The following is a 55,874-nucleotide window of genomic DNA, read 5'->3' as shown; positions in this document are numbered from 1 at the left end:
GGCCCCGAGAGAAATTTGGGAGCTTGTGAACGACTCATTGGTCTTCGACAGCGCCACCGAGATGGCGGCAGCGCTGCGGCGCCGCGACATATCCGCACGCGAAGTTCTTGCGGCCCACGTCGCTCAGATCGACCGCTACAACGGCGCGGTCAACGCGATCGTGACGCTCGACATCGACGGAGCCGAGCAGGCCGCCGCCGAGGCCGACCAGCGCTGCGCGGCAGGTGAACCACTGGGCCCGCTGCACGGGCTCCCGATCGCGTTCAAGGACACCCACGCCACCGCTGGTATGCGCACCACCTTCGGTTCCCCGTTGCACGCCGACTGGGTCCCGGAGCAGGACGACGAAATCGTGCGCCGCATTCAGCACGCCGGCGCCATTCGCGTCGGCAAGACCAACGTGCCCGAGTTCGCAGCCGGATCACATTCGTTCAACGCGGTTTTCGGGACGACCCGCAATCCGTACGCCCTGGACCGATCGGCCGGGGGCAGCAGTGGCGGTGCCGCAGCCGCGTTGGCGAGCGGCATGCAACCGATCGCCGACGGCAGCGATATGGGTGGCTCCCTGCGCAATCCGGCATCGTTCTGCAACGTCGTGGGCCTGCGGCCGACGACCGGCCGCGTTCCGGACCCCGCCGCGGCCTGGGCGTACCCGAACCTCGCGACAGCAGGGCCCATGGGCCGCACCGTCAACGACGTCGCGCTGCTGCTGTCGGTGATCGCCGGGCCGCATCGCGACGACCCACTCTCACTGGCCGACGACCCGGCAGGTTTCGCCGACGTGAAACCTGCTGATCTCAAAGGGCTTCGGGTGGCGTGGGCACCGACCCTCGGCGACCGCGTCCCCGTCGACGCGGAGGTGCTGGCACCGCTGGAAACCGCTGCGAAGGTGTTCGCCGAGCTCGGCGCGCACGTCGAGCCCGCGTGTCCCGACCTCGACGGAGCCGACGCGACGTTCCGCACCTTGCGCGCCGTCGAATTCGACACGCTGTGGGGTCAGCAGCTCGACGCCACGCCCGAGGCGTTCAAGGCCGACCTGGCCTGGAACATTCGGGAAGGCCGTGCCAGGACCGCGGGTGACATCGGCCGGGCACTGGCCGAACTGACCCGGCTGCAGCGTGCCGCCAACGTCTTCTTCGACACCTACGACGTGCTGATCGCCCCGGTCAGCCAGGTCGTCCCATTCGACGCCGACCAACTCTGGCCGGCCGAGGTGGCAGGCGTACGGCAGCAGAACTACCTCGACTGGATGGCCGCGGCCTACCTCATCACTGTCCTCGGCGTGCCTGCCATCTCGGTGCCTGCCGGCTTCACCCCCGGCGGACTGCCCGTCGGGCTGCAGATCATCACCCGCGCCCGTGGTGAACAGGCGCTGCTCGGCATCGCCGCCGCATTCGAAGCCGCCACCGAACACGGCACGCGGCTTCCCGCCCTCATCTCGGAGAACCGCTCATGACATCGCCTGTCCTGGAAAGCCCGCGGCGCCTCGCCATCGCGGCAGTACCTGTCCTCGGGTTCCTTTCCACGCCCTTTCTGCCCTTCGTCAACGGTCCGCACCTCTGGTTCGGCGTTCCGTCGGTCCTCGTGTGGACCGCGATCTGGGTGATCGGCACCGTCGTCGCCCTGCGCGCCGTCGAGACGTCCTACCGGCGCGACGGCGGCGACGAACTCGACGCGGCCGAGGCCGCCGACACTCCCGGAGAGGCCCGATGAACGCGCTCACCGTCTACATCGTGATCGGCCTGTTCGCCATCGGCGCCATCGGCATCGCGGGGAACCGTGCCAGGAAACTCGACGAGTGGACCGTGAGCGGTCGCAGCTTCCGCCGGTGGCGGTCGTGGTTCCTACAGGCCGGCGAATCGCTCACCACGTTCAGCTTTCTCGGGTTGTCCGGGATAGCGTTCGGCGGCGGCGTCAGTGCCACGTTCGCGTTGGCGTACCTCTCGATCTCGGCGATCGGCATGTACTTCGTCGCGCCGAGGCTGTGGCGACTCGGCAAGGGCCGCGGCTACCTGACCATGGCCGACTTCTTCATCGACCGGTTCGACAGCGTGCCGTTGGGCAAGGTGGTCGCGGTGGTCGGCGCGATCTTCCTGCTGCCCTACCTCGAACTGCAGATCACCGGGCTCGGCCTGATCGTCGAGCTGGCCACCGGCAACGCGTCCAGCCGCGGGCTGTCCATGGTCGTCGCCAGCGTGCTGGTCATCGTGTTCGTCGTGTGGGCAGGCATTCGCGGGATCTCGCGGGTCGCGGTGGTCAAGGACGCGCTCATGGTGGTCGCACTGCTCATCGTGGTGGGCGGTGTCGGGTTCGGCATCGCGGGCATTCCCGAGGTCTTCTCGCGTGTGCAGAGTGCTCAGCCGCAGCTGCTGACGCTGTCCGCGCCGGGATACGACACCACGTTCTTCGTCACGGCCGTCGTCGTCACCTCGATCGGCGCAGGCCTCAACGTGTTTCCGCACCTGTGGCCCCCGGTGCTTGCGGCGCGCAGCGGTGAGATCCTGCGCAGCAACTACACCTGGCTCGCGCTCTACCAGCTGTTGCTGTTCGCGCCGATCATCGTCGGGCTGGGCGCCACCCTGATCCTGCCTGCCGACACCACGGGCAACCATGTCCTCATCGACACCGCGACCCACACCCTGCCCGACTGGCTCGTCGCCGTCATCGCGATCGGCGGTGCCTCGGCCGCTATGGTTCCGGCTGCCGCGATCGTCATGGGCATCTCAACCCTGGTGTCGCGCAACCTGATCACCGGCGGTTCCGAGAAAACGCGGATGCGCGTCAACACCGCCGTCGTCGCGGCGGCCATCATCCTGGCGCTCGGCTTCGGACTCGGTGGCGCCAGCATCTCCAGCCTGCTGCTGCTCACCTACGGCGGCCTGACCCAGCTCGCGCCCGCGATCCTGGTGGCGTTGCGAGGGCGGGTCGGCGTGGGCGCCGTCCCGGTACTGATCGGCATCGTGATCGGCGTACTGGTGGTCAGCTGGATCACGTTCTTCGAGATTCCGATCGGCAGTTGGGATTCCGGCTTCATCGCGCTGGGCCCGAACATCGCCGCAGTGGTCATCGCCGAGGCGATCCGGCGCCGGATGCCCCGCCCTGCGATCGCAGAGGAAGTACCGGCCGCGAGGTGAATACTGAGCCGGTGCCGGAACCACTCGACCCACTCGCCCGACGGATCACCGAGGCCCTCCAGGTCAACGGCAGGGCATCGTGGCGGCGGATCGCGCAGGTGCTCGACGAGCCGGTGCGCACCGTCGCCCGCCGCGGCGCAGCCCTGCTGGAAGACGGCACCGTGCAGGTGGTCGGTCTGACCGCACTCGCACCGACACATCTGCTGCGGGTGCGATGCCGGCCGGAGCGTGTCCACTCGGTGGCCCGCACCCTGGCGGCATGGCCGCAATCGGTGTTCGTCTACGTGCTGGCCGAATCCGCCGAGGTGATCGCCGAGGTGACAGCGGACTTCGACGCGCTGCCCGCACTGCTCGGCGCCGAATTGGACGGCGTGCTGACCCACCGGTTGACCCCGGTGCTGCAGTACTTCCGGACCGTCGCCGAATGGCGCGCCGGTGTGCTGAGCCCCGCCGAGGTCGCCGAACTCGAATTGCCCGATGTCCCACCGGAACAGACGCGGACCGGGCTGCAGGTCGACGACGTCGACCGCGCCATCATCGATGCGCTCGTCGCCGACGGGCGTACCCCCTTCGAGACGATCGCGACGCTGGCCGGGTTCTCCGAGGCCACCGCGCGGCGGCGCATCGATCAACTGATCCAGCGCGGCGTGGTGCGTATTCGCGCCGTTGTCGGCCCGGCCCTACTCGGCCTGCCCGTCGAAGCCCTGTTGTGGATACGATGTGCGCCCCAGCACGCTGAACACATCGGAACTTCGCTTGCGCGTTCACCTCTCGTGCGCTACGCGGCCATGGTGATGGGCGAGTATCCGGTCGTCGTCGACGTGACCGCCCGCGACGTCGCCGAGCTACGCGAGTTTCTCGTCAACGGCCCCTGGGAATCTCGCGTCGAATCGGTTCACGCGACCCTACTGATCCAGACCTACAAGCGTGGCGGTGTGGTGACCGCAGCTCCGAAATGAAAGGCCCGCAATGCTTCTGACATCTCTCGATGCCGCCGCGCCGGACACGGCAGCGGCGGTCACCATCGGCGAGCAGAGCCTGTCACGGGCGGAATTGACCGATGCCGCATGGGCTCTCGCGGCTGCACTGCCCGCCGAGCATCCCGTTGCGGTCTACGCCGAGCCCACACTGGACACCGTCATCGCCGTGACCGCGTGCCTGCTGGCCGGCGTGCCGGTGGTGCCGGTCCCGCCCGACTCCGGCCGTGCCGAGTTGCGCCACATCCTTTCCGACGCCGCGGTCGGGTGCTGGGCCGGACCGGCCCATCCGGAGTCCGACCTGCACGCAGTACCGGCCCGCGGCCATACGGGCGGCGCCACGCTGCCCACCCCTGCCGACGACACGACCGCGATGATCCTCTACACGTCGGGAACCACCGGGGCCCCCAAGGGCGTCAATCTGAGCCACCGAGCCTTGGCGGCCGGTATCGACGCCGTCGGCGACGCGTGGCAGTGGAGTTCCGACGACACTGTCGTGCACGGCCTGCCGCTGTTCCATCTGCACGGGTTGGTGCTCGGTGTGCTGGGTTCACTGCGGGTCGGCTCGCGCGTCGTGCACACCGTCGCACCACGCCCCGAGCGCTACGCCGCGGCCGCCGGAACCATGTACTTCGGGGTGCCGACCGTGTGGTCGCGGATCACCGCCGACGAGGCGTCGGCCCGGGCGCTGAGTCGCGCGCGGCTACTGGTCTCGGGCAGCGCACCGCTGCCCACACCCGTTTTCGATCGCCTCGCCGAACTCACCGGCCACGCTCCGATCGAGCGCTACGGCATGAGCGAGACCATGATCACGCTCAGCACCCGCGTCGTGGGCGAACGCAGGCCCGGGTCGGTCGGGCAACCCGTGCTGGGTGTGCAGACCCGGCTGCGCACCGAGGACGGGCAGGGCGTGCCCGACGACAGCGAGAGCATCGGCCGCCTCCAGGTCCGCGGGCCCATGCTGTTCGACGGCTATCTCAACCGGCCGGATGCGACGGCCGAATCATGGACCGACGACGGCTGGTTCATCACCGGCGACGTCGCGACCCGCGATATGCAGGGCTTCCACCGGATCGTCGGGAGGGAGTCCGTCGACCTGATCAAGTCCGGCGGTTACCGCGTCGGCGCAGGTGAGGTGGAAACCGCGCTGCTGGCCCACCCCGCGGTCCGCGAGGTCGCCGTCGTCGGGCAGGCCGACGCGGACCTGGGACAGCGGATCGTGGCCTACGTGGTCACCGACGCCGCCGACCGCAGCCGGCTCGGCGGCCGCCTGATCGAGTTCGTGTCCGACACGCTCTCGCATCACAAGCGTCCCCGCGACGTCGTCTTCCTCGACGAATTGCCAAGGAACGCAATGGGAAAGGTGCAGAAGAAACTGCTGACAGCCGAGGTTCAGCCCACCAGCACCGCGTAACGCGGCTTGATGACCTCGTCGATGATGGCCAGTCGCTCGTCGAACGGGATGAACGCGGACTTCATCGCATTGATGGTGAAGCGTTCCAAGTCGCTCCAGCCGTAGCCGAAGGCCTCGACCAGACGCGTCATCTCCTGGGTCATGGTGGTGTCGCTCATCAACCGGTTGTCGGTGTTGACGGTGACCCGGAAGCGCAGCCGGGCCAACCGGTCGAACGGGTGCTCGGCGATGGACGCCGCGGCCCCGGTCTGCACATTGCTGCTGGGGCACATCTCCAGCGGAATGCGCTTGTCCCGCAGGATGGCTGCCAACCGGCCGAGCTTCTGGCTGCCGTCTTCCAGTTCGGTGATGTCGTCGACGATCCGCACGCCGTGGCCGAGCCGGTCGGCGCCGCAGAACGCGATCGCCTCATGGATGGACGGCAGGCCGAACGCCTCCCCGGCGTGAATCGTGAAGCGCGCGTTGTTGCTTCGCATGTATTCGAACGCGTCGAGATGCCGTGACGGCGGGTAGCCGGCCTCGGCCCCGGCGATGTCGAAGCCCACCACGCCCTTGTCGCGGAACCGGATGGCCAGTTCAGCGATCTCGCGGGACCGGGCAGCATGGCGCATCGCGGTGACCAGGCAGCGCACGGTGATGGTGCGCCCCTCGGCCGCGGCGGCCTTCTCCCCGTCGGCGAAGCCCGCCAACACCGCATCGACCACCGCATCCAGGGACAGGCCGCGGTCGATGTGCAGTTCGGGGGCAAACCGGATCTCGGCGTACACCACGTTGTCGGCGGCGAGATCCTCGACGCATTCGTGGGCGACTCGGTACAGCGCCTCAGGTGTCTGCATGACACCGACGGTGTGGGCGAAGGGCTCCAGGTACCGCTCGAGCGAGCCGCTGTGCGCGGCGGTCCGGAAGAAGGTCGCCAGTTCGTCGACTTCGGTCGCGGGCAGATCGTCGTAGCCGAACTGACCGGCAAGATCGAGCACGGTGGCCGGGCGCAGACCACCGTCGAGGTGGTCGTGCAGCAGGGCCTTGGGAGCGTGGCGGATCATGTCGAAGGTCAGCGGGGTACTCATCGCTCCATCATCCGCGACGGCGGCGCAACTGCGCAGACGAAACCACACCGTTGCTGATGACGATCAGACCAATACCGGCCCACTCGTGGACGTCCAGCGGTTGGCGCAGCAGCAGCCAGCCGGCCAGGGCCGCCCAGATCGGATTGATACTCGTGAACGTGCCGAAGATGTGGGCCGGTACGCGGCGCAGCGCGAGCAGATCGGCGACGTAGGGCACGATCGACGACAGCATTCCGCAGGCGAGCGCGAGCACCACCGCGGCGGCGGTCGGCACGTGGAAGCTGAACCACACCACGGCGATCGGAATCCACACCGCCACGGCGACCAGACTGGTCACGGCGGTGCCCTGCAATCCGGGGAGCCGCAGGCCCAGGGTGCGGTTGAGCAGGATGTAGAGACCCCAGGCGGTCGCCGCAAGCAGGCCGAGGGCGATGCCGACGACGTCGGTGGTGGGCCCCGGGTCGGTGAGGATCACCACGCCGATCCCGGCCAGCACGGCGCCCGCGATGTCCATGACGCGTCGCGAACTGGCGACCGCGACGGTCAGCGGGCCGAGGAATTCCAGCGTGACGGCAAGACCCAGCCCGATGCGCTCGATCGCGGCGTACAGGCAGAGGTTCATCACGCCGAGCACCACCGCCAGGGCCAGGATCGGGCGCCACTGGTCCGCGCGCAGTCCCCGCAGTCGCGGGCGCACCACGGGCACCAGCACGAGCGCGGTGACGATCTGCCGAACGGCGACCACACCGATGGGGCCGATCGCCCCGAACGCCGACGCGCCCAGCGCGGCGCCGATCTGATTCGAAGCCGAACTCGCCGCCATCAACGCGAACCCTGCGCCGCGCCGCCGCGCAGCCGCCGGGGCGACCGGACGCTCGATGGTGTCGACGGTATTCATGCGGCCACGGTAAGGATGGCCAGTGCCATAAACCTAGTGCATGTTTCAGCGCTGCCATACGCTTTGGTAATGGAGTGGAGTCTGCGCGAGCTCCGGTTCTTCGTGACCGCCGCCGACACCGGGTCGTTCACCGACGCGGCTGCCCAGCTGTACGTCTCACAGGCCGCGGTCTCGCGCACCATCGCGGCGCTGGAGAAGGCCGTCGGGAACCGATTGCTTCGCCGGGTGCCACGAGGCTGCGAACTGACCAGCACGGGCCAACAACTGCTGCCACACGCCCGCCGGGTGCTCGCGGAGGCCGAGAAGTTCACCGAGTTCGTCACCTCGCGCCACGGCGTGCTGCGCCTCGGCTACGCGTGGGCGGCACTCGGACGCCATACCGCACGGCTGCAACGGGATTGGGCCGAGCAGCACGACTCCCTCGAGCTCGAGTTGGTGCGCCACGACTCGCCTACCGCGGGCCTGTCCGAGGGATTGTGCGACGTCGCGATCGTGCGGCGACCGGGCGACGACAAACGGTTCGACTCGGTGGTGGTCGGTCTGGAACGACGCCTGGCCGCGTTCGCGTCCGACGATCCGCAGTGGTCGAGGCGGCGTCAGCTGAGCATGGCCGAGATCGCCGAACGCACGGTGATCATCGATCCCCGGGTCGGCACCACCAGCAGCCAGTTGTGGAGCGACGCCGAGCATCAACCACGGTTCGTCGAGTCCACCAACATCGACAGCTGGCTGGATGCCATCGCCGCGGGCCGGGGCGTCGGTACGACGGCCGAGGCAACCGCACACCACCATCCGCGGCCCGGCGTCACCTACCGGCCGATCAAAGACGGGCCGCGCATCGCCGTGCGGCTGGTGTGGCGACACGACGACCGCCCGGAAGGGCTCGACGATCTCATCGACGCCGTCACGCGGCTCTACGCATCGTGAGGCGCCTGCGGCGTTTCAGTCAGCCGATCCGGTCGATGATCAGCGGGCGAAGCACCGGCGCGGTATCCCCGAGCGCCCACGCCCCCTCGAGTTCGGCCAGCGCCGCAGGCAGCCGGTCGGCAGTGTCGGTGTAGAGCGTGAAGACCGGGTCACCGGCCGCTACCGGCTCGCCCGGCGTGCGGTGAATCCGGACCCCGGCGCCCGCTTGCACGGGGTCGCCCGGTTGGGCACGGCCCGCGCCCAGTCGCCAGGCCGCCATCGCCACACCCATGGCGTCGATATCGCCCATCACGCCGCCGCGGGCTGCGGTGACCGTCTCCGAGCAGGCGCCCACGGGTAGTGGCTGGGACAGATCGCCGCCCTGAGCGGTCACCAGATGCCGGAAGCGGTCCATCGCCGAACCGTCGCGCAGCGTCGCGGCCGGGTCGACGCCGTCGATGCCGGCAGCAGCGAGCATCTCGGCGGCCAGCGCCACCGTGAGCTCGACCACGTCGGGCGGCCCGCCGCCTGCGAGCACCTCCAGCGACTCGGCCACCTCGACCGCGTTGCCGACCGTGCGCCCCAAGGGCCGGTCCATATCGGTCAGCAGGGCCCGGGTCGGAACTCCGTTGGCGGTGCCGAGATTCACCATCGTGGTGGCGAGCTCGCGGGATTCGGCCTCGGTCTTGAGGAACGCGCCGCGCCCGACCTTGACGTCGAGGACCAGCGCTTCGGCGCCTTCGGCGAGCTTCTTGCTCATCACCGAGCTGGCGATGAGCGGCAGCGATTCGGTGGTGGCGGTGACGTCGCGCAGCGCATAGATCTTGCGGTCGGCCGGTGCCAGGTCCCCGGCCGCGAAGATGGCCGCGCCGACATCGCAAAGCTGTTGACGGATACGGTCTTTGGACAGCTCGGCGGTGAATCCGGGAATCGCCTCGAGCTTGTCGAGCGTGCCACCGGTGTGTCCGAGGCCGCGTCCGGCGGCCTGCGGCACGCTGCCGCCGCAGGCCAGCACGACCGGGACGAGCGGGATGGTGATCTTGTCGCCGACCCCGCCGGTCGAGTGCTTGTCCACCAGGGCCAGTGGCTTACCGGCCCGGCGCAGATCGGTGAAGTCGAACCGCTCCCCCGACGCCACCATCGCCGCGGTCCACCGGGCGATCTCAGCGGGCGTCATGCCACGCAGGAAGATCGCCATCAGCAGCGCCGACATCTGCTCGTCGGCAACCCGGCCATGCGTATAGCCGGCGATAACCCAGTCGATGGCCGCGTCGGACAGCACACCGCCGTCGCGCTTGGTTCGGATGATGGTGGGGGCGTCGATGGCGCAAATCCTAGCCGCTCACTCGGCGAGCGCGCCCCGCAGCAATGTCCGTAGCGCCCAGTCGAAATCGTCCTGCTGGGGCGGAGCGCCCTGCAAATGCCCGAACGGATGCCGGGACATCAGGTGACCGATGATCAGGCGCCACGCGGCGCGGTAGACGCGTTGCGCGGCCGCGTCGTCGAGGCCCGCGCCGCGCAGCAGTGCCATGCAGTGGTCGGCCACCGGTTTCGCCGATGGCAGCGCGTAGTCGCCGTCGGCGATGACGGGTCCGCTCCACGCGTGCGCGACGAGGTGGTCGTACATGGCGTGCCATTGCCTGACCACCGCCTCCACCGGGGCGACGCCCGCAGGGTCGAGTAGCGGATAGCCGGCCACCAGATCCTCGACGAGCAGGAGCAACAGCTCCTGCCGGTCAGCGATGTGCCGGTAGAGCGATGCCGCACCGGTGCCGAGCTCGCCCGCGATGCGGCGCAGCGTCAGCTCGGCGAGGCCGTCACGGTCAGCGATGCGGCGGGCTGCGGCCACGATCGCCGCCCTGTTCAGCGGTTGCGTCATGGGTAGCCCCCTACGCGAACAGTGTTCGCGCTAACGTGAGAACGGCTGCGAACGCTGTTCGCGCACGTGACAGGCCTCTTATGAAGGAGATCCATGGACGTCATCGCTCGCCAGCATGCCGCATCCGGGGCCACCCGACGGTACGGTTCTGGACGCGTCCTCACCGCGATGTGCATGGTCGTCGTCTCCTACGGGCTTCTGCAGACCATGCTCGTGCCGACCATCGGTGTCCTGCAACGCGATCTGCACACGACCACCACAGCAGCATCCTGGGCCGTGCTGTCGGCGATGCTGCTGGCCAGCGCGGTCGTCACGCCCGTCGTCAGCCGCATCGGCGACAGGTTCGGCAAGCGCCGGGTGCTGCTCTGGATGCTGGCGATCTACCTGGCTGCCACAGTGGCCTCGATCGCCGCGCCCGACATCGGCACGCTCATCGCCTGCCGGGCCGTTCAGGGTGTGAGCCTCACGCTGCTGCCCCTGACGTTCGCGATCCTGCGTGAGGCCCTCCCGCCACCGCGGGCTCACGCGGGACTGGCTGTGGCATCCGGGCTGGTGACCGGCACCGCCGGGGTCGGCGTGCTGCTCGGCGGCCTGGTGGTGGACCACGCGTCGTGGCGGTGGCTGTTCGCGATCGGCGCGATTCCGGTGTCGGCCGCCCTGATCATGACGGCGCGGTGGATTCCCGAGAGCCACCAGCGCCTCCCCGGCAGGCTCGATATGGCGGGCACCGCCACGATGACTGCGGGACTGCTGGCACTGTTGCTCGCCGTCACCCAGGGACCGGCGTGGGGCTGGACGAGCTCTCGCGTACTCGGCCTGTTCGGCACCGCCGTCGTGATGCTGGCGGTGTTCGTCGCCGTCGAGCGGCGGGTGGCCCATCCCATCGTGGACCTCGGCTTGCTCACCAAGCCGCCCCTGACGGCAGCACATCTGGGTGCGCTGCTGCTCGGCGTCAACCAGTTCGCGGTGTATGTGGCACTACCCAAACTGGCCGAACTACCCACGGGTAACCAAGGGTTCGGACTATCGGTGACCGGTGCTGCACTGGTCCTCGTACCCGGGACGCTGCTGACGATGCCGGCCAGTTGGGCCGCACCGGCACTGGCCGACCGGTTCGGGGTGCGAGCCCCGCTGACCGCGGGACTGACCCTTGCCGCCGCGGGCACCGCGCTGCTGGCCGTCGGCCACGCATCGGTGTGGCATGCGGTGCTGTACTACGCCATCGCCAGCGTCGGTTGGGGTTTGGCGATGGCGGCGCTGCCCAGGATGGTCAATGTCGCCTGCCCGCCGGCGCAGAGCGGCAGCGCCAACGGTCTGAACACGGTGGCGCGCACCGTCGGCGGCGCGCTCGGCGGCCAACTCGCGGCCGCGGTGCTGATGGGCTGGGCAGCCCGCTCCGATGTCGACACCGGTTTCACCGTGGCGTTTTGGATCGCGGCGGGCGTCGCGGCGATGGGCGGACTGCTGGTACCGCTCTGGCCGATCCGCGATCGGCCGGCCACCGATGAGAGCCGTTGAACCGCTTGCCATCACGGTCGTGACGGGCCGCCCGATCGCTCGAGGTCGTCGGGCCCGAACGCATCGGGGAGCAACTCGGCGAGCGGGCGTGGGCCAACCGGATGGTCGATCAACAACTCCGGGCCGCCATGTTCCAGCAGCACCTGACGACACCGGCCGCACGGCATCAGCAGCGCGCCGTCGGGCCCGACACAGCTCAACGCGACCAGCCGTCCGCCGCCCGACGAATGCAGGTTGCAGACCACAGCGCACTCGGCACAGAGACCTAGGCCATATGAGACATTCTCCACATTGCAGCCGGTGACCACGCGGCCGTCGTCGACCAGTGCGGCAGCGCCGACCGGAAATTGCGAATATGGCGCGTACGCCCGCTCCGATACAGCAATTGCCTTCTCTTGCAACGCTTTCCAGTCAACTACCCGCGTCACGTCAGCGCCCCGAGAATAGGCTCTGAATGCATTCCGAAACCTCCGCGTCAGCGACTTGTGATGTGGATAGGTAAACCTAACTTTCCCCCATTTTGCCCGTCATACCTCGACACCGTATTCGTTCGCCAGTGCAAATGGGTTTAGAGTCGCCCCGAGGTTTGGGGCTAATCGGCAGACCAGGTCCCGAACGTCCACCGATGGCGTTGGAGGGCGATGTGAGTACTCAGGCGGAGGTGCCGGCGGCGCGGTCCGGGAAATCGCGGCGACGCACGTTGTATCGCGGAGATCCAGGAATGTGGTCGTGGGTGTTGCATCGCATCACCGGCGCGACGATCTTCTTCTTTTTGTTTGTCCATGTGTTGGATACCGCCTTGGTGCGGGTCAGCCCCCAGGCCTACAACTCGGTCATCGAGACCTACAAGACCCCGATCGTGGGCTTGATGGAGATGGGTCTGGTCGCGGCGGTGCTCTTCCACGCGCTCAACGGCATCCGGGTCATCCTCATCGACTTCTGGGCCCAGGGCCCGCGCTATCAACGCCACATGCTCGCCGTGGCGGTGACCGTGTTCGCTGTTGCACTCATCGCCGGACTAGGAGTTCTGGGTATGCACATGACGGAGCGATTCCTGTGAGCGCCTCGACGCCGGGCGAATCCCGCCTCGGCCGCGTGGCCCCGGTCCTCGAACGCGAACACGACCGTCCCGCCGCCCTCGATCACCCCCGCGCACCCCGGCGCCCCCGCGGGATCCCCTACTTCGAGAAGTACGCCTGGCTGTTCATGCGTTTCTCCGGTGTGGCGCTGGTCTTCCTCGCACTGGGGCACCTGTTCATCATGCTGATGTGGCAGGACGGCGTGTACCGCATCGACTTCAACTACGTCGCGCAACGCTGGGCCTCGCCGTTCTGGCAGATCTGGGACATGGCCCTGCTGTGGCTGGCCATGATCCACGGCGCCAACGGCATGCGCACCATCATCGGCGACTACGCCCGCAAGAACGTGACCAAGTTCTACCTGAACTCACTGCTGCTCTTGGCCACAGGATTCACCCTGGTACTGGGCACCTACGTCCTGGTCACCTTCGACGCCAACATCGGGGGCTAACACCATGATTCACCACCACCGCTACGACGTCGTCATCGTCGGCGCAGGCGGCGCCGGGATGCGCGCCGCGGTCGAAGCCGCTCCCCGCGCCCGCACGGCCGTGCTCACCAAGCTCTACCCGACGCGCAGCCACACCGGCGCGGCTCAGGGCGGCATGTGCGCCGCGCTGGCCAATGTCGAAGAAGACAACTGGGAATGGCACACCTTCGACACCGTCAAGGGCGGCGACTACCTGGCCGACCAGGACGCCGTGGAAATCATGGCCAAAGAGGCCATCGATGCCGTCCTGGATCTGGAGAAGATGGGGATGCCGTTCAACCGCACCCCCGAAGGCCGCATCGACCAGCGCCGCTTCGGCGGCCACACCCGCGACCACGGCAAAGCCCCGGTGCGGCGCGCCTGCTACGCGGCCGACCGCACCGGCCACATGATCCTGCAGACCCTCTACCAAAACTGCGTCAAACACGACGTGGAGTTCTTCAACGAGTTCTACGCCCTCGACGTCGCACTGACCGAGACCCCCGCGGGCCCGGTTGCCACCGGCGTCATCGCCTACGAGCTGGCGACCGGCGACATCCACGTCTTCCACGCCAAGGCGATCGTGTTCGCCACCGGCGGTTCGGGCCGGATGTACAAGACCACCTCCAATGCCCACACGCTGACCGGTGACGGCCTCGGCATCATCTTCCGCAAGGGACTTCCCTTGGAAGACATGGAGTTCCACCAGTTCCACCCGACAGGCCTGGCCGGCCTGGGCATCCTGATCTCCGAAGCCGTGCGCGGTGAAGGCGGCCGCCTGCTCAACGGCGAGGGTGAGCGATTCATGGAGCGCTACGCCCCGACGATCGTCGACCTGGCGCCGCGCGACATCGTCGCCCGGTCGATGGTGCTCGAAGTCCTCGAAGGCCGCGGCGCCGGACCGAACAAGGACTACGTCTACATCGACGTGCGCCACCTCGGCGAAGACGTCCTGGAAGCCAAGCTGCCCGACATCACCGAATTCGCCCGCACCTACCTCGGCGTGGATCCCGTCACCGAACTGGTGCCGGTCTACCCGACGTGTCACTACGTCATGGGCGGCATCCCCACCACCGTGCACGGCCAGGTGCTGCGCGACAACACCAACGTCATCCCCGGCCTGTACGCCGCTGGGGAATGCGCCTGCGTGTCGGTGCACGGCGCCAACCGCCTCGGCACCAACTCGCTGCTGGACATCAACGTGTTCGGCCGCCGGGCCGGTATCGCCGCCGCCGAATACGCCAACAACCACAACCACGTCGACCTGCCGGACAACCCCGCCGACATGGTCGTGGGCTGGGTCGCCGACATCCTCTCCGAGCACGGCAACGAGCGCGTCGCCGACATCCGCACCGCCCTGCAGCAGTCGATGGACAACAACGCCGCGGTGTTCCGCACCGAGGAAACCCTCAAGCAGGCGTTGACCGACATCCACGCCCTCAAAGAGCGCTACTCGCGGATCACCGTGCACGACAAGGGCAAGCGCTACAACAGCGACCTGCTCGAAGCGATCGAGCTCGGCTTCCTGCTGGAACTGGCCGAAGTCACTGTGGTCGGGGCACTCAACCGCAAGGAATCCCGCGGCGGGCACGCCCGAGAGGACTACCCCAACCGCGACGACACCAACTACATGCGCCACACCATGGCCTACAAGGAAGGTCCCGGTCTGCTGGCCGATATCCGGTTGGACTACAAACCCGTGGTCCAGACGCGGTACGAGCCGATGGAAAGGAAGTACTAGATGGCCCCCGTCGCAGAGGTCCTAGACAAGCCCGAAGCCGGCGACCCGCCCCTGCCCCCGGTGCCCGAGGGCGCGGTCATGGTCACCCTCAAGATCGCCCGATTCAACCCCGAGAACCCCGACGCCGCCGGCTGGCAGAGCTTCCGCGTCCCGTGCCTACCGTCGGACCGGCTGCTCAACCTGCTGCTCTACGTCAAGGGTTACCTCGATGGCACCCTGACGTTCCGCCGCTCGTGTGCCCACGGGGTGTGCGGCAGCGATGCCATGCGCATCAACGGGGTCAACCGACTGGCGTGCAAGGTGCTCATGCGCGACATGCTGCCCAAGAAGCCCGGCAAGCAACTGACCATCACCATCGAGCCCATCCGCGGCCTGCCCGTGGAAAAGGACCTCGTCGTCGACATGGAACCGTTCTTCGACGCCTACCGCGCCGTCAAACCGTTCCTCGTCACCAGCGGCAACCCGCCCACTCGCGAGCGCATCCAGAGCGCCACCGACCGGGCCCGTTTCGACGACACCACCAAGTGCATCCTGTGCGCCTGCTGCACCACGAGCTGCCCGGTGTACTGGAGCGAGGGGTCGTACTTCGGGCCCGCGGCGATCGTCAACGCGCACCGCTTCATCTTCGATTCCCGTGACGAGGCGGCCGCCGAGCGGCTCGACATCCTCAACGAGGTCGACGGCGTGTGGCGCTGCCGCACCACCTTCAACTGCACCGAGGCCTGCCCGCGTGGCATCCAGGTCACCCAGGCCATCCAGGAGGTCAAGCGCGCGTTGATGTTTGCGCGCTGAGTCATTGCTCTGCCGAAGCTGAGCTTGTGTACGAGATTCTCGTGAAATCTCGAACACAAGCTCAGTTTCGTTTAGATGGGCGCACCGGCGGCGCATAGCGCTTGGCGGGTGCGGTCAATGATCACGCGTTGGCGATGACGTAACAAGTCGGCGCCGACTCGCACCATGCGCCAGCCAAGATCCTGGTACTCGACGTTCTGGTCGATGTCCTTGGTGCGCTGCGCCGGATCCGTCCAGTGCTGGAAACCGTCGTACTGCACGCCGACCTTCCACTCCGGCCAGCCCATGTCGATACGCCCGACGAGGCGCCAGCTGTCGAACACGTTGATCTGCGTATGAGTCGGCCGCATGCCCGCGTCCGTCAGCACCAGTCGCAGCCGGGTTTCCTGCGGCGACTCGGCGCCGTCGTCGGCGAGGTCCAAAACCCTTCGCAACTGGACGATTCCGCGCGCTCCCTGGTGGCGCCGCAGCAGTGGCTGCACGCCGGAGACCTTCAGCTCGCAGGCCTGCAGCAGCGCGTCCACCCGGATGACGGCCATCTCCAGGCCGCGCCGGCGCCCCAGGTCGAACGCGGTTCGTTCCGGCGTGGTCACCGTGATGCCGCGGAGCAGGCAGGTCTCGTCCGGCCGAAGGCGGTCGCTGTGCAGAACGATGCCGTCGGTCTTGTGCCTGCTGGCGTGATTCAACTCGGCGGGGTGCGTGACGTCGATCCACCGCGCACCATGCAGCGCGGCCGCGGACAGCCCGGCCACTGTTGCCCTGCGCCCCGACCAGAGCCAGGCCGCCACCGCCTTGTCAGCAGGCGTCAATTCCTGTCCGCGGGGGACATAGACGTTGCGATAGACCGCGTCGTACCGGGTGCGCAGCTGATAGCGGTTGAGCTCGCCTGCCTGCAGCGCCTCGGATCCCAGAAAGGGCATGCAGTTAGGACGGCACGGCCTCCGTACCGGTTCCCGTCACGCCCGAGCTTGTGTACCGGATTTTCCCGATATTTCGCACACAAGCTCACGTTCGGCCTGTCACACATCGCGGACCTGCCTCGTCTGACTGATATGACCACACGAATCACCCCTGTGAGCCCCAAACAAGCCGGCCTGCTGACCCGCATGATGTACCGCATCGCCAAGCGGAACTACGGCGAGGTGCCCGAACCGTTCACGGTGGTCGCCCACCATCCCCGGCTGCTGGTGGCCAATGCCGTCCACGAAACGATGCTCAAGAGCGCTTCGAAGAAGCTGCCCGCCAGCATCCGCGAGCTGGCGGTGTTCTGGACCGCCCGCACGGTCGGCTGCTCGTGGTGCGTCGATTTCGGCTCGATGCTGATGCGGCTGGAGAACCTGGACGTCGACCGGCTCAAGTCCATCGACGACTACGCGACCTCACCGCTGTACACCGACGACGAGCGCGCAGCCATCGCCTACGCCAACGCGATGACCACCGACACCCACTCCGTGACCGATGAGCAGATCGCCGATCTGCGGCAGCGTTTCGGCGACGACGGCGTGATCGAGCTGACGTATCAGATCGGGGTCGAGAACATGCGCGCCCGGATGTACTCGGCGCTGGGCATCACCGAGCAGGGCTTCAACTCTGGGGATGCGTGCCGGGTTCCGTGGGCGGTGTCTGAGCAGCGGGCGTGATCTCGATATAGGCGACGGCCGCGCCCATGGCCTGGCTGCCGCGGTCAAGGCCGCGCTCGAACACCTTCATGGGGCGGCTCCAGTTCGCGGCGATGACGGCGTCGGCGTGCGCGGTTTCCGACTCATCGAGGATCCGCGCCACGCCGGCGACCACCGGGCCCCTGGGTTTACCCCGAAGGTTGCTGGCCACCACGAGAACCCGCGGATTGTTGCGGATGCGCTTGACCTTTCCGGTCGACGCGTCGGTGCGGACGTAGATCTTGCCGTCTGCGACGCCGTGGTTGATCGGGCTGGGCATGGCCTCTCCGGACCGCTTGAACGTCAACAGCAGGATTTGTCGGTAGCGGTCGAAGCCGGTGAAGTCGGTTCCGGTGGGCTCACCGATGTCGAACGCCTCGGGTGCCCGCAGCTTGTCCATACCGCGGAACACCAGCCGGCTGAAGGTCTGGGCCAGATTTCCCGAATCTCCTGGCATCACAACGCACCTCCACGTAGCGGGGAACCGGTGAACTTGTCGGGGTTGGCGATATCCCATACCGCGCAGACCTTTCCGTCGCGGACGGTCACTGCGGTGACGCGGGGCATCATCTCCGGATAGCCGTCGCGGGCCGGCGCCCCCGGCGTGTATGTGCCCAGCTCGCCGTTGATGAACGCCAGCTGCCCGCGCGCATGCCAGTTCGGCCCGTAGCGCTTCGCGAGACCGAGCAGAAACCGCGCCACCTTGTCGGGGCCGTGGATGACCCGCGCGGCCGTCGGCGCCCGGCGGTTGGAGTCCCCGGTGAAGGTGACATCCGGATGCAGAAGGCGCACAACGGCTTCCAGGTCCCCGGTGGCCAACGCCGCCATGAACGCGCCGGCCACCTCGTTGTGGGTGTCGGCCGCAACCGGCGGCGGGGCGTCGGCCACTGCCCGGCGGGCACGGGAAGCCAGCTGACGTGCCGCGGCCGGACTGACGCCGAGCACGTCGGCGATCTCCGGGAACGGCACGGCGAAGCCGTCGTGCAACACGAAAGCCACCCGTTGGTCCGGGGTCAGGCGTTCGAGCACCACCATGGCGGCGAACCTGGCGTCTTCACCGGCGACCACCGCCGTCAGCGGGTCGACGGCGCCGGACCCGGCGTTGAGGTCCAAAGGTGTCACGACCGGCTCGGGCAGCCATTCGCCGACATAGGCTTCGCGCCGGTGCGCGGCCGACCGCAACCGATCCAGGCCGAGTCTGCTGACCACCGTGGTCAGCCAGGCTCGCAGGTCATGGACCTCGTTGCGGTTGGCGTCCCACCGAATCCAGGCCTCCTGCACGATGTCCTCGGCATCGGCGTAGGTGCCCGTCAACCGGTAGGCGACCGCAAGGAGATTCGGCCGTAACTCCTCGAACTCATCGACCCGAGTGCTCGCGGTCATGACCCCAGTCTAGGGCGGGGCCGACGACACCCGTCAGGCGCCGATGATGACGTACGTCTTACGGATCGTCTCCTTGACCAACCACGTTCCGCGCCAGCCCCGGGGCAGCACCAGCAGTGAGCCGGGCCCGATGTCGGCGCTCGTCCCGTCGTCGCCCACCACTGTGCCCGAACCGGAGATGATGTGGCAGACCTCGGTCGCTGCCGACCGATCAGCGGTGAACTCCCCCGGGTCGCACTCCCACACCCCGGTATCGACCACGGAATCGGCCCAGACCTCGACGGCCGACTCCAGCTGGCCGGTGCGGCTGGTCGGTTTCGGTTGCGGCTCAGAGAGTTCGACCGTGGTCGTGTCTACATGCCTCAGGTTCACACTCGTCTCCATTGCGTCAGCGTCCCGTGATCTTGTTGGCGATACGTGCCAGATGGCTTGTTCCGGTCATGCCGTTGGTGGCCTCGCGCCGGTCCGCGGTTCGGTATAGCGCATACATGGCTTGAACTCCCAACCAGCGCAACGGCTCTGGTTCCCACTTGCGGACCCGCCGGCCCACCCACGGCAGCCGGACGAGATCGGAGTCACGCGCGAGGACCAGGTCGGCGAGCGTGTGGCCTGCCAGGTTCGTGGTGGTCAGCCCGCTGCCGACATAGCCGCCCGCGGTGCCGAAGCCGCTCGCCCGGTCGAAGTCGACGGTGGCCGTCCAGTCCCGCGGCACCCCGAGCACGCCACACCACGCGTGTGCGATCGGGATGTCGCGCGTGGCAGGGAACATGTCCCGAACCAGGGCGGTCAGAGCGTCGATGGTCCACTGCTGGGTGGCACCCCGATGGTCGAGTTTCGACCCGTAGCGATAGGGAATTCCTCTGCCGCCCAGCGCGATTCGATTGTCAGCTGTGCGCTGGGCGTACATGTACCCGTGCGCGTAGTCGCCCAGCAGTTCGGCTCCCTGCCAACCGACCTGCCGCAGTACGGATTCGGGGAGGGGTTCGGTCACTACCATCGACGAGTTCATGGGCAGCCACTCCCGGCGTTGCCCGGGCATGGTCGCGGTGAAGCCTTCGAGACAACGGAGGATGACGGGCGCCCGGACGTCCCCGCGAGCGGTGAGTGCGCGGCCCGTCTTGATGTCGGTCACCTCGGTCTGTTCATAGATCGCGACGCCCATGCCCTCCACCACGCGCGCCAGGCCCTGGACCAGCTTGGCGGGCTGCACTCGGGCGCAGTGCGGGGTGAACAGCGCACCCATGGCACCCTCGACCCGGATCCGGGAGTTCGACTCGTCGCCGGTGAGCACCACGAAATCGTCCTCGGTCGCGCCCCAACTCCGTTCGAAGTCGAGCGATTCGCGCAACCGGCCCATCTGAGCCTGGTTTCGGGCCACGTGCAGCACGCCGTCCTTGACGATGTCGGCGTCGATCCCTTCGGACTCGGCGATGCCGATGACCTCGTCGACGGCTCCGCGCATGGCCCGCATGAGCGTGACGACACCGTCATGGCCGTGCGTCGAGGCGTACGCATCGCGAGATCCGGCCAGCTCCGCCGACAGCCATCCGCCGTTGCGCCCGGACGCGCCGAACCCCGCGAACTCCTTCTCCAGCATGACGATTCGCAAATCGGGTTGTTCGCGCTTGAGGTAGTACGCGGCCCACAGGCCGGTGAGGCCGGCCCCGACGATGCACACGTCGGCATCGAGCGAGTTCGGCAGCGGCGGCCGCGACTTGGGCCAGCCCGCCGCGCGGTACCAGAACGACACACTGCCGTTCACGAAGTCATTGGCAAGACCGCTGGGCCTGCGATCATCGGGGGACATCTTGATTCTCCTGCATTCATCGATACTGGTTGGTGAAATATGTTGGGCCGCCTGCATCATGTGTCGGCGGGGAGGATGGCCGCGACGTCCGGATCGAACGTCAGCCAGACCCGTTGCCCGGCTTGGGCCTCCGTGATGCTTCCGGCACTCTCGCGAACCAGTGCGACAGTGTCGTCGGGTAGCCGGACCTCGATCTTGCGGGAGTTCCCGAGGTAGATGTCCTGAATCACCGTGCCGGGCACGGCGTTGACGACGTCGGGCTCATCGTCACCGGTGACGATGCGAAGCCGTTCCGGTCGGACGACGACCGCCACCGAGGCACCGCTGGGCACGTCGCCGCGGCCGGCCACGATCCGCCGGCCATAGGCATTGACCACCAGCCCGTCCTTGAGCGTCCCGTAGAACAGCGACGACTCACCCAGGAAGCGCGCCACGAACACGCTGTTGGGGCACTCGTAGAGTTCGGTGGGCGACCCGATCTGCTCGATGCGCGCGTTGTTGAACACCGCGATGCGGTCCGACAGCACGAGCGCCTCGTCCTGATCGTGCGTGACGTAGACGAACGTCGTGCCCAGTTCGCCGTGTATGCGCTTGATCTCGAGCTGCAGCGAATCACGCAACTTCTTGTCCAGCGCGCCGAGTGGTTCGTCCATGAGCAGCACGCTCGGTTCGTAGACCATGGCCCGCGCGAGCGCGACTCGCTGCTGCTGACCGCCCGACAGCTCCTTGGGCATCCGGGTGCCGTAGCCGTCGAGGCCGACCGTTCGCAGGGCCGCGGTCACCTTCTCCCGGCGCTGCTGCTTGGCGACCTTGCGCTGGCGCAGCGGGTATTCGACGTTGTCGGTCACCGTCATGTGCGGGAACAGCGCGTAGTGCTGGAACACCATGCCGATGTTGCGGCGGTACGGCGGCAGATCGGCGACCGGCCGGCCGTCGATGAGCAGGTCACCCTCGGTGACGTCGACGAATCCGGCGATCATGTTGAGAGTGGTGGTCTTCCCCGAACCGCTGGGCCCGAGCAGCGTGAGGAACTCACCCGGCCGCGCGTCGAGGTCGACGGCGTCGACAGCGGTCACCGATCCGTAGCGCTTGGTCAAGCGCCGCAACGTGATCGACGCGCCATGTGGGGTGTGGTCAGTGGACACGGTTCCTCCTGCGCGAGTAGACGCCCGCAACGACGGTCAGACACGTCGTGAGGACGAGGATGAGCGTGGCAGCGGCAGCGATCGTGGGATCGGTGTCGCGCGTGACCGAGGCGTACATCTTCACCGGCAGCGTCTGCAGGTACGGATTCTGGATGAACAACGACAACACCACCTCGTCGAAGCTCGTCGCGAACGCGAACAGAGCACCTGACAGCACGCCCGGCGCCACCAGCGGCAGCGTGACGGTACGGAAGGTGGTCCAGCGGTTGGCACCACAGATCGCGGCCGCGTCCTCAAGGCGCCTGTCGAATCCCTGCAGGCTCGCCATCACCGGCACGATGACGAACGGCAGCGCCAGCATGCTGTGCGCGACGACGAAGCCGAACAGCGTGCCGAGCAGATTGAGCCGCAGGAACAACGCGTACAGGCCGACGGCGACCACGATCACCGGAACCACCATGGGCGCCAACAGGAATGCCCGGATGCCCTGCCGGCCGGCCAGCCCAGTGCGGCTGAGCGCCACAGCCGCGGCGGTGCCGAACGTGGTGGCGACGATGACCACCAGGACGCCGACCTCGAGGCTGGCCTGCAGGGCTGCGAGCCACGCGGGGTCGGCGAAGAACGCCTGGTACCAACGCGTCGACCAGCCGGTCGGCGGGAAGGTGAACGACGGTCGGTCGGTGAAGCTCAGCGGCACCACGATCAGCGACGGGGCGACGAGCCACAACGCGACTCCTGCGCAGAACACGCCGAGCAGAACCCGCCAGAACGTCCTGGCCCGTCGCGTCATGCCGTGCGCTCCTTCCGGTTCCGGCGCAACAGGTACATCAGCACCGCGAGCACGAGGAACGTGATGAGCAACAGCACCACGCCCATGGCTCCTCCCCTGCCCCAGGCCAGCAGGCTGGTGACCTGGACATAGATCTGCTGGCTGATCAGTGCATCGTCCGGCGCCCCGAGCAGTGCCGGCGTCACGTAGAAGCCGAGGCTGCTGATGAAGACCATCAGGCACCCCGCTCCGACGCCGGGCAACGAGAGCGGAGCCCAGATCCTCACGAACGAGATGACCGGCCGCGCACCGAGACTCGACGACGCGAGGACGAGACGACGGTCGATGCCCGACATCACGGCATACAGGGGCAGCACCATGAAGGGCAGCAGGATCTGACTCATGCCGATGACCACGCCCAGATTGGTGCGCAGCAGCGGCACACCGCCCAGCCCGACGACGGACAGCACAGTGTGTATCGGCCCACCGTCTTCCAGCAGGATCACCCACGCGAACGTGCGCACCATCAGACTGGTCCAGAACGGAACCAGCACGATGAGCGTCAGCGCGATGCGCACGGTGGGCCCGAACGCGACCATGGCGTAGGCATAGGGATAGCCGAGCAGCAGGCAGATCGCCGTGACTTCGAGACCCGTGGTGAACGTGCGGAGCAACACCTCGCGCTGCACGGAATCGCCCAAGTACCAGTGGAAATTGACGAAGCCGGGCACCGGATCGCTGAACGCCTGCCAGAACATAATCGCCAGCGGCAGGCCGAACACCCCGACGATCAGCAGTATCGACGGCAGCAGCAGACCGACCCCACCCAGCCGCCGACCCGCGGTCGTCGGCTGGGTCTTCTGCGCGGGCGCACCCGCGAGAACGTCGACCATCGACATGCGTCGAACCCTCCTAGCCCGCGAGCCAGGTGGTGTACTTGGCAGCGATCTCTTCCTGGTGTTCGGCCCAGTACCCGAGGTCGAGGGGGAACTTGTCCTTGTCCCGCTCGGGTGTGGTGGTCAGATACGACCGTGCGAGATCGTCGAGTTGGGGCTTGGCGTCCACGTTGATCGGGCTGTAGGAGGTCAACTCCGCGAGCTTGGCCTGCTGCTGCGCCCCGAGGTAGAAGTTGATGAGCGCCATCGACGCCTTGGGGTTCTTGGCGCCCACCGGCACGGCGATGGTGTCGGCCTCCGGCATCCACTGGTTCCACATCGGCGCGAACGGCGCCCCGTTCTTGACGGCCGAGTATGCGCGACCGCTCCACACCAGCGCCATGTCGACCTGGCCGGATTCGATGAGTTGCTGGGACTGCGCGCCCGTGGTCCAGAAGATGGTGTCCTTGCGGATGGTGTTCATCTTCGCCATTGCCCGGTCGAGGTCGATCGGGTAGATCGCGTTGGGCGCGACGCCGTCGGCCAGCAGGGCACCTTCGAGAACTCCCGGGTCGAGTTCACCCGGCACGCCTTCGATGGCCCGCTTGCCGGGGAACTTCGCGGTGTCGTAGAAGTCGGCCCAGGTCTTCGGCGGATTCGCGCCGTACTTCTTGGTGTTGTAGACCACGATGAGGCCGTAACCCATTGCCGGAACAGAACAGTCGTCGGTCTTGGTCCCCGCCGGGAGCTTGCTGATGTCCACGATGCTGGTATCGAGCGGCATGAACAGCTTGCCGCAGTTCTTGGCCGTGAACACGTTGGTGCTGTCGACCACGTCCCACGTCACGTTCTTGGTGTCGACCTGGGCCTTGATCTTCGAGTTCTCGGTTGGCCCGTCCTGCAACACTTTTGCGCCGGATTGCTGCGCGAACGGTTCGATCGCCGCCTTCGTCTGGCCGTCCTGGAAAATGCCGCCGTACGAGACGAACGTCAGGGTCACACCTTTGAGCGCATCCTTCTTCACCGTGCCCGCCTGCGGCGGCCCACTGCCGAGGTCGACGTCGGCGGCGTTGCCGGGCCCCGCCGGGCTACACGCCGCGGTGAGCAGAACGCCGGCGGCCAATGCGGCAGACACGCAGCGGGCAGCAGGTGACATCGGCATGGAAATCTCCTTTTGATCTGTGCGACAGGGCGTTACGGGAATCGGGACACCGCCGTGACGGCAACCGATCTGTCACGTCGACCACTCGGTCGGAGGGCTGACGATCCAGAGCAGCTCGGCGAACGTGTCGCTCGTGTTGTGCACGGTGTGCGGCTTCGAGGTGCGGTATTCGGCACTGTCACCGGCGTCGAGTGTGTAACGCACACCGTCGAGTTCGAGAGTCAGGCTGCCGGAGGTGACGATGAGGATCTCCTGGGCATCGCCGTGGACGTAGGCCTCGCCCGCGCTGGATCCCGGTGCCAGTTCCCCCGCATACACCTCGAGGTTGCGAAGCGGCTTCTGCGACAACAGGTATTTCGCACTCAGCTCCGACACCTCGATCGCCGGACGGGCCGCCTTTCTGAGGATGCGGACATCGGTGACCTCGTCGTCGGTGAACAGGTCGGGCAGTACGATGCCGAGCGCCTCGGCGAGCCGGCGAAACGTTCCGACGCTCGCGTTGACCTGCCCCCGCTCCACCTGGCTGAGAAAGCCGGCGGAGATCCCGGCTCGATCCGCCAACTGCCGAAGGGACATCTTCCGCGCCGTCCGGAACTGGCGGATCCGGTCGCCGACCGCGGCGTTGGCCGTGGCAGCGGGATCAGGCTCGACGGGTGCACCCATATCGAAACGTCCGTTCGCTCGACGTGAACAAGTAGATCCGTGAAAACGAACACTTTGTTCGCTTGGGACGAACCTAGGCCTGGCGGGCCAGGAGCGCAAGACGTCGATCACAGTCGCCACGCGCCGTGACACCCGTCACGACAGCCCCGGAAAGTGGCATCTTCGCAGGACAGGCGGCATTCAGACGGCAACCGGGATCGTCATATGACATGGTCGAACACAACGAATATCGTCGTAAATATTGCATTACACGACTGATTTCGTGGAGGATTTGCGGGTGCGCGTAGGCCGCCCATGGCACGAGAGCACCGAACGATGAGCGACGAGCCGGGCCACTCGGCCCGACCGAGGAGAAGAGAACACATGAGTGCGTCCCTGTATGCAGTGGTCGACCCGTCGACGGGCGAACTGGTCAAGGAGTACCCGACCGCGACCGACGAGCAGATCGAGCAGGCCGTCGCGGCGGCGGCCACGGCGTTTCGCCAGTGGTCGAAGTCTTCGACCATCGCCGAGCGCGCGGCACTGATCCGCCGGGTTGCCGAGCTGCACAACGAGCGCAAGGACGAGCTGGCCAGGATCATCCAGCGCGAGATGGGCAAGCCGCTGGATCAGTCCGTGGGTGAGGTCGAGTTCAGCGCCGCGATCTACGAGTACTACGCCGACAATGCCGAGAAGTTCCTGGCCGACGAACCGATCGAACTGCTCGACGGCGAGGGTTCGGCCGTCATCAAGCGCGGCCCGGTCGGCGTGCTGCTCGGCATCATGCCGTGGAACTACCCGTACTACCAGGTGGCCCGCTTTGCCGGCCCAAACCTGGTGCTGGGCAACACCATTGTGCTCAAGCATGCCCCGCAGTGCCCGGAATCCGCGGCCGCACTGCAGCAGATCTACCTTGACGCAGGCTTCCCCGAGGGCGCCTACGTCAACGTCTACGCCACCAACGAGCAGATCGCCGACGTGATCGCCGACCCGCGCATCCAAGGCGTGTCCCTGACCGGCTCGGAACGCGCAGGCGCTGCCGTTGCCGAGATCGCCGGGCGCAATCTCAAGAAGGTCGTCCTGGAGCTCGGCGGCTCCGACCCGTTCATCGTGCTGAGCACCGCCGACATGGATGCCACCGTCGATGCGGCCGTGGACGGCCGATTCGAGAACACCGGCCAGGCCTGCAACGCCGCCAAGCGGATCATCGTCGTCGCCGACATCTACGACGAGTTCGTCGAGAAGTTCACCGAGAAGGTGCTCGCCAAGGCCGACGGCCTGGCGCCACTGTCGTCGGCGGCCGCCGCCGAACGCCTCGACGACCAGGTCAAACGCGCCGTGGACGGTGGCGCCAAGCTGACCTCCAGCGGCGAGCGCAACGGCGCGTTCTTCCCCGCCGGCGTGCTGACCAACCTGGCCGCCGACTTCGGTGAGGAACTGTTCGGCCCGGTCGCCTCGGTGTACAAAGTGGCCGACGAGGACGAGGCCGTCGAGCTCGCCAACAACACGCCGTTCGGGCTGGGCTCCTACGTGTTCACCACCGACATCGATCAGGCCCGCCGGGTCGCCGACAAGATCGACGCGGGCATGGTGTTCGTCAACGCGGTCGGCGCCGAAGGTGTCGAACTGCCCTTCGGCGGTGTCAAACGCTCCGGCTACGGCCGCGAGCTGGGCCGCTACGGGATCGACGAATTCGTCAACAAGAAGCTGATCAGGATCGTCTGATCCGTGCCGCCGGCGGGACCAACGTCCCGCCGGCGCTTGGCTTTCGGAGTCAGTGCCTGCCGAGCACGTGCGGTCCGCTCCGCTCGGGCACACCCCGCGCGAAGCGTGCCAGTGACCACGACGCCACGTCGGCATCCACGGTGTGGCCCTCGGCCAGGTCGGCGAGCACCTCTCCCATGAGGGCGGAGTATTTGAAGCCCTCCCCCGAATCGCCGCACGCGATGACGATCCCGCCGTCGAGCCGGTCCACGATGAAACTGCCGTCGGGCGAATCCGTCCAGCTACAGACCTGGGCGTCGAGCACCGTGGGCACCACCGAACCCAGGTCCGCGCGTACCCGGTCACCGATGACCGCGGTCCGGCCGGCGTCGGGCGTCCGGTCGAGGTCATCCGCACGGTATTCCCGCAGCGGCTGGTCCAACCCCACCTTGAAACCCGCGCCGGGCGCGGGCATCGCGTAGATGCCGGGACGGTCACCGTCCGGCCCGTCGAACAGACACGGAAAGTCGTCGGTGGCACCGGGATTGGCGGGGTCGCCGAAATGCACCACCTGCTCCAGATAGGGGTGCAGCGGAACGTCGATGCCCAGCGGCGCCAGCAACGCGCGGGCTCCCGGACCCCCTGCGAGCACCGCGACATCGGCGTCAACCGTGTCACCGTCGGTCAGCACGACCCGGACACCGTTGGCCGCCCGCTCGACGCGGACCACCTCCCGCTGGAGAAGCGTTGCACCCGAGGCACTCTGGAAGCTCGTCAGCTGCGCCTGCAGCGACACTGCCGCGAGTACCACACCCGCCTCCGGCTGCCAGAGCGCATCCCGTCCGTCGCTACGCAGACCAGGAAAGAACCGGTCGACATCGCCGGAAGGCACGCTCGTATACGGGATCCCGAGCCCGTCGAGGGTCGACACCACGTCGGGTATCGACGCATCGTCACGCCACAGCAGGCCGCAGGTGAGGAACACCGGGGTGCCCGCACGTTCGGTCAGCCGCCGCATCGCCTCGACGCCGCGCTGGGCCACCCGGGCGCGCAGCGGGTCGGGGTCGGCGAGCCGCCACAACCTCGTCGTGCCCGTCGACGACGACAGCGCATTGCCCGGGCCGTAGCGGTCGATCAGCGTCACCCGGTGCCCGCGGCGAGCCAGTTCGGCCGCGGCGGGCAGCCCCCAGGCGCCGGCACCGACCACCACGCAGTGCCTCGGGGAGCTCACCGCTTACTGAATACCGTCCGGTGCCAACCCTTTTCCGCTACCCCGGAGATGTCACTCATGACGTGCTTGATGGTGAGGTACTCCTCGAACGAGTAATCGCTCATGTCCTTGCCGAAGCCCGAGGCACCCACACCGCCGTGCGGCATCTCGGAGATGATCGGGATGTGGTCGTTGATCCACACACAGCCGGCGTTGATCTCGCGTGAGGCCCGCTGCGCCCGGTAGACGTCGCGGGTCCATGCCGAGGCGGCCAGGCCGTAGTCCGTGTCGTTGGCCTGGCGCAGCGCGTCGTCGTCGTCACTGAAGGCACGGACCGTCAACACCGGACCGAAGATCTCGTCGCGGTACACCTCGGAGTTCTCGGCGACGTCGGCGATCAGCGTCGGCCGGTAGAACGAGCCCGGCAGGTCAGGAATCACGCCGCCCGTGACCACGCGGCCACCCTGTCCTGCGGCGCGCGCCACCATGCCCGCCACCTTGTCGCGGTGCGCCATCGAGATCAGCGGCCCCAGATCGGTGTCGGGATCGTGCGGATCACCGACCACCACCTTGCTCATCACCTCGGCCACGCCGGCGACGAAGTCGTCGTAGAGCGATTGCGCGACGATGGCCCGGGTGGCGGCGGTGCAGTCCTGCCCGGTGTTGATCAGCGCGCCCGCGACCGCGCCCTGGATCGCGGCGTCCAGATCAGCGTCGTCGAAGACCACGAACGGGGCCTTGCCGCCGAGTTCGAGCTGGGTGCGGTGGCCATGCACGGCGGCCGCTGCCATCACCTTGCGGCCGACGGGCGTCGACCCGGTGAAGGTGACCAGGTCCACGTCGCGGTGCCCGGCCAGGGCGGTGCCGACGTCGGCGCCGCCGCCGGTCACCACGTTGAACACGCCGTCGGGCAGTCCGGCGGCGCTGGCGAGCCCGGCCAGGGTGAGTGTGGTCAGCGGGGTGATCTCGGCAGGTTTGATGACGACGGAGCAGCCCGCGGCCAACGCGGGAAGCACCTTCCACACCGCCATCTGCAGCGGATAGTTCCACGGCGTGATGGTCGCGACGACGCCGATGGCCTCGCGGCGGATGCTCGACGTGTGATCGGGCGAGTACTCGCCGGTGGCCTTACCTTCCAGGTGGCGCGCCGCGCCGGCGAAGAAGTCGATGTTGTCGACACTGCCCGGCACGTCGAACTCGCGGGCGAGCCGCACGGGCTTGCCGGTCTGGCTGACTTCCTCGATGACCAGGTCGTCGGCGCGTTCGTCGGCCAGCTTCGCCAATTTGGCCAGCACGGCGGAACGTTCCGCGGGGGTTGCCGTCGACCACTCCGGCAACGCCGCCCGCGCCGAGGCGACGGCGATGTCCACGTCGGCCGGGGTGGCCATGGCGTACTCCGCGACCGCCTCACCGGTCGCCGGGTTGATGACGGTATGCGCCGGTCCACCGGTCGCCACTGCCGCACCATTGATCCAACTGCCCGCCACATTCACTGCCACGCTCATGGAGGCATACGGTATCGGATGGGCACACCAATCTCTACGGGATACCGCAGCGGGAAACCCCCCAAACAAGGGATTTCATCGAAATAGTTGCCCCAAACAACGAATTCCGTGCAGAATCGACAGTATGACCAACCCCGACGGTCACGAGCTGGCGCCCGCCCCCGTCCCGTTTCGTGTCAACCATTCTCGGCCGGGAGCCGTGTTCCAGCTCGATGAACTGTCAAAAGCAATCGTCGAGAAGCTCCAGCAGGACGGCCGCCGCTCCTACGCGGGGATCGGCAAAGCCGTCGGGCTGTCCGAGGCCGCCGTGCGTCAACGGGTGCAACGGATGGTCGACGCAGGCGTCATGCAGATCGTCGCGGTGACCGATCCGTTGCAGCTGGGCTTCGCCCGCCAGGCGATGATCGGCATCCGCTGCACCGGTGACACCACCAAGCTGGGCGAAAAACTGGCCGCCATGGATTCAGTCGACTACGTCGTACTGACCGCGGGATCGTTCGACATCATCGTCGAAGTGGTCTGCGAGGACGATGACAGCCTGCTCGAGCTACTCAACACACAGATCCGCTCATTGCCGGGAGTGATATCAACCGAAACCCTTGTCTACTTGAAACTCGTTAAACAGCAATACAATTGGGGTACACGATGACAATTACCGATACCACTGAGGCAACGGCGTCCGATCTCGGCGCCAAGGCCAACCGGCACCTGTGGGGCCACTTCGCCCGCCACGGGCAGGGCATCACGCCGCCGATCATCACCCGCGGCGAAGGTGCCTACATCTTCGACGACAAGGGCAAGCGCTACATCGACGGGCTCTCCGGGCTGTTCGTCGTTCAGGTCGGCCACGGCCGCAAGGAACTTGCCGAGGCGGCGGCCAAGCAGGCCGAGACGCTGTCCTTCTTCCCGCTGTGGTCCTACGCCACCCCGCCTGCCATCGAACTGGCCGAGCGGGTCGCCGGTTACGCCCCGGGCGATCTCAACCGGGTCTTTTTCACGACCGGTGGCGGCGAGGCCGTCGAGAGCGCCTGGAAACTGGCCAAGCAGTACTTCAAGCTGACCGGAAAACCCGGTAAGCACAAGGTGGTTTCGCGTTCGATCGCCTACCACGGCACACCGCAGGGCGCGCTGGCGATCACCGGCATCCCGGCGTTCAAGGCACCTTTCGAGCCGTTGACCCCGGGCGGTTTCCGCGCACCGAACACCAACTTCTACCGGGCACCTGCCGAATATGCCCATGACGAAAAGGCTTTCGGCCGCTACTGCGCCGACCGCATCGCCGAGGCCATCGAATTCGAGGGCCCCGAAACCGTCGCCGCGGTGTTCCTCGAGCCGGTGCAGAACGCGGGTGGCTGCTTCCCGCCGCCGCCCGGATACTTCGAACGCGTCCGCGAGATCTGCGACCGCTACGACGTGCTACTGGTCTCCGACGAGGTGATCTGCGCGTACGGCCGGATCGGTTCGATGTTCGCGTGCAACGACTTCGGCTACGTACCGGACATCATCACCAGCGCCAAGGGCCTGACGTCGGGATACTCGCCGCTGGGGGCGATGGTCGCCAGCGACCGGCTGTTCGAGCCGTTCGACGATGGCAAGACGGTCTTCGGTCACGGCTACACCTTTGGCGGGCACCCGGTTTCGTCGGCCGTCGCGCTGGCCAACCTCGACATCTTCGAACGCGAGAAGATCAACGAGCACGTCAAGGAGCTGGCACCGGCGTTCCGGGCCACCCTGGAGAAGCTCTACGATCTGCCGATCGTCGGCGACGTGCGTGGTGAAGGCTTCTTCTACGGCATCGAGCTGGTCAAGGACAAGACCACGAAGGAGACGTTCAACGACGAGGAGAGCGAGCGGCTGCTGCGCGGGTTCCTCACCCCGGCTCTGTGGGATGCCGGACTGTACTGCCGTGCCGACGACCGTGGCGACCCAGTGATCCAGCTGGCCCCGCCGCTGATCAGTGGGCAGGCCGAGTTCGATGCGATCTACGAGATCCTGCACCGCGTGCTCAGCGAGGCGGGCAATCTGCTGTAGCGTTCGACGACACAGCGGCCGGGCGGGAAACCGCCCGGCCGTTTGTCGTTCACGGGAGCGGTCCGCGAGCGTACGGTCGGTTTGTGCCGCGCAAGCCACCGATCGATCCGGTTCGCTGGACCCCGCCGCCCGTCGGCGCGCTCCCCGACTTCCCGCCCGCCGAGTTGACGATCGTGCCGACGCCCGGCGACGGCCCCGAGGACGTCGTCGTCGACGCCTCAGGGCAGCTGTGGACCGGTTTGGTCGACGGCCGCATCGTGCGCGTCACTCCCGACGGAGCCACGACGGTGGTCGCCGATACCGGCGGGCGTCCACTCGGCATGCATGTGGCGCGCGACGGCCGGGTGCTGATCTGTGACAGCCACCGTGGCCTACTGGCGTTGGACCCGACGACGGGCACGTTGACGACACTGGTGGAATCCGTCAACGGCCGACCTGATGGCCGCAGCTCCGCGGGCTCCGTGCGGCGCCCCCTGACGTTTTGCTCGAATGTCACCGAAACATCGGACGGCACAATCTATTTCACTGAGTCGACCAGCCGTTTCCACTTCGAGTACTACCAGGGCGCGATCATGGAGGCCCGCGGCGCGGGCAGCCTGTTCCGGCTGGCACCGGACGGTACTGTCACCACGCTGGTCGAGGGACTCTATTTCGCCAACGGGGTGACCCCTACCGCCGACGAATCGGCGCTGGTATTCGCCGAAACGCAAGGCCGGCGGCTGTCCAAATACTGGCTGAGCGGGCCGGCGGCCGGGACCGTGACACCACTTGCCGAGCATCTGCCCGGCATGCCGGACAACATCTCCACCGCGCCCGATGGCCGGATCTGGGTCGCGCTCGTCAGCCCGATCATTCCCGCGGCCGAGCGGTTGGCCCCGCTGTCACCCGTGCTGCGCAAAGTGTTGTGGCGACTGCCCGACGCGCTGCTGCCCAAGATCAAGCCCGAGGTGTGGGTGGTGGCGTTCGATGCCGAATCCGGTGCGGCCGTCGCGGGCATCCGCACTCAGAACCCGGCGTTCGGGACCGTCACGGGCGTCGTCGAGACGGGCGGCAAGCTGTGGATGTCAACCATCGCATTCCCCGCTCTGGCTAATACCCAGCTTTAACACGAGTCACATACGTCACAGCGTGGCTCCCCGGAATCGGAGCCCGGATCGCCTAACCTTCGGACACGATGGCGACCTTGCGGAGTATCTCGACGCGCGCGTTGATGCGCGGATCTTCCGTGCTTGCGGCGTTGACGATGCTCGCGGCACCGGCTGTGGTGATCGCGCCGACGGCAACGGCCGACCCGGTCGCGGCACCGGCCCCGGCACCGCCGCCGCCGGATTGCCCGTTCAAGGTGACGACGCCGCCCGCGGTGGACTCGTCAGAGGTCCCCAAGGCGGGCGATCCACCGCTCCCCCTGCCGGTGCCCACGAAAACCATCGGGGGCGAAGCACTCTCGGGGTGCGGCATCATCACCGCACCTGACACCCCGCCGGTGCCCAACGACATCTCCGCCGACGCCTGGGTGGTCGCCGACCTCGACAGCGGCGACATCATCGCCGCGCGTGATCCGCACGCCCGGCACCGGCCCGCGAGCATCATCAAGGTGCTCGTCGCCACCGCCGCGCTCAATGAACTGAATCTCAACAAGCGCGTCCAGGGCACCCAGGACGATGCCAACGCCGAGGGCACCCGCGTCGGCGTCGGACCGGGTGGCGTGTATTCCATCAACGACCTGCTGCACGGCCTGCTCATGCACTCGGGCAACGACGCCGCCCACGCGCTGGCCATGCAACTCGGCGGCATGGACACGGCACTGCAGAAGATCAATGTCTTGGCGGGCAAGCTGGGTGGCCGCGACACCCGGGCGGCCACGCCGTCCGGGCTGGACGGCCCCGGCATGAGCACGTCGGCATACGACATCGGACTGTTCTACCGCTACGCGTGGCAGAACCCGGTGTTCGCCGACATCGTCGCCACCAAGACTTTCGATTTCCCTGGGCGCGACGGTAATCCGACGTATCCGATCGAGAACGACAACAAACTGCTGGACAACTACCCTGGCGCACTCGGCGGCAAGACCGGCTACACCGACGACGCCGGGCAGACCTTCGTCGGCGCAGCCAATCGCGACGGACGTCGCCTGGTCGCGATCCTGATGCACGGCACGCGGCTACCGATCGCCCCGTGGGAACAGGCCGCCCATCTGCTCGACTACGGTTTCGCCACCCCGAAGGGAACCAAGATCGGCACGCTGGTGGATCCCGACCCGTCGCTGACGGCACCCAAGCAACCCGATGCGCCCTCGGCAGCGGAAGCGGCCGCGGTCCTGCCCGCGGCCGACGCGCTTCCGGTGCGGGTGGGCGTGGCGATCGTCGGGGGCATCATCGTGTTGCTGCTCATCATGGGTGCCCGGTCGCTGAATCGCCGCCCGCAGCTTTAGCCGTTCTGCTTGATGAAGCCGAGCGCTTGTTCGGCAACGTCGCGCCAGCCGCTGTCGATCACCAATGAGTGTCCACGGCCGGGGATCTCGACGATCTCGGTGACGTTGGGGTTCTTCTTGTTCCGCTTGTAGGAAGCGTTGGCGATGGCCCACGGGACCGTGTTGTCTTTCTCGCCGGAGATGACCAGCAGCGGGCCACGCTGTGGGTTCTTGGTATTGACCTTCGTCTGCGATCCGGGGTTGAAATTCGCGACCGCGGCCTGGAACAGCGGCGCCCCCGAGCCGGCCACGGAGTACTCGTCGTAGAGCCGGTTCGACTCGTCCTCGGACACGGCGTTGCCGAACGCGAACCGGAACTGCTTGCGGGTCAAGGCGATCGCGCGGCCGTAGTTGAGCGGATTGCCGAGGACCGGGAAGGCGGCCCGCAGCGCCGACAGCGGCAGCGGCAGCACCCCGCGGAACGGCGCAGGGTCGATGGCGACCGACACCGCCGCCAGCCCCATACCGGCGAGCTTCTGGGTGATCAGCCCGCCGAACGAGTGCCCGATCACGATGGGCTTGCGGTCGAGGGCGCGGATCACCTCGGCGTAGTGCTCGGTGATGGCGCCGACTGTCTTGTGCGCGAAAACCGAAGGGTCACGACGGGCGTCCGCAACCGTCGCCGGGTCGTCCGGCCAGCCCGGAGCCAGGGTGACGAAGCCCTGCTCCTCGAACAGTGCGCGCCAGTTGTCCCAGCTCGTCGGCAGCAGCCAGAGACCGTGGACGAAGACGACGGGCTGCGCGGACGAGCTGTTCGCGCGGTCGATCTCGGCCTGTTCACGGGCGGTGATGGTGGTGGTCATGGCAATCTCCTGTCAGTAGAAAGAACGGTCGTTCTGCGGGCTGTAACCAGGGCGCCTCCCGATCTGTTCCCATTTCGAAGAAAGAACGTTCTGCCTACCCGGCGTACGGTCGAGGTATGGACTCGTCGACCCCCGTCTCGCAGGCCCGCGAACGCCTCCTGCGCACCGCCGCGGAGCTCTTCTACCGGGAGGGCATCCACTCGGTCGGCGTGGACCGCATCCTCGCCGAGGCAGGAGTGACGCGCGCGACCATGTACCGGCACTTCGCGGGCAAGGAAGGTCTCGTCGAGGCCTATCTCGCGCTGGAGGACGCGACGATCCGCGGCTACTTCTCCGACGCCGAGACGCACGCCGGCCCCGACGACGACATGCTCGAGCTCGTGATCGACGGGATCGCCGAAGACATCGCGCGCTACCACACCCGCGGATGCCCGTTCATCAACGCCGCCGCCGAATACCCCGATCCCGACAGCAAGGTCCGCAAGCTCATCGCGTCGCACCGCAGCTGGTTTCGCGGCGCCCTGGAGGAGGCCGCGGCCGGCCGCGATCACCCAGCCGAGATCGCTGCATCGCTGGTGTTGCTGCGTGACGCCGCGCTCGTCGGCGGATACCTCGACGGGATCGGCAACACTCAGCGCGCGTTCACCCGCGCAGCCCGCCAGATCGCCGGGATCCCCGCCGAGACCCCTCCTGCCGAGCAGACGTGAACTTCCCCATTTTTGTCTGAAATTGGGGGAGTTCACGTCTGCTCGCCGAGGGAAAAAGTTGGCGAGGCTTGCCAGATTCTGACCGATCGGTCTAATCTCAGACCATGCGGTCTGACCGTTCGCAGACGTTCACCGAACAGGCTCGGCGCCGGCAGATCGTCGACGCGGCCATCGAGGTGATCGCGGCGTCCGGCTACGCCCAGGCATCGCTCGCGCGCATCGCCGCCCACATCGGTGTCGCGAAAAGTGTTGTCCTCTACCACTTTACCACCAAGGCCGAGATAATCGAGGCGGTGTTCGTCGACATCTTCGAACGTGGCGCCGCGGTCATCGTCCCCGCCGTCAACGCAGAGACCACCGCCTCGGTCCGGCTGACGGCCTATATCCGGGCCAACATCGCATTCGTCGCCGCCAACAGGTCCACTGCCGTGGCGATGCTGGAGCTGATGGCCGGGTACCGGGACCCGGACGGGCTGCGTCTCGATCAGGCGGCGGCCAAATCGGTGCAGGAGCACCCGCCGACCGGCGATCTGGCCGCCCTCGACCCGCAGACGATCTTCGCGCAAGGCCTGCGCGACGGCGAATTCCGTGAACTGTCACCGCAGTTCATGACGAACATCCTGCGCGGCGCGCTGGACAGCGCCGCCGCCGAATACGCCAGAGACCCCACCTACGACGTGGTGGGCCATGGCGAGGAACTGGTCGCGATTTTCCGACGCGCAACCACATGACGAGCGGAGGGGCACCATGGCAAGCGACGCACTGATGGGAAACGCACTGCTGGCGGGCGCGATCGTGCTGGCCGGCGGGGCGATCGGAGCGGGGATCGGCGACGGGCTGGCCGGCTCACAGTTCATCGCCGGGGTGGCTCGCCAGCCCGATGCTCAATCACGGTTGTTCACACCGTTTCTCATCACCGTCGGCCTCGTCGAGGCCACGTTCTTCATCAACATCGCCTTCATGGCGCTGTTCGTCTTCGCCACGCCGGGCGGGTAGATGGCGACCATCGGCGTCATCGCCATCGGCAGCCGTGGTGACGTCGCGCCGCTGACCGGCGTGGGGATCCGCTTGCGGCAGGCGGGGCATCGGGTCGTCGTGGTCAGCTACCCGTTGTTCGGTGACCTGATCACGGGTTGCGGCCTGGAATTCCGGTCGATCGACGCGGACGACGACAGTGCCGCCGATCTGGCCGATGTGTCACCTGCCGACGCCGTGCGGGGTCTGGCCGCGTTCCTCTCCCCCGGTGGCATGCGGAAACTGGGCGATCGGGTGCTGACTGCGCTGCGCGACGAGCAGGTGGATCTGTTGATGCTGTCGCCGTTCGCCGAGTTGGTCGGCCATCCACTCGCCGAGGCTCTCGGTGTGGCCAGCGTCGGACTTCGGTTGCAGCCGTTGTCTTCCACCGCCGACTACCCGCCGGCCGTGCTGGGATCGTGGTCGGCGGGTGGGCGCGGCAACCGTGCGGCCGCGCGATGGGGCGAGCGTCTGATCGACGGTATGTACCGCGGGACTGTCAACGGGTTTCGCACGGAATTGGGCCTACGGCGGGAGTCCACCCGACGGCTGCGGTACGCACGCACCGCATCGCGCTGGCCCATCCTGTACGGGTACTCCCCCACGGTGCTTCCACGGCCTACCGACTGGCGGCCGGGCATCGAGGTGGTCGGCTATTGGTGGCCGCCCCGGCCCGCCGGTTGGGAGCCGCCGGCCGAGCTGGTGCGGTTTCTCGACGACGGCCCCGCACCCGTGGTGGTCAGCTTCGGCAGCACGGTAACCAGTGTCGCGGCGGCCGAACGGGTTTCGCTTCTGGTGCGCGACTCCCTGCGTGCCGCCGGGGCCCGCGGCGTGATCCAGTCCGGCTGGGCCGGGCTGACCGCATCGGGGCCTGACGTGATCGGCGTGGGTGAAGTGCCGCACGACTGGTTGTTCGCCCGGTCAGCCGCGGTGGTCCACCACTGCGGGGCGGGCACGGCGGCGGCCGGACTCCGTGCGGGCGTGCCCGCGATCGCGGTGCCGAACCAGGCCGATCAACCGTTCTGGGCCCGACGGCTCAACACTCTCGGCGTCGCCCCGGCCGCGATCCCGCACCGTCGGCTGACCGCGGAAAATCTCGCGGAAGCCATCCGGATAACCTTGTCCGACAGCAGGTTCCGGGACAACGCCGCCGAGCTGAAAGCCCGCATCGACGCCGAAGACGGGGCCGGCCGGGTGCTCACCGTCGTCGAGGAGTTGCTCGCCTGACACTGCCGAGCAGACAGGTAGGTGCGTGAAACGCGGCGTGTCGGGGTGCCTCCGCGTCTGCTCGCGGAAAGAAAACACAGTCAGGCGCGGGCGACGAAGCGGAACCGGTCGCCGCGATACACCGATCTGGTCCATTCGACGACGCGTCCGGTTTTGTCCCGGCTGGTGCGGTGGACCAGCAGCAGCGGCTGCCCGGTCGCGATCCGCAGGAGCTCCGCCTGGTCCGGATTGGCCAGCGCGGTCTCGACGGTGTCCTCCACCGAGTGCACACCGCGGTCGTAGCAATCCCGCAGCGCCGCGTACAGCGAGCCGGTTTCGGCCAACCGCGCCTCAAGCCGCGGCAGCGCGCCCGGCAGGTGCGCCTCCTCGATGGCCAACGGCTCACCGTCGACCTCACGCAGCCGCGTCAGCAGATGGATCCGCTCGCCCGGCGCGATCTCCAGATGCTCCGCGACAGCGGGTTCGGCACGCACCTGCTCCAGCCCGAGGATTTGTGAAGTCGGTTGCATCCCTTCGGCTTTCAGATCGTCGGTGAGTGACGACAGCTGCCGGACGTGGACCACCTTGGGTGGCGCGACGAAGTTGCCGCTGCCCTGGGTACGGCGCAGGACGCCCTCCCCCGCCAGCTCCGCCAGAGCCTTGCGCAGCGTGGTGCGCGACGTGCCGAGCTGTTCGGCGAGCTGACGCTCCGGAGGCAGCGACGCGCCGCGGTCGAGTCCTGCGATGAGGTCGGCGAGCGCGAGCTTGACCTGGAAATACCGCGGCGGGGCAGGTTCGGCCATACCAGTTTTCCCTTACCTCTTGACGGACGAAATTGGTGTATGCCAATGTTACCTCCATCATATTGGCGTATACCAATTCGACCCCGTCACATTCATCCGAGAGGAACCGCCCGTGGGCACTACAGAAACTCGAAAAACCCCGCGGCTCGCGGTGCTGGTGGGGATCGCCGCCGCCAGCGTCGGCGTCATCTACGGCTACGACCTGTCCAACATCGCCGGTGCCATGCTGTTCATCCCCAAGGAGTTCGACCTCGACACCGCGGGCGTGCAGTGGATCACCACCATGGTGGTGATCGGTGAGATCGTCGGCGCGATCATCGGCGGGTGGCTGGCCAACCGGATCGGCCGCAAGAAGTCCGTGGTGCTGGTGGCGGTCACCTACGCGGTGTTCGCGTTGATGTGCGCGCTGTCGGTATCGGTGCCGATGCTCATGGTCGCGCGGCTGCTGCTGGGCCTCACCATCGGCGTCTCGGTCGTGGTGGTGCCGGTGTTCGTCGCCGAGTCGTCACCCGCCGACATCCGCGGGTCCCTGCTGGTCGCCTACCAGGTGGCGACCGTGGTCGGCATCATCATCGGCTACCTGGCCGCCTACGCGCTGGCCGCATCAGGTGGTTGGCGCTGGATGCTGGGCCTGGCCGCCGTGCCTGCCGTCGTCGTCGCCCTCATCCTGATGCGCATGCCCGACACCGCCCGCTGGTACTTGCTCAAAGGCCGCACCGAGGACGCTCGCCGCACGCTGCAGATGGTCGAACCCGCCGCCGACGTCGACGCCGAACTGGCCGAGATCAGCAGGGCACTGCACGAAGAACGCGGAGGGGCGTTCCGCGAGATGCTGCGCCCGCCCTACCTGCGGGCCACTGTGTTCGTCGTCGTACTCGGGTTCTTCATCCAGATCACCGGCATCAACGCCATCGTCTACTACAGCCCGAAACTCTTCGAAGCCATGGGTTTTCACGGAAACTTCGCGCTGCTGATCCTGCCCGCCCTGGTCCAGGTCGCGGCCCTGCTCGCGGTGTTCGTATCGCTGGTGCTCGTCGACCGGGTGGGCCGCCGCCCGGTCCTGCTCGGTGGCATCGCCATGATGGTGCTGGCCAACGCCCTGCTGATCGGTGTCTTCGTCGCCGGCGAGAACTTCGGCGGGGCATTGACGGCGCTCGGCTTCATCGGGGTGCTGCTGTTCACCGTCGGCTTCACGTTCGGCTTCGGTGCGCTGGTCTGGGTGTACGCGGGCGAGAGCTTCCCGTCGCGGCTGCGTTCGATGGGCTCCAGCGCGATGCTCACCTCCGACCTCGTGGCCAACGCGATCGTCGCAGGCTTCTTCCTGACCATGCTGCAGACTCTCGGCGGATCCGGCACGTTCATGGTGTTCGGCGCCCTGGCCCTGCTGGCCTTCGCCTTCGTCTACAAGTTCGCGCCGGAGACCAAGGGCCGCCAGCTGGAGGACATCCGGCACTTCTGGGAGAACGGCGGCCAGTGGCCTGTCGCGGCCACCAATGGCGCCGAGGCCGAGACGACCGGACGATGAGCCCCGCGGCGGTCCTCGGCCTGGACATCGGCGGATCCAAGACCCAGGCCCTGCGGGTGGAGAATGGCACCGTGGTCGCCGAGGCCCTGGCCGGGAGCGCAAACATCTCGTCGGTGGGTGTCGAAGAAGCCGGCAGGCAACTCGACGTCATCCTCGACCAGTTGGGCACCAACGACGTCAAGGCAGTCTGTGCGGGTGCGGCGGGCGTCGAAACCCCCGACGGCGAGGCCCGGCTGCGCGATCTGCTGGCTCGACGGCTGCCCTGCGCCCGCATCCGCGTGGTGCACGACAGCCAGCTGATCCTGGCCGCCGCAGGCGTCATGGACGGCATCGCCGTCATCTCCGGCACGGGCTCGGTGGCCTGGGGGCGCCGCGGCGACCAGCAGAGCCGGGCGGGCGGCTGGGGCTACCTCCTCGGCGACGAGGGCAGCGGCTACTGGGTGGCCCGGGAAGCGCTGCGGCGCAGCCTGATCCGTGCCGACCGGGGCGAACCCGCAGACCGGCTCGGCCAGCAGCTGGCCGCCGACTGCGGCCTGCAACTGCCCGAACAACTGCTCGACCATTTCTACGCCCAGCCGGACCGGCGATATTGGGCCGGACGCGCCCGCGTGGTGTTCGAGCTGGCCCGCGATGGCGACCCGGTGAGCCTCGATATCGTCGACGCCGCCGCCGCGGCGCTGGCCGAACTCGCGGTGGCGGTCGGCACGCGGCTCGGTTCACCCGGCCCGGTCGTGCTGGCCGGCGGCCTGGCCGTGCATCAGCCCGCACTGCAGAAGGCCGTGCGCACCCGATTGACCGAACAGCAGTTCACCGACGTCCGGGTACTGGCCGTCGACCCGGTACGGGGTGCGGTGGAATTGGCCCAACGACTACTACTGACATGTGATCCCGAGAAGGAGAAGAAGTGAGCAACCTCGAAGCCAGCCCCGTGAACGCCCCCGGCCACCTGATGGCCGCCGAGATCGCCGAACAACCGCAGGTGTGGCGCCGTCTGCTCACCGAAGGGCTCGACCCCATCCGGGCCGCTGCCGACCAGATCACCAAGGCCGCACCACGTTTCGCGCAGCTGGTGGCCCGCGGCACCAGCGACCATGCCGCGTTGTACGCCAAGTACCTGATCGAGATCAAACACGGTCTGCCCGCCGGGTTGGTGTCGCCGTCGACCGTCACGGTCTACGGCGCTCAGCCCGACCTGCGCGACGTGCTCTACATCGCGGTCAGCCAGTCCGGCGGTTCGCCCGATCTGGTGCGCTCGGTGGAGGTTGCCCGGGCTCAGGGGGCCTTGACGGTGGCAGTGACCAACAACGCCGAGTCCGACTTGGCCGCGGCCGCCGAGCTCCACATCGACGTGCTCGCCGGTTCGGAACGCTCGGTGGCGGCGACCAAGTCCTACACCGCCGAGCTGCTGGCCTTGCGCTTGCTGCTCACCGGCGGTGACGGGCGCGGTGCGGAGGCGCTGCCGGAACTCGGTGAGGCCGTGCTGGCCGCCGGCGAGCAGGTCCGCGACGTCGCGCAACGCTACCGCTTCGCCCAGCGGCTCATCACCACCGCGCGCGGCTACTCCTACCCCACCGCCCGGGAAGCCGCACTCAAACTGATGGAGACGTCGTACCTTTCGGCGCAGGCATTCTCGGGTGCCGACCTGCTCCACGGCCCGCTGGCCACCGTCGACCCACAGGTGCCGGTCCTGGCCATCGTGCCCGACGGCGCAGGCGGCCAGGCCATGCTGCCGGTGCTGGAGCGGTTGGCCGAGCGGCACGCCGACGTGTTCGGCGTGGGCGCACCTGCGGCACTGGGCGGGCTCGCCGGCGGCATCGCCTTGCCCGCGGGAGTGCCCGACGAGCTGTCCCCGCTGCTGGAAATCCTTCCGCTGCAACAACTTGCGTTGCATCTGGCGCTGGCCCGCGGCGGTGACCCGGACCAGCCGCGCGGGCTGCGCAAAGTCACGGAGACCCTGTGACACTGATCGCGGCGGGCACCGTAGTGACCGCCGACGGAGTGCACCGGCCCGGCTGGATCGAGACGGGCTCGGATCGCATCACCGGCTGCGGCGCCGGCGCTCCCCCACGGCCCGCCGATGTCGACTACCCGGATGCGGTCATCGTGCCCGGATTCGTCGACATCCATGTGCACGGCGGTGGCGGTGCCTCCTACACCGACGGCGTTGCCGACGAAATCGTCCGTGCGGCAACGTTTCACCGCAGCCATGGCACCACAACCACGCTGGCCAGTCTGGTCACCGCGTCGCCGACCGACCTGCTGCGCGAGGTCTCCGCACTCACCGAAGCCACGGCTGCGGGTGTGGTGGCAGGCATCCATCTGGAAGGGCCGTGGCTGAGCTCGGCACGCTGTGGCGCCCACGACGCCACGCAGCTGCGCGATCCGGATCCCACGGAGATCAAGGCCCTGCTGGCCGCGGCCGACGGTGCCGTACGCATGGTCACCATCGCACCCGAACTGCCCGGCGGCGACGACGCGATCCGGCTGCTGGCCGACGCCGGAGTCGTTGTCGCGGTTGGGCATACCGATGCCAGCTATCAGCAGGCCCACCGGGCGGTAGAACTGGGGGCCACCGTCGGCACGCATCTGTTCAACGCGATGCGCCCGCTACACCACCGCGATCCCGGCCCTGCCATGGCGCTGTTGGAGGACCCCCGGGTTACCGTGGAGTTGATCGCCGACGGTGTGCACGTGCATCGCGCGCTTTTGCGCCACGTCGTCGAGTTCGCGGGCGCCGAGCGGGTCGCACTGATCACCGACGCCATGGCCGCGGCCGGGCTGGCCGACGGGTCGTTTCGGCTCGGCACCCTCGACGTCGACGTCGCCGACCATGTCGCGCGAGTGCGTGGCATGTCGACCATCGCAGGCAGTACGGCGACGATGGACCGGATATTCCGCGCCGCCGTTGACTTTTCGACGTCCGATGACGCGCTGGCCGCCGCGGTACGGATGACGGCGACCACACCGGCCCGCACCCTGGGGTTCATGGACGTCGGCAGCATCTCACCAGGTCTGCGCGCCGATCTCGTGGTGCTCGACGCGGACCTTGCCGTGCGCGCCGTGATGGCGAGCGGTCAGTGGCTGGAAGAACCGGTCAGCCTCGACTCATCAGGGCTGTGATGGTCTCTGCGGCGGTCAGGGCCCGGGTCACCATGCCGACCCCCTCACCGGCGTTCACCGGTGTGGCCCGGCCTGCGGCGTCCACCAGCACACGTTCGGGAATGCTTGAAGGCCAGCCATATCCGGAGGCGATGTCGAATTCGGAGGTCAGTGTCGTCGATCCCGCGTCGGCGGCGAGCAACGCGTCTCGCGCGGCATCCGGCGTGATCGCCTCGACGCAGGTGGAGAACGCGGTGCCCACCCACGCCGCGGCGGCGCCGGCCGCCAGTACCGCGGCCACGCCGCGCGCCGAGGCGATGCCACCGGCGGCGAGGACCGGAACCTCGACCGTGTCGAGCACCTCGGTGAGCAGAGGCAGGGTGCCGACGAGCGGCTTACCGTGCCCGCCACCCTCGGCACCGCGGGCCACCAGCACATCCACTCCGGCGTCCACGGCGCGCCGCGCCGCGTCGACCGTCGCAACCTGCGTCGTCACCCGCACCCCGGCGTCGTGGGCCCGCCGCACCCATGCCCAGTCCTCACCGAAGCTCACGCTGAGCAGCGCGGGCCGAGCGGCCAGCGCCTCGTCGAGCAGCGCCGGCTGATTGCTCATCACCCAGTGCACGAGGCCGATGCCGAACGGTCGGTCGAGGGGTCCGAGGGCCGCGAGTTCGCGCTTCAACAACTCGGCCGTGGCGGCGCTGCCCATGCCGATCATGCCGAGTCCACCGGCCCGGGACACGGCCGCCGCCAGCCGACCACCGGCCGCACCGCCCATGGGCGCGTTGACAATTGGCGCATCTAGGCCCATCTCGCGCGCCCAGCCGGTAACCATGCTCACACCGGGCGATGCTACACTCGGGCCTGCCAGGATCTGGCACCGGACGAGGGTGGCACCGTACCCGGACAGCGACAAGACGGGCCTTGGAGGTCAGTCATGGCTTGGTGGATTCTGGTTCTTTCCGGTGTGCTGGAAGCGGTGTGGGCCACCGCGTTGAGCAAGTCCGCGGGTTTCACCCGCCTGGTCCCGTCGCTGATCTTCATCGTTGCGTTGGCGCTGTCGATGGGTGGTCTGGCCATCGCGATGCGAACCCTGCCCCCGGGTACCAGCTACGCGGTATGGGTCGGCATCGGAGCCGTGCTTACGATCGCGTTCGCGATGATGACCGGGGCCGAATCCGCGTCGGTGGTCAAAGTGCTGTTGATGCTGGGCGTCGTCGGCTGCATCATCGGGCTCAAGACCATCAGCTGAAGCCACACAGAACGTGACCGGCGAGGATGTGGCGATCGGCGTGTACCTCACACTGCCTGTCGCGGCGTGGGCCCAGACCGGCGACTAACCGCCTCGCCGAAAACGCACCGGCAAGCCGCCGGCGGCGGCAGGATCCGGATATGAGTTCCGACGCACGTGTACAGCAATTCAAGGAACGCCGCGACCGGATCGCCGACGAGTACCTCAAACCCTCCGGCGCCCGCCCGCCGTCGTCGGCACGGGGTCTTCATCACACCGCGCTGGTCAGTGGCGATGTGGAGCGCACCGTCCGGTTCTATCAGGGCCTGCTGGAGTTCCCGCTGACCGAGATCATCGAGAACCGCGACTATCCGGGCTCGACGCATTTCTTCTTCGACATCGGCAACGGAAACCTGCTGGCGTTCTTCGATTTTCCGGGTCTCGACGTCAGCCCGTACCAAGAGGTGCTCGGCGGCCTGCACCACATCGCGATCAGTGTCGAACCCGAGCGCTGGCAGCATCTGCGCGACAAGCTCACCGCCGCAGGCGTGGACCTCGCCGAACACAGCGAGGTGTCCCTGTACTTCCGCGACCCTGACGGCGCGCGCATCGAACTCATCGCCGACCCGCTGGGCGAGATGTACGGGTCGAAGGTGCTCTGAGGCCCGCTAGCGCCGCAGCAGGCGCGAAATACCCAGGGCGCCAATCGCACCGGCTACCGCGGCGGCGATCAGACCGGAGGCACCCGGCCCCTCGTTGATCTGCACCCGCGTGGTGATCTGCGCAGGGTCGGGCGGCGGTACGGGTTGTTCGGCCAGGCTCTCCGCCGACGTCGCGGCCCACGCCGTGGCGAACAGGATCAGCCGTGCAGTGACATACGCGAACACCATGAGGCCCACCACGGGGCCGAAGGTCGCCCCCGCGGGGCCACGGGTGACCGATTGCAGGTAGATCGACGCCACCTGCTTGAACAGCTCGAACCCGACGGCGGCCAGCAGCCCGGCCCGCAGAGCGCTGCGGAAGTGCACGGACTCGCGTGGCAACCGGGCGATGATCAAACTGAACAGCATCCACGAGATCAGCACCGAAACCAGGATGGACGCCACCCGCAGGCCGCCGCCGAGGGCCGCGAAGTCATGTAAACCTATCCACCGCAACACTTTCCGCATCAACTCTGGGTCGCCCAGTGCGGTGAGCGCGATGGTGAGCACCATCGCCAGAAACGCCGAGACCAGGGCCACCAGGTCCGACAGCTTGGTGCCGACGAAACTGGCATCGTTCTTGTGCTGCAGCCACATCTGGCTCAACGCCTCGCGCAGGTTGGCCATCCAGCCGAGCCCCGCCCAGGCTGCGGTGGCCAGACCGATCACGCCGACGGTGCCGCGGGATGCGATCGCGGAGTCCATCAGGGTGACCAACTGATGGCCGAGGTCACCGGAGACCACCGACCGGATCCGGTTCTCGATGTCGGCGAGCAGGTCGGGCTTGCTGGCCAACACGAAGCCGCCGAGCGCGAACCCGACCATCAGCAGAGGGAACAGCGAGAAGATGGTGAAGTAGGTGATCCCGGCGGCGTAGAAGTTGCCGTTGCAGTCGTTATAGCGATCCTGGGCCCGCATCACCCGGTCGAACCACGGAAATCGAGTCCGCAGCCGGTCAAGGAATCCCGGTTTCTCCTGCTCGTTCACGCACCACCCTCCCCCGGGCGCCTACGACGTTTGCTGAAGAAACCCTATCGCGTCGTAAACCCGGGCGAGGGTCTTGCCGGCAACCTCTCGGGCCCGCTCGGCGCCTGCCGCCAGCACCGAGTTCAGTTCGGCGGGGTCGGCCAGGAGCTCATCGACCCTGGTCTTGATCGGTGCGACGAACTCGACGACCACCTCGGCCGTGTCCTTCTTCAGATCGCCATATCCACGGCCGGCGTAATCCTGCACCAGCGTGTCGACCGCGGTCCCGGTGATCGCCGACTGGATGGTCAGCAGATTCGAGATGCCCGGCTTGTTCTCGGGGTCGAAGCGGATCTCACGCTCACTGTCGGTGACCGCCGAGCGGATCTTCTTGGCCGTGGCCTTGGGATCGTCGAGCAGGCTGATCAGGCCCGCGTCGGTGGCCGCCGACTTGCTCATCTTGGCGGTCGGATCCTGCAGGTCGTAGATCTTGGCGGTGGCCTTGGGAATCATCGCCTCGGGCACCACGAAGGTGCCCGGGAACTGACCGTTGAGCCGTTGTGCGAGGTCGCGCGCCAGTTCCAGGTGCTGGCGCTGGTCCTCACCGACCGGGACCAGGTCGGTGTCGTAGAGCAGGATGTCGGCAGCCATCAACACCGGGTACGTGAACAGCCCGACCGTCGCCGCGTCCGTGCCCTGCTTCTGCGACTTGTCCTTGAACTGCGTCATCCGCGAGGCCTGCCCGAAGCCCGTGAAGCAGCCCAGCACCCAGGCCAACTGGCTGTGTTCGGCCACGTGGCTCTGCACGAACACCGTGCTGCGGGCCGGGTCGATGCCGAGGGCCAGGTACTGCGCCGCGGTGACCAGGGTGCGCCGGCGCAGCGTCGCGGGGTCCTGCGGGACCGTGATGGCGTGTTGATCGACGACGCAGAAGAACGCGTCGTAACCGTCCTGCAGCTGAGCCCAGTGGGTGACCGCGCCCAACGCGTTGCCCAGGTGCAGGGAGTCGGAGGTGGGTTGGGCGCCGGAGAACACGACGCGTTTGCTTCCGCTAGTCATGATGGCGTCGATTTTCGCACTGCCGTCATCCGGTTTATTCACCGGTCAGCTGACGCAGCACACGCAGGAACACCTCGCGGTCGGCCGCGGCGAGTCTTCCCAGCCAACGCTCCTCACCGATCTGGATCTCGGCCTGCGCGGCGTCCTTGACGGCCCGGCCGGCGTCGGTGATGGCCAGCAACCGCACCCGGCGGTCCTCGGGATCCGGCCCGCGTTCGATGTACCCCTGCTGCTGCAGTTCGTCGAGGGTTCCGATGATGCGCGTCTTGTCCGCGCCGATGGCCTCGGCCAGGGCGGCCTGCGTGCGCACGGGCGCGTGGTCCAGTGCGAGCAGCACGACGTAGCCCCACATGCTCAGCCCGTGCGCGGTCAACACGGGCAGCTCCGCGGCAGCCAGTTCGCGCAGCAACGGGGCCAGCATCGCCGCCAGGTCAGGACGCTTCGCCACCGCGCCATCGTAGGCATTGTCAATTCATATGCTGCCGCTTATCGTATGCACATGCCTACTATCAACGCCGATGTCCGTCCCCACCACCGCCTCGCCGTGCTGCACTCCGTCGACGTCGTCAACACCGTCACGCGCGCAGACCTGGACCGGGCCACCCCGTGTGCGGGCTGGAACCTGGGAACCCTGCTCGACCACATGACGGTGCAGCACCGGGGCTTCGCGGCCGCCGCCCGCGGCAACGGCGCCGACACCGAACTCTGGCGACCCGCGACGGTCACCGATGCTGTGCGGGCCGATCCGGCCGGCACGTACGCCGCCGCAGCACAGGACGTGCTCGACGCGTTCGCCGCCGACGGTGTGACCGACGCGCAGTTCGCGCTACCCGACTTCGGACCGGGTGCGACGTTCCCGGGCGCGATGGCGATCGGGTTTCATTTCGTCGACTACGTGGTGCACGGATGGGACGTCGCCGCGACCATGGGCGTGCCCTACGAACCGGCGCCCGACGTCGTCGCCGCGGTCCTGCCACTGGTGATGATGATTCCCGACGGAGATTTCCGGGGTACTCCCGACGCGCCGTTCGGTCCGGCCGTCACTGCCTCCGGCACAACGGATTTCGAGAAGATCCTGGCGCACCTCGGTCGGCGGCCCGACTGGACTCAGGCGTAGTGCACGGTCACCGGTGAGTGGTCGGACCACCGCAGCGCATACAACTCGGCGCGATCGACACGGGCGCTGACCGCCCTGGCGGCCAGCCCCGGCGTCGCCAGGTGGTAATCGATGCGCCATCCCGCGTCGTTGTCGAAGGCCTTGCCCCGCCATGACCACCAGCTGTAGGGGCCGGCGACATCAGGATGCAGCCGGCGCACCACATCGACCCAGCCGGTGGCCAACAGCTCGGTCAGCCACTGGCGTTCGGCAGGCAGGAACCCGGCCTTCTTGACGTTGCCCTTCCAGTTCTTGATGTCGTTCTCGGTATGGGCGATGTTCCAGTCCCCACACACGACTGCTTCGCGACGTTTGCGCCGCAACACGGCCATCCGGTCGGCGACCGTGGCCATGAACCGCTCCTTCTCGAGCTGGCGGTCGGTCTCGGCCTCTCCGGTCGGGAAGTACACACTGACCACCGTCGCGCCGGCCGTGTCGGCCTCCAGATAGCGCCCGTGCGCGTTGAACTCGTCGGATTCCAGCAGCCGGACGGCGGTGATGGGATGGCGCGACAGCACGGCAACGCCGTTGCGGCCCTTCACATGCGGCTCGGCCGACGCCAGCGACCAGCCGTCGGCCAGGGCCGGGGCCAGCGCGTCGGCGAGCTGCTCGTCGTCGGCCCGCGTCTCCTGCAGACAGATCACCTCGGCGTCGGTCTCCTTGAGCCACGGCAGCAGGCCGAGGTTCTCGGTGGAGCGCTGCTTGACCGCGGCGCGAATGCCGTTGACGTTGATGGTGCTGACGATCAGCGAGCCTGGTGATGTCACGGCCGAGACCCTACCGACCCGCACCGACACACCCTTGCGGTACCGGCGGTATCACCTTAATGTCGGGCAAATGGCCGAACGCGCACCGATCCACCTTGGCGCCGACAACCCGGATTCCGAGCCGGTCCTGCTGCTGCACCCGTTCCTGCTGTCACAGAGCGTGTGGAAATACGTCGCCCCGCGACTCGCCGAGCGCTACGAGGTGTTCGCCCCGACCATGTCGGGGCACAACGGCGGCAACCCGGGACCAGCACTGCTCGACGTGGCGTCGCTGGCCGATGACGTCGAGCGCCGCCTCGACGAACTCGGCTGGGGCACAGCCCATATCGTCGGGAACTCACTGGGCGGGTGGGTCGCCTTCGAACTCGATCGGCGCGGGCGGGCGCGCACCCTCACCGGCATCGCGCCCGCGGGCGGCTGGGCCCGGTTCACGCCCGTCAAGTACGAGATCATCGCCAAATTCATGGCCGCGCTGCCCATCGTGGTCGCCACCGCCCTGCTCCGGCAGCGGGTGCTGAGCCTGCCGTTCGCACGGCAGATCACCTACCTGGCCGTCAGCGCAACCGCGGAGGGCCTCAACGACGGGGACCGCCGCGACCTCGTCGACGACGTGGCGCACTGCCGCGCCTACTACAAGCTGATGATCAGGGCACTCACCACGCCGGGCCTGCTGGAGATCGCACATTCACGCACCCCGACCCAGCTGGTGATCTGCGAGAAGGATCGGGTGCTGCCGGCACCCCGGTTCACGCGGCATTTCACCGACAGCCTCGCGCCCGGTTCGGTGATCAAGCGCCTCGACGGCGTCGGCCACGTCCCGATGTTCGAGGCTCCCACCACGATCACCGACGTGATCAGCGAGTTCATCGATCACAACACCGGCACGGCCCGCGCGACGGGCTGATCCCGCGACTACCCCTCCAGCGCGCGCTTCAGATGCTCGGCGATGGTCCCCAGGAAGGCCTCGCTGGTCTGCCAGGCCTGGTCCGGGCCGATCAGCAACGCGAGGTCCTTGGTCATCGAACCGCCCTCGACCGTCTCGATGACCACGTGCTCGAGCGTCTCGGCGAAGTGCGCCACCGCCGGGGTGTTGTCCAGCTTGGCCCGGTGCTCCAGACCGCGGGTCCAGGCGAAGATCGACGCGATCGGGTTGGTGGAGGTCGGCTTGCCCTGCTGGAACTGGCGGTAGTGCCGCGTGACCGTGCCGTGGGCGGCCTCCGCCTCGACGGTCTTGCCGTCCGGCGTCATCAGCACCGAGGTCATCAGCCCGAGCGAGCCGTAACCCTGTGCGACGGTGTCGGATTGGACGTCACCGTCGTAGTTCTTGCAGGCCCAGACGTAGCCGCCCTCCCACTTCAGGCAGGAGGCCACCATGTCGTCGATCAGGCGGTGTTCGTAGGTCAGGCCGCGCTTGTCGAACTCCGCCTTGAACTCCTCGTCGAAGATGCGCTGGAACTCGTCCTTGAACATCCCGTCGTAGCCCTTGAGGATGGTGTTCTTGGTCGACAGGTACACCGGGTAATCCTGTTGCAGCCCATAGGAGAACGACGCCCTGGCGAAGTCCTGGATCGACTTGCGGAAGTTGTACATGCCCATGATGACGCCGCCGTCCTCCGGGATGTGGACGACCTCGTGCACCATCGGCTCGCTGCCGTCGTCCGGGGTGAACGTCACGGTGAAGGTGCCGGGCTTGTCGACCTTGGTGTTGAAGGCGCGGTACTGGTCGCCGAACGCGTGGCGGCCGATGATGATCGGCTTGGTCCAGCCGGGGACCAGCCGCGGCACGTTCTTGATCACGATCGGGGCGCGGAAGATGGTGCCGCCCAGGATGTTCCGGATGGTGCCGTTGGGCGAGAGCCACATCTTCTTGAGGTTGAACTCCTTGACCCGCGCCTCGTCGGGCGTGATGGTCGCGCACTTGACGCCCACCCCGTGGCGCTTGATGGCGTTGGCCGCGTCGATGGTGACCTGGTCGTCGGTCGCGTCGCGGTGTTCGATGCCGAGGTCGTAGTAGTCCAGGTCGATGTCGAGGTACGGCAGGATCAGCTGATCCTTGATCATCTGCCAGATGATGCGGGTCATCTCGTCACCGTCGAGTTCGGCGACAGTGCCTTCGACTTTGATCTTGGACATGTGAGCCCGCACCCTCCTGCTCGTCGAACGTCTCTCGCGGCCACCCTACAAGGGCGCGCAGCCTCGATGACGTGGCCGCTTTCTTACCCGGGAGTAGCGTGCCGGCACCGCGGCGGCGCGGATTGCAACACGTTCCAGGCGGCCACGGCACCGACCCGCCAGGACGACCACTTGGTTCCCGCCCGCCGTCATGAGATATTCTTGGACGCGGTCATGAGCGCCAGCGATAAGCCCCGGCTTGCTGGCCGGCAACCCTCCAACCGCGGTGGGGTGCCCCGGGTGATGACCAGGTTGAGTAGCCGTCAGCGGCTGCAAGGCAAGCGCGGGTCCGAAGGTACGGGCCCCCAGAGAGACAGGGAAACCTGATGGAGGCCACCCATGTGCTGTCGTCCGTGAACTGTTCGCGTCCGTCCGCCGTCTGCACGTGCAGGCGCGACGCCCGGTAGCCGATTCACCCGACTTCATAGGAGACACCGACCATGACCACCCCCGACACCTGGTCGTTCGAAACCAAGCAGATCCACGCGGGTCAGACACCCGACAGCGCCACCAACGCCCGAGCCCTGCCCATCTACCAGACCACGTCGTACACCTTCCGCGACACCGACCACGCGGCGGCGCTGTTCGGGCTGACCGAGCCGGGCAACATCTACACCCGGATCATGAACCCCACCACCGACGTGGTGGAACAGCGCATCGCCGCTCTCGAAGGCGGTGTCGCGGCGCTGTTCCTGTCCTCGGGGCAGGCCGCCGAGACGTTCGCGATCCTGAACCTCGCCAGCGCGGGCGATCACATCGTGTCGTCCCCGCGGCTCTACGGCGGCACGTACAACCTCTTCCACTACACGCTGCCCAAGCTCGGCATCGAGGTCAGCTTCGTGGAGAACCCCGACGACCTCGACACCTGGCGGGCGGCCGTGCGGCCCAACACCAAGGCGTTCTTCGGGGAGACGATCTCCAATCCGCAGATCGACATCCTCGACATCCCGAACGTGGCCGCCGTGGCGCATGACAACGGCGTGCCGTTGATCGTCGACAACACCATCGCCACCCCGTACCTGATCCAGCCGATCGCCCACGGCGCCGACATCGTCGTGCACTCGGCCACCAAGTACCTCGGAGGACACGGCTCGGCGATCGCAGGCGTCATCGTCGACAGCGGGAACTTCGACTGGACCAACGGGAAGTTCCCCGGTTTCACCGAGCCGGACCCCAGCTACCACGGTGTGGTGTTCGCCGATCTCGGTGCGCCCGCCTACGCGCTCAAGGCGCGGGTGCAGCTGCTGCGTGATCTGGGGAGTGCCGCCGCCCCGTTCAACGCCTTCCTCATCGCACAGGGATTGGAAACGCTGTCGCTGCGCGTTGAACGCCATGTGTCCAACGCCCAGAAGGTCGCCGAGTACGTCGCAGGGCAGCCGGACGTGATCTCGGTGAACTATGCCGGGCTGCCCACCTCGCCCTGGTACGAGCTGGGCCGCAAACTGGCCCCCAAGGGCACCGGCGCGGTGCTGGCGTTCGAGTTGGCGGGCGGCATCGAGGCCGGTAAGGCCTTCGTCAACGCACTCACCCTGCACAGCCACGTCGCCAACATCGGTGACGTCCGCTCGCTGGTGATCCACCCGGCATCGACCACCCACCAGCAGCTCAACCCCGAGGAGCAGTTGGCCAGCGGTGTCACCCCCGGGCTGGTGCGCCTCGCCGTCGGTCTCGAGGGCATCGACGACATCCTGGCCGACCTCGACCGGGGCTTCGCGGCCGCTCGTCCGTTCCGCGCCGCCGACCAGGCCACGGCGACGGTGTGAGGAAGGTGAGAACCGCACAGTGACCATCACCGAGATTCCCACCGTGGCCTCCGACCATCCCCCCGCCCAGCTGCCCGCCGAAGGCGAGCTGGGTCTGGTGAACATCGGCGAACTGCGCCTGGAGAACGGCACCGTCCTGCCCGACGTCACCATCGCCGTGCAGCGCTGGGGCGAACTGTCCCCGACCCGCGACAACGTCGTGGTGGTGCTGCACGCACTGACCGGAGATTCGTACATCACCGGCCCGGCCGGCCCCGACCACCCGACCCCCGGCTGGTGGGACGGCGTGGCCGGCCCCGGCGCCCCGATCGACACCGACCGCTGGTGCGCGATTTCCACCAACGTGCTCGGCGGGTGCCGCGGCTCCACTGGTCCTGGGTCGCTTGCTCCCGATGGAAAGCCTTGGGGCTCAAGGTTTCCCCAGATCACCATCCGCGATCAAGTCGAGGCCGACCGGGCCGCGCTTGCGGCGCTGGGCATCACCAAGGTCGCGGCGGTGGTCGGCGGCTCGATGGGCGGGGCACGCGCGCTGGAGTGGCTCGTCGGCCACCCCGACGAGGTCGGCGCCGGTCTGGTGCTCGCGGTCGGGGCGCGCGCGACCGCCGACCAGATCGGTACTCAGAGCAGCCAGGTCGCGGCCATCAAGGCCGATCCCGACTGGCAGGGCGGCGACTATTACGGCACCGGCCGCGAACCGCTGACCGGGATGGAGATCGCGCGGCGATTCGCGCACCTCACCTACCGCGGCGAAGAGGAGCTCGACGCCCGGTTCCGCAACGACGCGCAACGGGGCGAGGATCCCGTCAACGGCGGCCGCTACGGGGTGCAGAGCTACCTGGAGTACCAGGGCGGCAAGCTGGCCGCCCGGTTCGATCCCGGCACCTATGTCGTGCTCTCCGACGCACTGTCCAGCCACGACGTCGGCCGCGGCCGCGGCGGGGTGCGGGCCGCGCTGCGCGGTTGCCCGGTTCCGGTGATCGTCGGCGGGATCACCTCCGACCGGCTCTACCCGATCCGCCTGCAGGAGGAGCTCGCCGAGCTGCTGCCCGGTTGCCGTGAATTGGACGTCGTCGACTCGGAGTACGGGCACGACGGATTCCTTGTCGAGACCGAGGTGGTCGGCAAGCTGGTGCGCCGAACACTGGAGCTGATACCGAGGTGAGCGTGTCGGGTCCGCACCGTTCCCTCTCGTTCGGCTCGGAGGCCGCGGCCTACGAACGCGGCCGCCCGTCCTATCCACCCGAAGCGATCGACTGGCTGTTGCCTGCCGGCGCATCCGACGTGCTCGACCTGGGGGCGGGCACCGGGAAGCTCACCACCCGGCTCGTCGAGCGTGGCCTGAACGTGATCGCCGTCGATCCGATCCCGGAAATGCTGGAGCTGCTGACGAATTCACTGCCCGACACTCCGGCGCTGCTGGGCACCGCAGAAGAGATCCCGTTGGCGGACAACAGTGTCGACGCCGTGCTGGTCGCCCAGGCCTGGCACTGGTTCGATCCGGAACGGGCGGCGGCCGAGGTCAGCCGCGTGCTGCGCCCGGGCGGGCGGCTGGGCCTGGTGTGGAACACCCGCGACGAGCGGATGGGCTGGGTCAAGGACCTCGGGCAGATCATCGGTCACGAAAACGATCCCTTCAACCACGAGGTGAAGCTGCCCGCGCCGTTCGCCGAGACCGAACGCCAGCAGGTCGAGTGGACGAGTTATCTGACGCCACAAGCACTTATCGATCTCGTGGCCTCACGTAGCTACTGCATCACCTCACCCGAGCAGGTGCGCACGCGCACGCTGGGGCAGGTTCGCGAACTGCTGGCCACGCACCCGGCGCTGGCCAACAGCTCCGGTCTGGCGCTGCCGTACGTGACGGTGTCCATCCGCTCGACGCTGCCCTAGTCGCACTGCGGGTCACAGCAAGCTGCGTGCCTTGCGACGACACTCGTCGGCCAGCCGCTGTTCACGACCGAACAGCAGACCGAAGGTGAAGCCGTTTTCACCGCCGGTCGTGCCCGCCGACGCTGCCATGCGGCGCAGGCTGGCCGATGCCACCACGGTGTCCTGATGGTCACCGAGCACCGACTGGAATCGCTTGTAGCGCTTGGCTGTTCGCTTGGCTTGCGCCGAGTTTCCGACGCCTGCGCACAGCTCCGCGGCATATCGGGCGCGCTTGGCTGCTTTACGTGCGCGGTGCAGCATCGCGCCGTCGGCGTCGCCGTCACCGAGCGCGGCGGTGAGCCGTCGATCGGCCTTCCGCTGGGCTTTGCGCGCCCGCTTGATCAGATCCTTGGTGCTGATCTTCGGATCCACCGGCGGTGCGGTGCGCCAGATGCGCAGCGCCGCCATGATCGCCAGGTACCGCGGCGAGTCCATGGCCTCGGAGATTTCGGCGCGCGCGGGAAGCTCGATGGCCTGCAGGTCATTTCGCACGCGCGAGCGCACCGGGCCGAGAACCAGGTCGTCGGGGAACTCATCGAGTGCCGTCAGGAATCTGCGGTGCTGAACCTGGCAATCGCGGACATCGCCGAGCAGCCCGGCGAACCATCGCAGCTCGTCATCGAGATCACCGATGACCGACTGGTCCAACACCTTCCCGAAGACCCGCAACGTGCTGCGCAGCCGCCGGATCGCCACCCGCGTGTCGTGGATGGGGTCCTGCCCGCGACGCAACCCGAT

The 55,874-nt window shown here is 67.7% G+C and carries 57 protein-coding genes, 1 pseudogene and 2 riboswitches (1 of these 60 cut by a window edge); of the genes and pseudogenes, 32 read left to right on the top strand and 26 right to left on the bottom strand.

All coding sequences use genetic code 11. The annotated features are described in order from the left end of the window. The first annotated feature begins 25 nt into the window (after nucleotides 1-25). From RMCB_RS20310 to RMCB_RS20290, 5 genes are read left to right on the top strand one after another with little or no spacing between them, the layout of a single operon-like run. On the top strand, nucleotides 26-1,456 hold the full coding sequence (locus RMCB_RS20310) for an amidase (protein WP_072278510.1): 1,431 nt from the start codon (nucleotides 26-28) through the stop codon (nucleotides 1,454-1,456). Then, nucleotides 1,453-1,713: a hypothetical protein gene (locus tag RMCB_RS20305; protein ID WP_062830221.1), complete on the top strand. Its 261-nt coding sequence runs from the start codon at nucleotides 1,453-1,455 to the stop codon at nucleotides 1,711-1,713. Before RMCB_RS20310 ends, RMCB_RS20305 begins: the two co-directional genes overlap by 4 nt. Then, nucleotides 1,710-3,134, top strand: coding sequence for a sodium:solute symporter family protein (locus RMCB_RS20300; protein WP_062830220.1), 1,425 nt, complete (start codon nucleotides 1,710-1,712; stop codon nucleotides 3,132-3,134). Before RMCB_RS20305 ends, RMCB_RS20300 begins: the two co-directional genes overlap by 4 nt. An 11-nt stretch (nucleotides 3,135-3,145) precedes the next feature. Then, nucleotides 3,146-4,093 (top strand): Lrp/AsnC family transcriptional regulator, encoded by a 948-nt coding sequence (locus RMCB_RS20295; protein ID WP_062830292.1) that lies wholly within the window; start codon nucleotides 3,146-3,148, stop codon nucleotides 4,091-4,093. A 10-nt stretch (nucleotides 4,094-4,103) separates the two neighbouring features. Further along, nucleotides 4,104-5,525, top strand: coding sequence for an acyl-CoA synthetase (locus tag RMCB_RS20290; protein WP_062830219.1), 1,422 nt, complete (start codon nucleotides 4,104-4,106; stop codon nucleotides 5,523-5,525). Here the strand turns inward: RMCB_RS20290 and RMCB_RS20285 are convergent. Further along, nucleotides 5,504-6,592, bottom strand: a complete 1,089-nt coding sequence (locus tag RMCB_RS20285; protein ID WP_029370989.1) for an adenosine deaminase — start codon at nucleotides 6,590-6,592, stop codon at nucleotides 5,504-5,506. The genes RMCB_RS20290 and RMCB_RS20285 overlap by 22 nt on opposite strands. Before the next feature lie 7 nt (nucleotides 6,593-6,599). Further along, the gene (locus RMCB_RS20280) at nucleotides 6,600-7,490 is read right to left on the bottom strand and encodes an EamA family transporter (protein ID WP_308213626.1); all 891 of its coding nucleotides are present in this window, start codon (nucleotides 7,488-7,490) and stop codon (nucleotides 6,600-6,602) included. A 69-nt stretch (nucleotides 7,491-7,559) separates the two neighbouring features. Here RMCB_RS20280 and RMCB_RS20275 point away from each other — a divergent pair, with 69 nt between their 5' ends. Continuing rightward, entirely contained in the window at nucleotides 7,560-8,417 is an 858-nt protein-coding gene (locus RMCB_RS20275) for a LysR family transcriptional regulator (protein ID WP_062830218.1), read from the top strand. Between the two features lie 19 nt (nucleotides 8,418-8,436). On the opposite strand, the gene RMCB_RS20270 is transcribed toward RMCB_RS20275, so the two are convergent. Both RMCB_RS20270 and RMCB_RS20265 read right to left on the bottom strand, forming a co-directional pair. Beyond that, nucleotides 8,437-9,729, bottom strand: a complete 1,293-nt coding sequence (locus RMCB_RS20270; RefSeq protein ID WP_072278509.1) for a thymidine phosphorylase — start codon at nucleotides 9,727-9,729, stop codon at nucleotides 8,437-8,439. A gap of 9 nt (nucleotides 9,730-9,738) precedes the next feature. Continuing rightward, nucleotides 9,739-10,275 (bottom strand): TetR family transcriptional regulator, encoded by a 537-nt coding sequence (locus tag RMCB_RS20265; RefSeq protein WP_062830216.1) that lies wholly within the window; start codon nucleotides 10,273-10,275, stop codon nucleotides 9,739-9,741. 93 nt (nucleotides 10,276-10,368) lie between these two features. Between RMCB_RS20265 and RMCB_RS20260 the strand changes: the two genes are divergently transcribed. Then, nucleotides 10,369-11,793, top strand: a complete 1,425-nt coding sequence (locus RMCB_RS20260) for an MFS transporter (RefSeq protein ID WP_062830215.1) — start codon at nucleotides 10,369-10,371, stop codon at nucleotides 11,791-11,793. 11 nt (nucleotides 11,794-11,804) lie between these two features. Here the strand turns inward: RMCB_RS20260 and RMCB_RS20255 are convergent, their stop codons facing one another. Continuing rightward, nucleotides 11,805-12,221: a cytidine deaminase gene (locus tag RMCB_RS20255; RefSeq protein ID WP_062830214.1), complete on the bottom strand. Its 417-nt coding sequence runs from the start codon at nucleotides 12,219-12,221 to the stop codon at nucleotides 11,805-11,807. A 215-nt stretch (nucleotides 12,222-12,436) separates the two neighbouring features. Between RMCB_RS20255 and sdhC the strand changes: the two genes are divergently transcribed. Genes sdhC through RMCB_RS20235 form a run of 4 tightly spaced genes read left to right on the top strand, consistent with a single transcriptional unit; the run spans nucleotide 12,437 to nucleotide 15,874 of the window. Beyond that, nucleotides 12,437-12,853, top strand: coding sequence for a succinate dehydrogenase, cytochrome b556 subunit (sdhC, locus tag RMCB_RS20250; protein ID WP_109784363.1), 417 nt, complete (start codon nucleotides 12,437-12,439; stop codon nucleotides 12,851-12,853). Continuing rightward, entirely contained in the window at nucleotides 12,850-13,323 is a 474-nt protein-coding gene (locus RMCB_RS20245; RefSeq protein WP_062830213.1) for a succinate dehydrogenase hydrophobic membrane anchor subunit, read from the top strand. Before sdhC ends, RMCB_RS20245 begins: the two co-directional genes overlap by 4 nt. A gap of 4 nt (nucleotides 13,324-13,327) precedes the next feature. Continuing rightward, a complete protein-coding gene (gene sdhA, locus RMCB_RS20240; RefSeq protein ID WP_029370980.1) occupies nucleotides 13,328-15,082 on the top strand; it encodes a succinate dehydrogenase flavoprotein subunit in 1,755 nt (584 codons plus the stop codon). Then, entirely contained in the window at nucleotides 15,083-15,874 is a 792-nt protein-coding gene (locus RMCB_RS20235) for a succinate dehydrogenase iron-sulfur subunit (protein WP_029370979.1), read from the top strand. It abuts the gene before it with no gap. A 71-nt stretch (nucleotides 15,875-15,945) separates the two neighbouring features. On the opposite strand, the gene RMCB_RS20230 is transcribed toward RMCB_RS20235, so the two are convergent. After that, on the bottom strand, nucleotides 15,946-16,794 hold the full coding sequence (locus tag RMCB_RS20230) for a hypothetical protein (protein ID WP_062830212.1): 849 nt from the start codon (nucleotides 16,792-16,794) through the stop codon (nucleotides 15,946-15,948). Between the two features lie 108 nt (nucleotides 16,795-16,902). Here RMCB_RS20230 and RMCB_RS20225 point away from each other — a divergent pair. Next, nucleotides 16,903-17,514: pseudogene (locus RMCB_RS20225) on the top strand (carboxymuconolactone decarboxylase family protein); the annotation flags it as partial. Here RMCB_RS20225 and RMCB_RS20220 read toward each other — a convergent pair. From RMCB_RS20220 to RMCB_RS20180, 9 genes are all read right to left on the bottom strand, one after another. Further along, nucleotides 17,459-17,989 (bottom strand): PPOX class F420-dependent oxidoreductase, encoded by a 531-nt coding sequence (locus tag RMCB_RS20220; RefSeq protein WP_062830210.1) that lies wholly within the window; start codon nucleotides 17,987-17,989, stop codon nucleotides 17,459-17,461. The pseudogene RMCB_RS20225 and the gene RMCB_RS20220 sit on opposite strands and share 56 nt — an antisense overlap. Then, the gene (locus tag RMCB_RS20215) at nucleotides 17,989-18,915 is read right to left on the bottom strand and encodes a sigma-70 family RNA polymerase sigma factor (protein WP_062830209.1); all 927 of its coding nucleotides are present in this window, start codon (nucleotides 18,913-18,915) and stop codon (nucleotides 17,989-17,991) included. Before RMCB_RS20215 ends, RMCB_RS20220 begins: the two co-directional genes overlap by 1 nt. A gap of 33 nt (nucleotides 18,916-18,948) precedes the next feature. Continuing rightward, on the bottom strand, nucleotides 18,949-19,287 hold the full coding sequence (locus RMCB_RS20210; protein ID WP_029370974.1) for a cupin domain-containing protein: 339 nt from the start codon (nucleotides 19,285-19,287) through the stop codon (nucleotides 18,949-18,951). A gap of 16 nt (nucleotides 19,288-19,303) precedes the next feature. Continuing rightward, nucleotides 19,304-20,722: an NAD(P)/FAD-dependent oxidoreductase gene (locus tag RMCB_RS20205; RefSeq protein ID WP_029370973.1), complete on the bottom strand. Its 1,419-nt coding sequence runs from the start codon at nucleotides 20,720-20,722 to the stop codon at nucleotides 19,304-19,306. 56 nt (nucleotides 20,723-20,778) lie between these two features. After that, on the bottom strand, nucleotides 20,779-21,867 hold the full coding sequence (locus RMCB_RS20200; protein ID WP_062830208.1) for an ABC transporter ATP-binding protein: 1,089 nt from the start codon (nucleotides 21,865-21,867) through the stop codon (nucleotides 20,779-20,781). After that, on the bottom strand, nucleotides 21,857-22,657 hold the full coding sequence (locus RMCB_RS20195) for an ABC transporter permease (RefSeq protein WP_029370971.1): 801 nt from the start codon (nucleotides 22,655-22,657) through the stop codon (nucleotides 21,857-21,859). Before RMCB_RS20195 ends, RMCB_RS20200 begins: the two co-directional genes overlap by 11 nt. After that, nucleotides 22,654-23,535: an ABC transporter permease gene (locus RMCB_RS20190; protein ID WP_062830207.1), complete on the bottom strand. Its 882-nt coding sequence runs from the start codon at nucleotides 23,533-23,535 to the stop codon at nucleotides 22,654-22,656. The genes RMCB_RS20195 and RMCB_RS20190 overlap by 4 nt, the downstream gene beginning before the upstream one ends. Before the next feature lie 13 nt (nucleotides 23,536-23,548). After that, nucleotides 23,549-24,673 carry an ABC transporter substrate-binding protein gene (locus RMCB_RS20185; RefSeq protein ID WP_062830206.1) on the bottom strand — a complete coding sequence of 375 codons (1,125 nt, stop codon included), beginning with the start codon at nucleotides 24,671-24,673 and terminating at the stop codon, nucleotides 23,549-23,551. Nucleotides 24,674-24,745: 72 nt separating this feature from the next. Beyond that, nucleotides 24,746-25,336 carry a type II toxin-antitoxin system RelB family anti-toxin gene (locus tag RMCB_RS20180; protein ID WP_029370968.1) on the bottom strand — a complete coding sequence of 197 codons (591 nt, stop codon included), beginning with the start codon at nucleotides 25,334-25,336 and terminating at the stop codon, nucleotides 24,746-24,748. Nucleotides 25,337-25,699: 363 nt separating this feature from the next. Between RMCB_RS20180 and RMCB_RS20175 the strand changes: the two genes are divergently transcribed. Further along, nucleotides 25,700-27,040, top strand: coding sequence for an NAD-dependent succinate-semialdehyde dehydrogenase (locus RMCB_RS20175; RefSeq protein WP_062830205.1), 1,341 nt, complete (start codon nucleotides 25,700-25,702; stop codon nucleotides 27,038-27,040). A gap of 49 nt (nucleotides 27,041-27,089) precedes the next feature. Here the strand turns inward: RMCB_RS20175 and RMCB_RS20170 are convergent, their stop codons facing one another. Beyond that, nucleotides 27,090-28,250, bottom strand: a complete 1,161-nt coding sequence (locus tag RMCB_RS20170; protein ID WP_062830204.1) for an FAD-dependent oxidoreductase — start codon at nucleotides 28,248-28,250, stop codon at nucleotides 27,090-27,092. After that, nucleotides 28,247-29,734 carry a gamma-aminobutyraldehyde dehydrogenase gene (locus tag RMCB_RS20165; RefSeq protein WP_062830203.1) on the bottom strand — a complete coding sequence of 496 codons (1,488 nt, stop codon included), beginning with the start codon at nucleotides 29,732-29,734 and terminating at the stop codon, nucleotides 28,247-28,249. The genes RMCB_RS20170 and RMCB_RS20165 overlap by 4 nt, the downstream gene beginning before the upstream one ends. 124 nt (nucleotides 29,735-29,858) lie before the next feature. On the opposite strand from RMCB_RS20165, the gene RMCB_RS20155 reads away from it, so the two are divergent. From RMCB_RS20155 to RMCB_RS20140, 4 genes are all read left to right on the top strand, one after another. Further along, nucleotides 29,859-30,383: an Lrp/AsnC family transcriptional regulator gene (locus RMCB_RS20155; protein WP_029370964.1), complete on the top strand. Its 525-nt coding sequence runs from the start codon at nucleotides 29,859-29,861 to the stop codon at nucleotides 30,381-30,383. Beyond that, the gene (locus RMCB_RS20150; protein WP_029370963.1) at nucleotides 30,380-31,765 is read left to right on the top strand and encodes an aspartate aminotransferase family protein; all 1,386 of its coding nucleotides are present in this window, start codon (nucleotides 30,380-30,382) and stop codon (nucleotides 31,763-31,765) included. Before RMCB_RS20155 ends, RMCB_RS20150 begins: the two co-directional genes overlap by 4 nt. 83 nt (nucleotides 31,766-31,848) lie before the next feature. Then, entirely contained in the window at nucleotides 31,849-32,871 is a 1,023-nt protein-coding gene (locus RMCB_RS20145; RefSeq protein ID WP_062830202.1) for an SMP-30/gluconolactonase/LRE family protein, read from the top strand. Between the two features lie 68 nt (nucleotides 32,872-32,939). Next, nucleotides 32,940-34,196: a D-alanyl-D-alanine carboxypeptidase family protein gene (locus tag RMCB_RS20140; RefSeq protein WP_072278507.1), complete on the top strand. Its 1,257-nt coding sequence runs from the start codon at nucleotides 32,940-32,942 to the stop codon at nucleotides 34,194-34,196. On the opposite strand, the gene RMCB_RS20135 is transcribed toward RMCB_RS20140, so the two are convergent. Further along, a complete protein-coding gene (locus RMCB_RS20135; protein WP_062830201.1) occupies nucleotides 34,193-35,038 on the bottom strand; it encodes an alpha/beta hydrolase in 846 nt (281 codons plus the stop codon). The genes RMCB_RS20140 and RMCB_RS20135 overlap by 4 nt on opposite strands. Nucleotides 35,039-35,154: 116 nt before the next feature. Here RMCB_RS20135 and RMCB_RS20130 point away from each other — a divergent pair, with 116 nt between their 5' ends. The 4 genes from RMCB_RS20130 to RMCB_RS20115 all read left to right on the top strand — a co-directional run bounded on the left by RMCB_RS20130 (nucleotide 35,155) and on the right by RMCB_RS20115 (nucleotide 37,986). Further along, nucleotides 35,155-35,745, top strand: a complete 591-nt coding sequence (locus tag RMCB_RS20130; protein ID WP_062830200.1) for a TetR/AcrR family transcriptional regulator — start codon at nucleotides 35,155-35,157, stop codon at nucleotides 35,743-35,745. Between the two features lie 104 nt (nucleotides 35,746-35,849). Beyond that, entirely contained in the window at nucleotides 35,850-36,476 is a 627-nt protein-coding gene (locus tag RMCB_RS20125) for a TetR/AcrR family transcriptional regulator (RefSeq protein WP_062830199.1), read from the top strand. A gap of 16 nt (nucleotides 36,477-36,492) precedes the next feature. Next, nucleotides 36,493-36,741, top strand: a complete 249-nt coding sequence (locus RMCB_RS20120; RefSeq protein ID WP_029367788.1) for a F0F1 ATP synthase subunit C — start codon at nucleotides 36,493-36,495, stop codon at nucleotides 36,739-36,741. Continuing rightward, nucleotides 36,742-37,986 (top strand): glycosyltransferase, encoded by a 1,245-nt coding sequence (locus tag RMCB_RS20115; protein WP_062830198.1) that lies wholly within the window; start codon nucleotides 36,742-36,744, stop codon nucleotides 37,984-37,986. A gap of 80 nt (nucleotides 37,987-38,066) precedes the next feature. On the opposite strand, the gene RMCB_RS20110 is transcribed toward RMCB_RS20115, so the two are convergent. Beyond that, nucleotides 38,067-38,768: a GntR family transcriptional regulator gene (locus RMCB_RS20110; RefSeq protein WP_062830197.1), complete on the bottom strand. Its 702-nt coding sequence runs from the start codon at nucleotides 38,766-38,768 to the stop codon at nucleotides 38,067-38,069. 94 nt (nucleotides 38,769-38,862) lie between these two features. Here RMCB_RS20110 and RMCB_RS20105 point away from each other — a divergent pair, with 94 nt between their 5' ends. From RMCB_RS20105 to nagA, 4 genes are read left to right on the top strand one after another with little or no spacing between them, the layout of a single operon-like run. Continuing rightward, nucleotides 38,863-40,293 (top strand): sugar porter family MFS transporter, encoded by a 1,431-nt coding sequence (locus RMCB_RS20105; protein WP_308213627.1) that lies wholly within the window; start codon nucleotides 38,863-38,865, stop codon nucleotides 40,291-40,293. After that, nucleotides 40,290-41,201 (top strand): N-acetylglucosamine kinase, encoded by a 912-nt coding sequence (locus tag RMCB_RS20100; protein ID WP_062830195.1) that lies wholly within the window; start codon nucleotides 40,290-40,292, stop codon nucleotides 41,199-41,201. The genes RMCB_RS20105 and RMCB_RS20100 overlap by 4 nt, the downstream gene beginning before the upstream one ends. 41 nt (nucleotides 41,202-41,242) lie before the next feature. Next, on the top strand, nucleotides 41,243-42,253 hold the full coding sequence (locus RMCB_RS20095) for an SIS domain-containing protein (RefSeq protein ID WP_201028322.1): 1,011 nt from the start codon (nucleotides 41,243-41,245) through the stop codon (nucleotides 42,251-42,253). Next, complete coding sequence (gene nagA, locus RMCB_RS20090) at nucleotides 42,250-43,413, top strand: N-acetylglucosamine-6-phosphate deacetylase (protein WP_062830193.1); 1,164 nt, start codon at nucleotides 42,250-42,252, stop codon at nucleotides 43,411-43,413. The genes RMCB_RS20095 and nagA overlap by 4 nt, the downstream gene beginning before the upstream one ends. Here nagA and RMCB_RS20085 read toward each other — a convergent pair. Next, entirely contained in the window at nucleotides 43,388-44,203 is an 816-nt protein-coding gene (locus RMCB_RS20085; protein ID WP_084388557.1) for a nitronate monooxygenase, read from the bottom strand. The genes nagA and RMCB_RS20085 overlap by 26 nt on opposite strands. Before the next feature lie 50 nt (nucleotides 44,204-44,253). Then, nucleotides 44,254-44,318: riboswitch (guanidine-III (ykkC-III) riboswitch) on the top strand. A gap of 11 nt (nucleotides 44,319-44,329) precedes the next feature. Here RMCB_RS20085 and RMCB_RS20080 point away from each other — a divergent pair. Next, complete coding sequence (locus tag RMCB_RS20080; protein ID WP_029367777.1) at nucleotides 44,330-44,644, top strand: DMT family transporter; 315 nt, start codon at nucleotides 44,330-44,332, stop codon at nucleotides 44,642-44,644. 140 nt (nucleotides 44,645-44,784) lie between these two features. After that, on the top strand, nucleotides 44,785-45,285 hold the full coding sequence (locus RMCB_RS20075) for a VOC family protein (RefSeq protein ID WP_062830192.1): 501 nt from the start codon (nucleotides 44,785-44,787) through the stop codon (nucleotides 45,283-45,285). A 6-nt stretch (nucleotides 45,286-45,291) separates the two neighbouring features. Here the strand turns inward: RMCB_RS20075 and yhjD are convergent, their stop codons facing one another. From yhjD to RMCB_RS20060, 3 genes are read right to left on the bottom strand one after another with little or no spacing between them, the layout of a single operon-like run. Further along, entirely contained in the window at nucleotides 45,292-46,311 is a 1,020-nt protein-coding gene (gene yhjD, locus RMCB_RS20070) for an inner membrane protein YhjD (RefSeq protein ID WP_062830191.1), read from the bottom strand. Between the two features lie 21 nt (nucleotides 46,312-46,332). Beyond that, on the bottom strand, nucleotides 46,333-47,349 hold the full coding sequence (gene trpS, locus RMCB_RS20065) for a tryptophan--tRNA ligase (protein WP_029367774.1): 1,017 nt from the start codon (nucleotides 47,347-47,349) through the stop codon (nucleotides 46,333-46,335). Nucleotides 47,350-47,383: 34 nt separating this feature from the next. Further along, nucleotides 47,384-47,770, bottom strand: coding sequence for a MarR family winged helix-turn-helix transcriptional regulator (locus tag RMCB_RS20060; protein ID WP_062830288.1), 387 nt, complete (start codon nucleotides 47,768-47,770; stop codon nucleotides 47,384-47,386). A 72-nt stretch (nucleotides 47,771-47,842) separates the two neighbouring features. Here RMCB_RS20060 and RMCB_RS20055 point away from each other — a divergent pair, with 72 nt between their 5' ends. Further along, entirely contained in the window at nucleotides 47,843-48,466 is a 624-nt protein-coding gene (locus RMCB_RS20055) for a TIGR03086 family metal-binding protein (RefSeq protein WP_062830190.1), read from the top strand. Here the strand turns inward: RMCB_RS20055 and RMCB_RS20050 are convergent. Continuing rightward, complete coding sequence (locus tag RMCB_RS20050; RefSeq protein WP_029367769.1) at nucleotides 48,457-49,254, bottom strand: exodeoxyribonuclease III; 798 nt, start codon at nucleotides 49,252-49,254, stop codon at nucleotides 48,457-48,459. The genes RMCB_RS20055 and RMCB_RS20050 overlap by 10 nt on opposite strands. 88 nt (nucleotides 49,255-49,342) lie before the next feature. On the opposite strand from RMCB_RS20050, the gene RMCB_RS20045 reads away from it, so the two are divergent. Beyond that, a complete protein-coding gene (locus tag RMCB_RS20045; protein WP_062830189.1) occupies nucleotides 49,343-50,176 on the top strand; it encodes an epoxide hydrolase EphH in 834 nt (277 codons plus the stop codon). 8 nt (nucleotides 50,177-50,184) lie between these two features. Here RMCB_RS20045 and RMCB_RS20040 read toward each other — a convergent pair whose 3' ends face one another. After that, nucleotides 50,185-51,405 (bottom strand): NADP-dependent isocitrate dehydrogenase, encoded by a 1,221-nt coding sequence (locus RMCB_RS20040; RefSeq protein WP_062830188.1) that lies wholly within the window; start codon nucleotides 51,403-51,405, stop codon nucleotides 50,185-50,187. 209 nt (nucleotides 51,406-51,614) lie between these two features. Further along, nucleotides 51,615-51,734, top strand: a riboswitch (SAM riboswitch). 150 nt (nucleotides 51,735-51,884) lie between these two features. Between RMCB_RS20040 and RMCB_RS20035 the strand changes: the two genes are divergently transcribed. Genes RMCB_RS20035 through RMCB_RS20025 form a run of 3 tightly spaced genes read left to right on the top strand, consistent with a single transcriptional unit; the run spans nucleotide 51,885 to nucleotide 55,097 of the window. After that, nucleotides 51,885-53,207 (top strand): bifunctional o-acetylhomoserine/o-acetylserine sulfhydrylase, encoded by a 1,323-nt coding sequence (locus tag RMCB_RS20035; RefSeq protein ID WP_062830187.1) that lies wholly within the window; start codon nucleotides 51,885-51,887, stop codon nucleotides 53,205-53,207. Between the two features lie 19 nt (nucleotides 53,208-53,226). After that, complete coding sequence (gene metX, locus RMCB_RS20030) at nucleotides 53,227-54,369, top strand: homoserine O-acetyltransferase MetX (RefSeq protein WP_109784353.1); 1,143 nt, start codon at nucleotides 53,227-53,229, stop codon at nucleotides 54,367-54,369. A gap of 2 nt (nucleotides 54,370-54,371) precedes the next feature. Next, entirely contained in the window at nucleotides 54,372-55,097 is a 726-nt protein-coding gene (locus RMCB_RS20025) for a class I SAM-dependent methyltransferase (protein ID WP_029367764.1), read from the top strand. A gap of 12 nt (nucleotides 55,098-55,109) precedes the next feature. Here RMCB_RS20025 and RMCB_RS20020 read toward each other — a convergent pair whose 3' ends face one another. Next, a protein-coding gene (locus RMCB_RS20020) for a CYTH and CHAD domain-containing protein (protein WP_062830186.1) crosses the window boundary here: on the bottom strand, nucleotides 55,110-55,874 show its 3' portion. Its footprint extends 660 nt past the window's final position; the window shows 765 of its 1,425 coding nt (coding positions 661-1,425); the start codon falls outside the window, past its right edge; it ends in the stop codon at nucleotides 55,110-55,112.

The organism is Mycolicibacterium brisbanense (genome assembly GCF_001570425.1).
Classification (GTDB): Bacteria; Actinomycetota; Actinomycetes; order Mycobacteriales; family Mycobacteriaceae; genus Mycobacterium; species Mycobacterium brisbanense.
This window is presented reverse-complemented; position numbering and strand designations above follow the sequence as displayed.

Coding starts and splice junctions, on each gene's coding strand:
- RMCB_RS20220 (WP_062830210.1), bottom strand. CDS start 17,989: ATGCCAGGAGATTCGGGAAATCTGGCCCAGACCTTCAGCCGGCTGGTG.
- RMCB_RS20060 (WP_062830288.1), bottom strand. CDS start 47,770: ATGCTGGCCCCGTTGCTGCGCGAACTGGCTGCCGCGGAGCTGCCCGTG.
- RMCB_RS20155 (WP_029370964.1), top strand. CDS start 29,859: ATGACCAACCCCGACGGTCACGAGCTGGCGCCCGCCCCCGTCCCGTTT.
- RMCB_RS20100 (WP_062830195.1), top strand. CDS start 40,290: ATGAGCCCCGCGGCGGTCCTCGGCCTGGACATCGGCGGATCCAAGACC.
- RMCB_RS20040 (WP_062830188.1), bottom strand. CDS start 51,405: ATGTCCAAGATCAAAGTCGAAGGCACTGTCGCCGAACTCGACGGTGAC.
- RMCB_RS20215 (WP_062830209.1), bottom strand. CDS start 18,915: ATGACCGCGAGCACTCGGGTCGATGAGTTCGAGGAGTTACGGCCGAAT.
- trpS (WP_029367774.1), bottom strand. CDS start 47,349: ATGACTAGCGGAAGCAAACGCGTCGTGTTCTCCGGCGCCCAACCCACC.
- RMCB_RS20135 (WP_062830201.1), bottom strand. CDS start 35,038: ATGACCACCACCATCACCGCCCGTGAACAGGCCGAGATCGACCGCGCG.
- RMCB_RS20235 (WP_029370979.1), top strand. CDS start 15,083: ATGGCCCCCGTCGCAGAGGTCCTAGACAAGCCCGAAGCCGGCGACCCG.
- RMCB_RS20280 (WP_308213626.1), bottom strand. CDS start 7,490: ATGAATACCGTCGACACCATCGAGCGTCCGGTCGCCCCGGCGGCTGCG.
- RMCB_RS20120 (WP_029367788.1), top strand. CDS start 36,493: ATGGCAAGCGACGCACTGATGGGAAACGCACTGCTGGCGGGCGCGATC.
- RMCB_RS20195 (WP_029370971.1), bottom strand. CDS start 22,657: ATGACGCGACGGGCCAGGACGTTCTGGCGGGTTCTGCTCGGCGTGTTC.
- RMCB_RS20095 (WP_201028322.1), top strand. CDS start 41,243: ATGGCCGCCGAGATCGCCGAACAACCGCAGGTGTGGCGCCGTCTGCTC.
- RMCB_RS20075 (WP_062830192.1), top strand. CDS start 44,785: ATGAGTTCCGACGCACGTGTACAGCAATTCAAGGAACGCCGCGACCGG.
- RMCB_RS20115 (WP_062830198.1), top strand. CDS start 36,742: ATGGCGACCATCGGCGTCATCGCCATCGGCAGCCGTGGTGACGTCGCG.
- RMCB_RS20140 (WP_072278507.1), top strand. CDS start 32,940: ATGGCGACCTTGCGGAGTATCTCGACGCGCGCGTTGATGCGCGGATCT.
- RMCB_RS20230 (WP_062830212.1), bottom strand. CDS start 16,794: ATGCCCTTTCTGGGATCCGAGGCGCTGCAGGCAGGCGAGCTCAACCGC.
- RMCB_RS20165 (WP_062830203.1), bottom strand. CDS start 29,734: ATGAGCGTGGCAGTGAATGTGGCGGGCAGTTGGATCAATGGTGCGGCA.
- RMCB_RS20080 (WP_029367777.1), top strand. CDS start 44,330: ATGGCTTGGTGGATTCTGGTTCTTTCCGGTGTGCTGGAAGCGGTGTGG.
- RMCB_RS20290 (WP_062830219.1), top strand. CDS start 4,104: ATGCTTCTGACATCTCTCGATGCCGCCGCGCCGGACACGGCAGCGGCG.
- RMCB_RS20175 (WP_062830205.1), top strand. CDS start 25,700: ATGAGTGCGTCCCTGTATGCAGTGGTCGACCCGTCGACGGGCGAACTG.
- RMCB_RS20275 (WP_062830218.1), top strand. CDS start 7,560: ATGGAGTGGAGTCTGCGCGAGCTCCGGTTCTTCGTGACCGCCGCCGAC.
- RMCB_RS20190 (WP_062830207.1), bottom strand. CDS start 23,535: ATGTCGATGGTCGACGTTCTCGCGGGTGCGCCCGCGCAGAAGACCCAG.
- RMCB_RS20085 (WP_084388557.1), bottom strand. CDS start 44,203: ATGGGCCTAGATGCGCCAATTGTCAACGCGCCCATGGGCGGTGCGGCC.
- RMCB_RS20265 (WP_062830216.1), bottom strand. CDS start 10,275: ATGACGCAACCGCTGAACAGGGCGGCGATCGTGGCCGCAGCCCGCCGC.
- RMCB_RS20130 (WP_062830200.1), top strand. CDS start 35,155: ATGGACTCGTCGACCCCCGTCTCGCAGGCCCGCGAACGCCTCCTGCGC.
- RMCB_RS20260 (WP_062830215.1), top strand. CDS start 10,369: ATGGACGTCATCGCTCGCCAGCATGCCGCATCCGGGGCCACCCGACGG.
- sdhA (WP_029370980.1), top strand. CDS start 13,328: ATGATTCACCACCACCGCTACGACGTCGTCATCGTCGGCGCAGGCGGC.
- RMCB_RS20110 (WP_062830197.1), bottom strand. CDS start 38,768: ATGGCCGAACCTGCCCCGCCGCGGTATTTCCAGGTCAAGCTCGCGCTC.
- RMCB_RS20035 (WP_062830187.1), top strand. CDS start 51,885: ATGACCACCCCCGACACCTGGTCGTTCGAAACCAAGCAGATCCACGCG.
- RMCB_RS20300 (WP_062830220.1), top strand. CDS start 1,710: ATGAACGCGCTCACCGTCTACATCGTGATCGGCCTGTTCGCCATCGGC.
- RMCB_RS20285 (WP_029370989.1), bottom strand. CDS start 6,592: ATGAGTACCCCGCTGACCTTCGACATGATCCGCCACGCTCCCAAGGCC.
- RMCB_RS20185 (WP_062830206.1), bottom strand. CDS start 24,673: ATGCCGATGTCACCTGCTGCCCGCTGCGTGTCTGCCGCATTGGCCGCC.
- RMCB_RS20305 (WP_062830221.1), top strand. CDS start 1,453: ATGACATCGCCTGTCCTGGAAAGCCCGCGGCGCCTCGCCATCGCGGCA.
- RMCB_RS20205 (WP_029370973.1), bottom strand. CDS start 20,722: ATGTCCCCCGATGATCGCAGGCCCAGCGGTCTTGCCAATGACTTCGTG.
- RMCB_RS20055 (WP_062830190.1), top strand. CDS start 47,843: ATGCACATGCCTACTATCAACGCCGATGTCCGTCCCCACCACCGCCTC.
- RMCB_RS20180 (WP_029370968.1), bottom strand. CDS start 25,336: ATGGGTGCACCCGTCGAGCCTGATCCCGCTGCCACGGCCAACGCCGCG.
- RMCB_RS20045 (WP_062830189.1), top strand. CDS start 49,343: ATGGCCGAACGCGCACCGATCCACCTTGGCGCCGACAACCCGGATTCC.
- RMCB_RS20150 (WP_029370963.1), top strand. CDS start 30,380: ATGACAATTACCGATACCACTGAGGCAACGGCGTCCGATCTCGGCGCC.
- RMCB_RS20125 (WP_062830199.1), top strand. CDS start 35,850: ATGCGGTCTGACCGTTCGCAGACGTTCACCGAACAGGCTCGGCGCCGG.